The organism is Limnohabitans sp. Rim28, assembly GCF_000293865.2.
Taxonomy (GTDB): Bacteria; Pseudomonadota; Gammaproteobacteria; order Burkholderiales; family Burkholderiaceae_C; genus Limnohabitans_A.
The window spans coordinates 221234-267570 of the sequence record NZ_ALKN02000003.1 but is presented as its reverse complement, the minus strand read 5'-3'; the positions used below and the strand labels follow the sequence as shown (position 1 = coordinate 267570).

Here is a 46337-nt window from a genome sequence, read left to right as displayed (position 1 = left end):
ACATCTTCAACCTGGGCCACGGCATCAGCCAATACACCCCGCCGGAGCATGTGTCCGCGCTGGTCGAGGCGGTGCACAGCCATTCGCGAAAATTGCGTCAAGGCTGACAAGGCGGCTGCGGGCCAGCCTTGCAAGTGATCTGCAGGCGCACTGTGCAAGTGGCTTGCAGCCCGTGTTAACGACCCGAGATCTGAAGCACCACGCCCTGCACGCCCGTCTTCACGCCGGGCAGTTCGACCTGGAAATCACCCTCTTGCTTTTGCGCCGATCCCGTTTTCGAGATGCGGGCCACCAAGCGAACTTGTGCCAAGGATGACAGCACCGGCGGCGCGCCCATGCCCATGCTGTCGCTCAAGGCAAAGCGCACAGGCCAGGATGCCGGCGTGTCGCGCCAGATGGCCACGGGGCGACGCGACCCCTCGGCCAAGGCATAGACAAACAAAGTAGCCCCTGCGCCAATTTGGCTTTGCACTTCAGGAGAGACGCGAACCTCCCCCTGAATCAAGGGCTGCTGATCGGCCGGACCGCCCGCTGCTTTCACCTCGGCCCCTTGCGCTTGCAGCCACTGAGCCGTCTTTTCTACGGCTTGCTGTAGACCTTCAGCGGCCTCACTGTTGGCGGGCACAAGGCTCAAGGCTTGTTGCCAATATTTTTGCGCTGCCGCGTACTTTTTTTCTGACAAAGCCGCGCTGCCGGCCAAGACCAGGGCATTCAGATGCAGCGGTTGATCTCGCAAGACGTTTTGAATCCACTGCCACGGCTCTCCCGCATAGACGCCACCCACGCTCAAGGCTTTCATTTGTGCGCGCTCTAGCCACAGATCGGGCTCGGGCGCCAAGGTCAGCACACGCGCCAAGGCTTGCTCAGACAAGGCGTGCGCATTTTGAGCGGCATGCAAACGCGCCAAGGTCAACCAGGCCTCGGCGTCCTCGGGTCTTTTTTCGGTGGTCTGCAACCACTGCCGGGTTTGCTCGGCCAATTGGTCAGGGCTTGTGGCCACGATCTTGACGCGCTGGCTCAAAGGTGCAGCCCACCAAGTTTGGGGCGCGCCCAATAGCCAGTAACTCAAGCCGCTGAGCAGCACCAAGCCGGCCACCAGCCAGCGCCATGACACCGTCAAACCACCGCCAGAGGGGGGACCAACGGCCTGCGCCGCGTCGTCCAACACATGGCGCAACAACTCATCCCGGGCAGATTGGTGTTGCGCTGTATTCAAGCGGCCTTCGCTCAAAGATCTGTCCAAATCGGCCAGGTGTTGTTGGTGAATCTGTCGGTTGATCTGGGACTGCACATCCCCGTCTTGCTCATCCACTGTTTGCGTCAAACCCCGCTGAACAACCCAGGCCGCCAAGCCACCCATGCACAGCAGCAGCAAGATCAAACCCATCCAAGGCGGCAAAAAGGACATCAGGACTCCAGCAGTTGGCGAACGCGCGCGCGTTCGCTGTCGGACAAGGCTGCAGGCACGGCGGGTGTGCGGCGCATCAGGCGAAGGGCCACAGCCAGCGCACCCAAGAGCAAAACAAAGGGGCCAAACCACAGCAGCCAAGTCACCGGTTTGACTTCTGGCTTGTAAAGCACAAAGTCACCATAGCGTTTGACCAAAAAGCTGCGGATGTCGGCGTCACTTTGCCCTTGCTCGATCAGGCTGCGCACCTCGCGGCGCAAGTCCACCGCCAACTCGGCATTCGAAGAAGCCAAGGATTCGTTTTGGCACACCAAGCAGCGCAGCTCGGCCGCGATGTGGTCCCAGCGCGCTTGAATCGGTGCGCTCATGGGCGCATCACCCTGAGCCAAAACGGTGGCCCCCACGCCCGGCAGGGTCGCTTGAACACCCGGCGCAGTCGGGGCCATTGGCGCCACCGGCGCAGTCGGGGCCATTGGCGCCACAGGCGTACTCTGCGCTTGGGCACCCAACGAAACAGCCCCCCACAACGCACTGGCCAAAACACCCTGCATGGCTTTTCGCTCTAGAGAAAACACCAAGCGCCTCACTGCAGACTCCGCATCAAGGGCAGCAATTTCTGCTGCAAAACTTCGGGCGTCAAAGCCCCAGCGTGCTTGAAACGCACCACGCCCTCACGGTCTATCAAATAGGTCTCCGGCAAACCGTACACACCAAAATCCATGCCCACCCGACCATCCAGATCGAGCAGGTTCACCCCAAAAGCTTGACCTTGTTTTTGCAACCAGGCTTGGCTGCGCGCCGTGGCTTTTTGCTGAGCGTCTGGGCTCAAAGGGTCTTGGCCTGACAACTCCGAGGCTTGCAGCTCTTTGTAATTGATGCCCACCATTTGCAAGCCCGGCTGACGGGACAGGGCCATCAACATCGGATGCTCCTCTTTGCACCCCGCGCACCAGGTGGCCCACAGGTTGACCAGCGAAACTTGCCCTTTGAATTGCTCGGCACCAAACACCCCAGACCCACCCACCAAAGGCAGCTTGAAAGCAGGCGCAGGCTGGCCGATGAGTGGCGAGGGAATTTCTTGTGGGTTGCGCGTGAGACCTACCGCCAAAAACACCGCCATGCCCAAAAACAGCGCCAGCGGCACAAACACCCAGCGCGGCATGCGTCGGCTTGTCGCAGGTGTGCTCATCGCGCTCACGCGGTCACCCCCATCTTGGACGAGACCACTTTCGCGGCGCTGGCACCGGACCTCACTGGGGCTTGCCGGTAACGCCTGTCAAACGCCGCCAAGCCGCCGCCCAAAACCATGAACACCGCTCCCAGCCAAATCCACGACACAAAGGGCTTGTGGTAGACCCGAAAGCTCCACTGCGGTGGTTCGCCTGCCAAGGGCTCGCCCAAAGAGACATAGCGGTCACGCCACAGGTTGCGGTCAATCCCGGCTTCGGTCATGGGCATGGCACTGGACACATAACGGCGCTTTTCGGGCTTCAAGGTGCCCACCTGCCGCTCACGGCCTGGCCCGCCTTCAAACAAGTGCACTTCCGCGCGCAAGGCCAAATAGTTGGGGCCCAAATGGTTGCCCACGCTGATCAGTTGGTAACGCACGCCCGCCACCGTGACCGAATCACCCTGGCCCAAACGCACGTCACGCTCCACCTCAAAAGACTTGACGCCGGTGATGCCCAACACCAACACGGCCACGCCCAAGTGCGCGACCTGCATGCCCCACCAAGCCAAGCCCGGTGAGCCCGCCAAACGCAGGCGCTGCACGATTTGCCAAACACCTGACAACACGATCCAGCCGCCCAGCGTGCCGCCCATCACCGTGAGCCAACCGCCGGTCGTGGTGACGGCCTCGGCGTCCTGCGGCGCGGCGCCCCAAGTGGCCCACGCACTGGCCAACAAAAGCGCCAAGGCCCCCGGCACCAAGACCGAGCGCACCGCAGCCCAGCGGGCCACATGCCAAGGCACCACCGTGCCAGGCACCATCGCCAAGAGCAGTGGCACCATCAGCGGCACAAAGACCCGGTCGAAATACGGCGGCCCCACCGACAACTTGCCCAAGTTCAGCGCATCGATGATGAGGGGGTACAAAGTGCCCAGCAACACCGCCGCCATGGCCACCACCAAGAGCACACTGTTGAGCAACAAAAACGATTCACGCGAACCCACCACGGGCTGCGAGGCATTGGCCCACTGCGGCGCGCGCCAGGCAAACAAAGCCAGCGACACACCCACCACCACCACCAAAAACAGCAAGATGAACACCCCCCGGCCGGGGTCGGTGGCAAAGGCGTGCACCGAAGTCAACACGCCCGAGCGCACCAGGAAGGTGCCGAGCAAACTGAGTGAAAACGCACCAATGGCCAAGAGCACCGTCCAGGCCTTGAACTGCCCACGCTTGTCGGTGACCATGAGCGAATGGATGAGCGCCGTGGCCACCAGCCAGGGCATGAGCGAGGCGTTTTCTACCGGGTCCCAAAACCACCAGCCGCCCCAGCCCAATTCGTAATAAGCCCACCAAGACCCCAGCGCAATGCCCAGCGTCAAAAAGCCCCAGGCCGCCACCGTCCAAGGCCGTGCCCAACGCGCCCACGCGGCATCGAGCCGCCCCGATAACAAGGCGGCCATGGCAAAAGCAAACGCCACCGACAAGCCCACATAGCCCATGTAGAGCATCGGTGGGTGAATGACCAAACCCGGGTCTTGCAGCAAGGGCGTCAAGTCGCGCCCCTCGGCAGGGGCCGGGAACTGTCGGGCAAATGGGTTCGACAAAGTCAAGATGAAGACCAAAAAGCCCACCGACACCGCGCCCATGACGCCCAGCACTTGCGCCACCAGCGCCTGTGGCAAACGCTTGGAAAAAGTGGCCACCGCCACCGACCACAGCGCCAGCATCAACACCCACAGCACCAAAGAGCCCTCGTGACCCGCCCAAATCGCCGAGAGGCGGTAAGGCGTGGGCAGCAAGGTGTTGGAATTGTTGGCCACATACACGACACTGAAATCGTGCACATAAAACGCATGCCACAAAGCGCCAAACGACCACACAATCAAGGCCAGTTGCAACTGCGCCAAAGGCCTGGCCAGCGTTTGCCAACCTGCGCGCTGCGGCGACAAACTGCCCCACAGCGGCAGCACCGCTTGTGCCAAGGCGACCCAAGCCGCCATGATCAAGGCCATGTGGCCCGCTTCAGCCCACATGCCGGGCTCCTGAAAAAACAGCGCGCTTCATTGCGCCACCGCCGCACCCATGCGGGCCTTGGCCGCCTCGTCCAGTGCATGCTGGGCTTCGGGCGGCATGTAGTTTTCGTCGTGCTTGGCCAGCACTTCGCTGGCCACAAACTGGCGACTGGCGTTCAAGCGACCCTGCGCCACCACGCCCTTGCCCTCTTTGAACAGATCGGGCAAGAAGCCAACATAAGACACTGGGACTTCTTGGTGCGTATCGGTCACCACAAAGGCCACCGCCATGCCGTCGCGCTGGATGCTGCCCTCTTTGACCAAGCCCCCGACCCGAAAGTGACCGTCTTTGGGCGCTTCGCCAGCCGCCACTTGCGTGGGCGTGAAGAAAAAAACCAGATTGCTTTGGAAGGCGTTGAGCACAAAAAACAGCGCACCGCACACGAGCAGCAAGCCCAATCCGATGCCAAACAAGCGCTTGTGGCGGCTTTTCATGAAGTGGCTCCTGAGTTGATGCGTATGGTGGACAACGCCGTCGCGGCCATGCCGCCGGGTTCATGGGTTTCATCTTGTGCGGCGTCCATGGCCTCGCACACCGCGTCCAGCGCTTGCCTTCGTCCCACGCGCGCCAGCCACACCTCGAGCAGCATCAAAGCCGCACTCACGCCCATGCTGCCCCAGACGTAAACGCCATAGCCGCCCATGGCCCAAAACTCAGAAGCACTGGTCCAGATCATGTGGCACCTCGCCAAGCCCGGTGCGCTTGCACCTCTGGCAATTGCTGCACCCAAGTGGCGTGGCTCTCGCGTTCCAAGATCAAGCTGCGCACACGCCACAAGGCGATGGCCGCTGCATAAATCCAAACCGCCAAGCTCATGAGCAACATGCCTGTCAGCATGATGCTGGCCATGCGTGGCGACTGGGTGAAAGACACCGACGCACCTTGGTGCAAGGTGTTCCACCACTGCACCGAAAAGTAAATGATGGGCACGTTGACAGCGCCCACCACCGCCACCAAGGCGCCCGCCCGGTCGGAGCGGCGCGTGTCCTCAATGGCCGAGGTCAAGGCGATGTAGCCCAAATACAAAAACAGCAAGATCAGCATCGAGGTCAAGCGCGCATCCCACACCCAATAGGTGCCCCACATCGGCTTGCCCCACAAAGCACCTGTCCACAGCGACAAAAACGCCAGCAATGCGCCCGTGGGCGCCAACGCCCGCGTCATCAAGCCGGACAAGCGTGTGTTGAACACCAGTCCCAACACGCTCCAAAAAGCCATGGCCAGGTAAATGATCATGGCCATCCACGACACCGGCACATGGATGTAAATGATGCGGTAGGCCTGCCCCTGCTGCGCATCGGACGGCGCCACCATGAAGCCTACCCACAGGCCCGCCAGCGCCAAGGCACTGGCCAACAGCGCCAGCCAAGGCCACAAACGCCCAGCCAAGGGGTAGAAGTGTTGTGGTGCAGCGTAATGAAAGAGTTTCAAGGGTCGGTCCTTTTCATTCCAGTGCCAGGCGCACCGCGGCTGCACAGGCCCAAGGGCTGAGTGCCGCTGCAGCCAGCAACAAGGCCAACAAAACCGACACATGGGCTTGTGCCCCGAGACCACGCATCTGTGCATCGACTGCGCCCGTGCCAAACACCAACACCGGCACATACAAGGGCAAGAGCAAAAGCGACTGCAAAACGCCACCACCCCGCACCCCCAATGTCAGGGCTGCACCAATCGCGCCCAGCAATGACAGCACGGGCGTGCCGATCAAGAGCGTCAACACCAACATGCCCAAAGCCTCGGACCCCAGGCCAAATTGCAGGCCCAAGATCGGTGACAACACCACCAAGGGCAACCCAGAAATCAGCCAATGCGCCAGCAACTTGGCGCTGACCAACCAAGACAGGGGCGCGGCCGACAATGCCAACTGTTCCAGGCTGCCGTCCTGGTGGTCGGCCTCAAACAAGCGACCCAGACTCAACATGCTGGCCAGCAAGGCCGCCACCCACAGTACACCGGGCCCGATCAAGCGCAGCGTGTCCGGCTCGGGGCCGATGGCCAATGGAAACAGTGCAGCCACCACCACAAAGAAAAAAACCGCGCCCAACCATTCGGACTTGCGCCGCAAGGCCAGGCGCAGGTCACGGCGCATCACACCGGCCATGGCTTGCCAAGGGCTGGGCTGAAGCTGTGCGTTCATGCCGCCCGCGCCACAGCGCCCAGTTGAAACCGCTCACCCGGGCCCTGCAAGCCCACATCGTGGTGGCTGGTCATGACAATGGCGCCGCCTGCGTCCACATGCGATTGCAGCAAATTTCGGGCGATGGCGGTGGCTTGGGTGTCCAAGCCCACCAAAGGTTCGTCCAGCACCCACAAGCGCGCGGGGCTGGTGCGCAAACGCGCCAACGCGACACCTTGCCGCTGGCCTTGCGACAGCACCCGAACGGGCAAATGCGCCCGGCTTTTGAGGCCCTGCGCCGCCAGGGCTTGCACCGCCTGTTCGGGGCTGAGCGCCAAGCCACTGGCCTGGGCGTCAAGGCACAGGTTTTCGGTCGCACTCAAATCGGGCTTGAGGCCCAAAGCGTGGCCAATGTAGTGAAGCACCGAGCGGTCGGGGCGCGCAGTCTTGGCTTCTGGCGATCCAACCGTGCCCTCAAGCTCGGGTTCTGCCCAGCGCACATGGCCGCGCGCCGCAGGTGCCAAGCCGCACAAGATGCGCAGCAAACTGGTTTTGCCACACCCATTGCCGCCTTCGATGTGCAGCCAGCTGCCCGCAGGCACAAGCAAGCTCACGCCCTCGAACAAAGTCCGCTGGGCCTTTTGGCAGGCCAGGTCTTTCGCTGAGAGCACCCAAGACGCCATGAAAGGGCTTTCTGGTCGGTTGAAACAGCAACAAGTGTAACGACAGATTGACACTTTGTGTATCCAAAGCCTTGATGGTTTAGGCAAATCAGGGCAAACACCGAGCCTCAAGCCGTCTCGGGGCGTAAAAAAACCGCCCCAAGGCGGTTTTGAGGAACCCGACCGGAAAAATCCAGCCGGAGAACCTGAGGCATCAAGCCTTCTTGGCCCAAGCCGAGCACCAGCCTTTGGCTGAGACTTGTTTGGCGCCAAACAGCGGGCAACCACCAGCAGCAGCACCGGCCTTGGCTTGGAACAAGGCGCAGTTGGCGCAGTTGCTACCGGCTGCGTACTTGGGGTTCTTGGCTTTGTCGACCTTGGTCGCGTCGGCTTTGTAAGCCAAACCCACGGCTTGAGGGTCTTTCTCGTCAAGCATGGCTTGGGCAGAGGCTTGGCTCACAGCCAAAGTGGCTGTCGCGGCCGTGGCCACTTGCATCATGAACACGCGGCGGGTGGAAGAGATTTCTGTAAAACGGGACATGGACTGCTCCTAAAAAAGGTAGCCAGAAAATACTGGACAGTTCATTGTGCGCCAGATCAGTCACTTTGTCATTTGAGGCCGCATACCCGAGCAAATCACACAGGAAAGCCCGGGATTTGCAATGTCAACCCAGATAGAGACCGGCGTGTCAAAATGCAGCGTTCTCAACACGACTCCTGATAAAAGGTTTTGACATGCTGCAACTGTTGCTCGGTTTGGTCCTTTTTTTGGGCATCCACTCACTCCAAAGCTTGGCACCACAAGTGCGCCAAGACGGCATCGTCCGTTGGGGTGCGCTGGGTTTCAAGGCGGTTTACGCCGCCATTTCCTTGCTGGGTCTTTATTTGTTGGTGCAAGGCTACGGCCAAGCGCGCTTGGACCCGGTGGTGCTTTGGACGCCGCCACGCGGCATGCAGCACGCCACAATTTTGCTGATGTGGCTGGCCATGGTGTTGCTGGTGGCCACGTATGTGCCGGGCAACCAGATCAAAGCCAAACTGCGCCACCCCATGACCTTGTCGGTCAAGGTCTGGGCGCTTGGCCATCTGTTGTCAAACGGCAACTTGGCGGATGTCTTGCTGTTCGGCGGCTTTCTGGTCTGGTCGGTGCTGGTGTTCCGCGCCGCCCGAAAGCGGGACCGCCAAAACCTGCACTCTGCGCCCGAAGGCAAGCTGCTGGCCACTTTGCTGGCGGTGGTGGTGGGCACCGGCGTATGGGCGGCTTTCCTGATGGGTGGCCTGCACGTTTGGTTGGTCGGTGTGATGCCCTTCACCCGGGCGGGTGGCTAAGGGGTCTTGCGAAAGGGTCCTGCCCCGCGAAACATTCACGCAAAAATTCCGCATCAAGTGTAAATTTAACTTGACACTTTGCCGCGTCTTTTGGATGATGGGCCGAGAACAGTTTTTCGGAACGCCCCATGGCATTGACCTTCCCTTTCGCGGCCATCGTTGGTCAAGATGAAATGACCCTCGCCATCCAGGTGGTGGCGGTGGACCCTTCCATTGGCGGCGTGCTCGTCCTGGGTGACCGGGGCACCGGCAAATCGACCGCCGTGCGGGCTTTGGCCGACCTGCTGCCGCCAATCCAGGTGGTCAAAGGCTGCCCTTACCGCTGCGACCCGGCCAAACCAGCGGGCAGCTGCCCGGTCTGCCAGGCCCGCGATCCCAAAGCCAAAGTCGTGACCGAGCGCCAGAATGTGGCCGTGGTCGACCTGCCTTTGGGCGCGACCGAGGACCGCGTGGTCGGCGCACTCGATCTGGAAAAAGCCTTGTCGCAAGGCGTCAAATCTTTCGCCCCCGGCCTGCTGGCCCAGGCGCACCGGGGCTTTTTGTACATCGACGAAGTCAACCTGCTCGACGACCATTTGGTGGACCTGTTGATCGACGTGGCCGCCTCGGGCGAGAACCTGGTCGAGCGCGAAGGCCTGAGCGTGCGCCACCCTGCCCGCTTTGTGCTGGTGGGCAGCGGCAACCCCGAAGAAGGCGAGTTGCGTCCGCAACTGCTGGACCGTTTTGGCTTGTCCGTGCAGGTTCGCACCCCGCAAGACCTGGCGCTGCGGGTAGACATCATCAAACGCCGCGACGCTTTTGACAAAGACCCCACCGCCTTCAAGGCGCTGTGGCACAAGGACAACCAGAAGCTGCAAAAACGCATCCTCAAAGCGCGTGAACTGCTCGAGCAATTGGAAGTGAGCGACGACATGCTGATGCTGTGCGCCCGTCTGTGCCAGCAGCTGGGCACCGACGGCCTGCGCGCCGAACTCACGCTGCTGCGTGCCACCCGTGCCTACGCCGCACTGCAAGGCCACAGCGCAGTGAGGCCCGAACACCTGCAAAGCATGGCCCCACTGGCATTGCGCCACCGCCTGCGCCGCAACCCGCTGGACGACACCGACTCGGGCGCGCGCGTGCAGCGCAGCTTGCAAGAAGTGCTGGCCGCCTGAGCCGGCTGCGCGCATGGCCCGCGAATCCCCAACACCCGCCACGCCTTCGGACCCACTGGAGCGCTGGAACGACGCGCTCACCACCTTGCAACTGCTGCAACTCGACCCCCATGGCTTTGGCGGCGTGTGCCTGCACGCACCGCACGGCCCGGTGCGAGAGCGCTGGTTGCAAGCGCTGGCGGGGCTGGGCATCGGTTTGGTGAAAGTGCCCGGCTCGGTGGACAGCGAGCGGCTGCTCGGCGGCATCGACCTGGCCCACACCCTGCAAACCGGCCAATTGCACCTGCAAGCGGGCCTGCTGCAACAAGCCGACCAAGGCCTGGTGTGCCTGCCCATGGCCGAGCGCCTGTCGCCTGCCTTGCTGGCACCTCTGGCGCAGGCCCTGGAACAAGGCCAAGTGCCACCCACCCGCCACAGCGCAGCCCCCACCCCCACCCGTTTTGGGGTGGTGGCGCTCGACGAATCCTTGCCCGATGAACCCGGCGTGGGCGCCGCCCTGGCCGAGCGCCTGGGCGTGTGGCTGGACCTGAACGAACTCTCGCCCAGCGACATCCACGCGGCATGGCAGGGCGACAGCGGGCCTGATGGCCTGCAGATTCGTCTGAGCCCCGGCGCTTTGGCCCGCGCCCGCATGCACCTGCCCCAAGTGCAAGCGAACGACGAGCACATGCAAGCGCTGTGCGCCGCCGCTTTGGGCTTGGGCATTGGCTCTTTGCGCGTGCCCAGCTTGGCGCTGCGGGTGGCCTGCGGCCATGCGGCGCTGAATGGCCGCAGCACGCTGGACGCCGACGATCTGGGCTTTGCCGCGCGCTGCGTGCTGGCCCCCCGCGCCACGCAATGGCCGGCCGAGCCCGCGCCACAAGAAGACGCATCACCACCAGAGCCGCCAGAGCCGCCAGAACCCCCCGAAGATTCAGACGCGGCGCCTGAGAGCGACACTGAAAAAGACAACATCCAAGACCCCGGTCCACCGCCCGAACAGAACACTGAACCGAGTGCCGAAGACCTGCAAGAGATGATGGTCGCCGCTGCTTTGGCCAGCTTGCCGCCGCACATGCTCGACGCGCTGATGACACGCCAAGGCGCGGCCAGTCACAACACCTCGGGCCGCAGCGGCCAAACCCGCGCAGGCTCTCAGCGCGGCCGGCCCCTGCCCCCGCGCCCGGGCCGCCCCGGCGGTCAGGCGCGCCTGCATGTGCTGGCCACCTTGCGCGCCGCCGCGCCCAAGCAGCGGCTGCGGCAATCGCACAACACCGGCCGCGTGGCGATCCGCGCCGAAGATTTCCACATCCAGCGCTACCAGCAGCGCGCCTCCAGCTGCCTGATCTTGGCGCTCGACGCTTCGGGCTCGGCCGCTTTGCAGCGCTTGGCCGAGGCCAAAGGCGCGGTCGAGTTGCTGTTGCAGCAGTCCTATGCCCGGCGCGACAGTGTCTGCATCGTGGCCTTTCGGGGTGCGCAGGCGCAGTTGCTGCTGCCCATGACGCGCTCGCTGGTGCGCGCCAAACGCGCCATGACCGGCCTGCCCGGTGGCGGCGGCACGCCTTTGGCCTTGGCCCTCAAAATGGCGCACGAGCAAGCAGCACAACTGCAGCGCCAAGGCGTCACACCGATTTTGGTGGTGCTGAGCGACGGCCGGGCCAATGTGACCTTGCAAGGCCTGGGCGGCCGCGCCCAAGCGCAAACCGATGCACACAGCTGGGGCCAGCAGTGGCGCGCCAGCGGCCACCGCGCCTTGTGGATCGACACCTCGATGCACCCCGATGCACAAGCGCAGCAACTGGCGGCCACCATGGGCGCAAGCTACCTGCCCATGCCGCAGGTGCAGTCGCAGCGCATGGCCCACGCCATCGAACGCGTGCGCAGCCCACAGGCCTGAACGGTCATGTTTGACAGCTTCTACCCCAGCATGTCTTGGGCCGAACACCAAGCTGAGCCTCACATTTGGCCGCACGCGCAGCACAGCCGATGGGTGCAAGCCGGTGGCATCCAGTGGCATGTCCAAACCATGGGGCACGGCCCGTGCATGCTGCTCTTGCATGGCACGGGCTCGGGTCATTTCAGCTGGCGCGGCCTCATGCCCACACTGGCCGAACACTTCACCGTGGTCGTTCCGGATCTGCCCGGACACGCTTTCACCAGCCGGGGCTCGGAAGGCGCGCTGTCGCTGCCCGGCATGGCCGAGGGCTTGCGGGCCTTGATGCGGCAACTGAACCTCACGCCCCAGGTCATCGTGGGCCACTCAGCGGGCGCGGCGATTGCCGCGCACATGGCGCTGCACTTTGACAGCGCAGCGCGCAGCACCCTGATCGGTCTGAACCCCGCCTGGCTGCCGCTGCCTGGCGTGGCGTCTTGGCTGTTCGGCCCAGCGGCCAAACTCGCAGCGCTCAACCCGCTGTCCGCCTGGGCCACCGCCAAGCTGGCCGCCAAACCCGGCGCGGTGGCCGAGTGGATCGCACGTACCGGCTCCACGCTCGACCCGCAAGGCATCGACTTGTACACCCGCGTGCTCAGCGACTCGGGCCATGTGCATGGGGTGTTGTCGATGATGGCGGCCTGGCGGCTCAAGCCCTTGGCCGCACGCCTGCACGAGATTCGCAACCCCGTGTTCATGCACATCGGCGCACAAGACCAAACCGTGCCGCCGGCTTTGGCCGACGAAGCTTGCCAGCGCTTGCCGCAAGCGCGGCAGCACCTTCAGCCTGGCCTGGGGCACTTGGCACACGAACAGGATCCATTGGGCACGGCCCATTACATCTTGCGTTGCTGCCCTACGGCATAAAACCACGGCCTCTGACGGACGCCCGTCTTGTGGTACGTTCACCCCATGGTTTTGTCGCTTGATTTCCTCTCATTGCCCTTGCTGGCAGGCGCTGCACTGGTGTTCATCAGTGTCTTGGCGGGGGTATTTTCTGCGCGCATCGGTTTTTCATTCCTGCTGATTTTTTTGGTGGTGGGCATCCTGGCCGGCGTAGATGGTCCAGGTGGGCTGGTTTTTGACGATTTCCGTTTGAGCTTTTGGGTGGGCAACGTGGCCTTGGCCGTGATTTTGCTGGACGGTGGCTTGCGCACCCAGATGCGCACTTTCCGCACGGGTCTGAAGCCCTCGCTGCTGTTGGCCACACTGGGTGTGGTGCTGTGCACCGGCATCACGGGCGCTGCAGCGTATTGCTTGCTGGATTTGTCTTGGCCACTGGCCCTTTTGGTCGGGGCCATCGTCGGCTCCACCGACGCGGCCGCCGTTTTTTCCTTGCTCAAGTCCTCTGGGGTGCACCTCAATGAACGGGTCTCTGCCACCTTGGAGATCGAGTCGGGCTTGAACGACCCGATGGCGGTGTACCTGACGCTGACCTTCATCGCCATCGCGCTGTCCATGGCCAACGCAGAGGGGTTGCCCATGAGCGCCCCCGAAATCTTGCTGTCTTTACTGGAACACCTGGGCTGGGGCGGTGTCTTGGGTTTGGGCTGCGGCTGGGCCATGGCGGAATTGGTCAAACGCTTGGGACGAGGCGAGGACGGCGGCGGTGGGGTTCGCGCGCTGTTGGTGGTCTCGGGCGGGCTCACCGTGTTCGCTTTGACCACTTGGTTGGGCGGGTCTGGCTTTTTGGCGGTTTACCTGATGGGGGTGGTCATTGGCAACCGGGCCCGCAGGCAGGTGCGTGCGTCCTTGTCGGCCATGGACGGCTACGCATGGCTGTCGCAGGCCGGCATGTTCTTGTTGCTGGGCTTGCTGGTGACGCCCACCGAAATGATGAAGTCGCTGTGGCCGGCCATTGGGGTGTCGCTGGTGCTGATGTTCGTCGCCCGGCCTGTGTCGGTATGGTTGTGCCTGAAACCGCTGCACTTTTCCGGACGCGAAATCGCCTTTGTGTCTTGGGTGGGCCTGCGCGGTGCCGTGCCGATTGTGTTGGCGGTGTTCCCGGTCATGGCCGGGGTGGAGGGGGCCAGCATCTACTTCAATGTGGCCTTCATCGTGGTGCTGACCTCCTTGGTGCTGCAAGGCTCCACCATCGCCTGGAGCGCACGGCGCCTGAACGTGGTCTTGCCCGACCTGGACGACACCGAACACGCCCGCTTGGTCTTCGGTGATTTTGTGCTGGCCGCCAGCACTTCCATGGGTGACCTGTGCCTGTTTTATGGGCTGGAACTGCCTTGCGAGTCCGACAAAACCATTGGCCAATGGTTGGCTGACAGTTTGCACCGACCACCTGTTGAAGGCGACACGGCGCACTTGGGCAAAGCCGAGGTCAGTGTGCGTGCCACCGAAGGCAACCACATCTTGCAAGTCGGCATCCGCATCACCTGAAGCGCCTCAACGCAAAAATTCGACCACCGCTTGTTGCGACGCCTCGGCCGCTTCTTCTTGTGGCAAGTGCCCCACTTGGGGCCAAGACACCAAACGGCTGCCCTGAATCGCTTGCAAATAATCTTGGGCATTGCTCAAGGGAATCATGGCGTCGGCATCGCCCCACACCAGCAGCGTCGGGGCCTTGATTTGGCGCAACAGCGGCACAGGCTCTTGCAACACCGTCTGCTTCAAACGGTCCAACATGGCTTGCCGCGCTCCGGGCGCCAAAATCAAATCATGGTACCGGGTGGTCACCGCGTCGCTCAGGCTGTCTGGCCGGGCATAGGCCGATTGCAAATTCATGCGCAGCAAAGGCTTGGGCAAGACATGGCGCATCAGGCCCAATGAGGCAGGGACATCCATGGGCTTGCCGTACTCAAAACCAAAACTGGCAAAGCCATCGGGCGCCACCAGCACCAGCTTGTCCACGCGGTCTGGGTAACGGGCAGCCAAAGTCCAAGCGATGCGTCCACCCATCGAATGGCCCACCCAGCTGGCGCGCTGCAAGCCCAAACTCTCCATCAAGGCGATCAGCATCTCTAGGCTGCGCGCGTCCCGGTAATCGTGAGCGGGATCGGGTGGGCTCAAACCGCTGCCGGGCAAATCAATGCGCACCACTCGGTGGGTGGCAGACAAACCCTGGGCCCATGCATCCCAAGTGTGAAGGCTCGAACCAAAGCCATGCAACAACACCACCGCGGGGGCGTCGGCCGGGCCACTTTGACGGACATGCAGTTGCCACGGGCCCACGCTGCGCAGGTCGGCAGCGGCCGCCAAATACCGCGCCTCCAAGGTCGAGCGCGGCACGTCGGGCGTCCAAAGCCACAAAGACAAGGCGGTCAAGGCCGTCAGGACCAACACGCTGGCAAGCCTTTTCATGGGGCGCGGGCCACGCGCTGCAAAAAGATCACGTCAGGACTCAGGGCCAAAAGGGCCATTCAGCATCACGGTTTGCACATTGAGCACCGCCGCAATGCTGACCCAAATCCAATACGTGACGAGCAACAAACTGGCCCAGCGTGACAGCCGCCACAGGCCCATGACCAGGGCCAGGATCGAGAGCCACAAAAACACCACCTCAAAGAGCGCCCAATCCGGCCGCTGCAGTTTGAAGTACAGCGCACTCCACACGATGTTGAGCACCGCGTTCACCCCAAACAAATACAACACACGGCGGCGCAAGGCCAGCGTGTCGGCCGCCTGCCAAGCCAACCAGCCACTGATGGCGCATAAAGTAAAAATGGTGCTCCAGATCACGCCAAAGGCAGCGTCAGGCGGCTTCCAGGGCGGGTGCTTGAGCGCAAAGTACCACGGCCCCAACTCGCTCAGGGCCGCGCCAATGCCCGCTGTGGCGAAGCTGAGCACAAAGGCCAGGAGCAGGGTGCGCACAGACGCTTGGGGTTTGCGCCCCAAGGTGTGCATCAGCAAGCCGTGTTCGGGGTGCTGGCTCACTCAAGCCTCATGTGCGTGCCAAACCCAGCAAATGGGCCATGTCCTTCAAGAAGATGCGCACGTGGGCCATCGGGTCCTTGCGTGCCAACTCCTTGTTCATGTAGGACTCAAAGGTCAGGCGCTGCACGTCGCGGTCTTCGCAGATCTTGACGAACTTTTCGCGGCGTTTGTCGTTTTGGTACCAGAAGTACTGCATCACGCCCAAGATCCAGAACACCCGGCCATGCTGCTTCATGAAGCTCTTGCGGCCTTGCTTCAGGCAAGCGCTGTTGCCGGTTTTGAGGGCCTGGTGTGCGGCTTGCGACACACGCCGCGCGCAATCCATCGCGTAGTAAATCCCTTCGCCAGAGGACGGGGCCACCACGCCTGCAGCATCACCAATCACCACCACGTCTCGGCCGTTGTCCCATTGGGGCAGCGGCTTGAGCGGAATGGGCGCGCCTTCGCGGCGCAAAGTAGGGGCATGGGTCAGACCCGCAATCTCGCGCAAGCGCGCCGTGGCACTGCGCAAGGAGTAGCCCTTGTCGGCGCTGCCCATGCCCACGCTCATGGTCTTGCCGTGCGGAAACACCCAGCCATAAAAGTCGGGTGAGACTTCGCCTTGGTAATACACGTCGCAGCGTGCCGCGTCGTAACCGGGCTGGCCCACAGGCGACTCAATGATCTCGTGGTATGCGAACACATACTTGGTTTTGTGCGCATTGGGAATGGCTTGGCGCGCCACTTCAGAACGTGCGCCATCGGCCCCCACGACCATGCGGGTCGACACCTTGATGGGCTGGGCATGATCGGTTGCCGAATGCTCTTTGGACGTGACCGGGGTGAAGTGCACCCACAACTGCCCACTGCCATCGTGTTCCAATTTGTCAAAAATGGCCTGGCGACGCACGGCGCCCGATTGGGCTGCGCGCTCGCGCAAATACTCATCGAACTCGTCGCGGTCCACCATGCCCACATAGCCGTTGTCGATCGGGATGTCGACTTGGTTGTCGGCTGGCGAAATCATGCGGGCGCAACGCACCTTGGCCACCAGCAGATGGTCAGGAATATCGAAGTCTTTGATGAGTCGTGGTGGAATCGCACCGCCACAAGGCTTGGTGCGGCCCTGTCGGTCCAAGAGCAACACGCGCCAGCCTTCGCGCACCAGATCGTGCGCCGCGGTGGCGCCCGAAGGCCCTCCACCCACCACCACAAAGTCGTAATCGGTTTGGTTCATGAGCTTGACCCACCTTTGAGTAATACGGGACCATCAAAACGCAAGGACTGGCGTTGCACTGGACCCGCGCGAAGGCGTACTGCCACCGCCGCCGATACCGCAAACATCAACGCTTGCATGCCAAACACAGCCGCATAGGCCGTGCGTTGTTCACCCAACAAGGCATGGGCCAGATCGCTGGCGGCAGTGCCCAGCAAACCACCCAAGCCAAAGGCCGCCGCTTGCGCCGCGCCCCACAAACCCATGCGTGTGCCCTCGCGGCCTGCGCCGCCCTCACCCGCCAAGCGCATCATGGTGGCAATGGCTGCGATCGAAAACGCACCGTTGGCCACACCCAAAAACACCACATTGGCCTTCAGAGGCCATTCAGCAGACAAAGCTGAGCTGACCAAACCGAACGTGGCCAAGGCCGAAAACAAACAGCCCCCGACCATCCAGGCCTGCACCGAGCCCAAGCGCCCAGCCACCAGGCGCGAACCGGCCCCAGCCACCGCCAACATGCCCACCAGCACACCCATGTGGTGCCAGCCCGAAAGCTGCGTGGTCTGCCCCGGTGTGAAACCGTGGACAGCACCTGCAAAGGGCTCCAAAATCAAGTCTTGCGCGCTGTAGGCCAGCATGGACATGAACACGAACACCGTGAAAGTGCGCGCCGCAGGCTCAGACCAAACTTCTTTGAAGGCTTCTTTGAAATTTTGTTTTTGCAAGCGTGCTTTGGCCAAGCTGTCAGATGTCAACGGCTCAGCAGCAGCGTCCATCGGCTTTTCCAAGCCCCACAAACACAAGGCGGTGATCAAAGCCGTCACCCCACTCAAACCCGCCGACACCTTCAGCAAAATCTGCGGGCTGTAGGGGTCAATCAGTTTCCCCACCACGCCGGCGGTGACTGCAAAACCCACAATCATCATCAACCAGACCGTGGTGGCAGCAGGTGCACGCCGCTCTTCGGGCACGCGCTTGGCCATCAAAGTCAGAAGGGATGTGCCGCAAGCGCTCACGCCCAAGCCAATCAGGCTGAACGAGAACCAAGCCAGCAGGGCGCCGTAAAAGGGTTCTTCGGCCATCCACACCGTGGCCCACGCGGCCATCACGCCGCCCAGACCCAGCACCAGCATGCCGCCCATCATCCAGGGCGTGCTGCGCCGGCCTTTGTCTGCGCCAAAGCCCATGCGCGGGCGCACCATTTGCACAGCGTAATGCCAAGCCACCAAAAAGCCTGGCAACAAAGCGGGCAGCGCCAACTCGACCACCATGATCCGGTTGAGCGTGGACGTGGTCACCACCACCACTGCGCCCAAACAAGCCTGAATCAGGCCCAAGCGGATGATTTGAAACCAACCAAACATGGATGCGTTCAAGGCGGTACTCATGCAACACCTGCCGCTGTTTGCACAAGGCCAAGCTGTCGCAAACCCCATGCACTGACCATCATGCCGCTGACAAACAGGGGCACGCCAAAGGCCGACACATGCAGTGCACGCGCCACCGGCTGGCGAAGAAATTTCAGCATCAATGGGACTTGCGTCATGGCCAAGGCCAAGACGGCCGCTGCGTGCCATGGCAACTGCCAGTGGGCCAACAACAAAGCCACCACCACCTGCGGCACCAGCATGAAGACGCAGGCCATGCGCGCGGCGCCGTGCGCACCCAGCTGCACCGGCAGCGAGGCCACGCCCATGCGGCGGTCGCCCTCAATGGCCTTGAAATCGTTGAGCGTCATGATGCCGTGCGCACCCACGCTGTAGAGCAAGGCCAGCGCCACCGAATGCGGACCGGGCCAAGCCCCACCCAACATGACCGCTGCACCGGTCAGCCAAGCCAAACCTTCGTAGCTGAGCGCACAGGCCGAGTTGCCCCACCAACCGTTGTTTTTCAGGCGCACCGGCGGCGCGCTGTAAGCCCAAGACAACGCGATGGCCAAGGCGCAGGCCGCAAAGCCCCAAGGCCCCATGAGCGTGGCCCAAGCCAGGGACAGCACGGTCCAGGCAATGGCAATGCCCAAACCCCAGCGTCCTGGCATACGGCCAGAGGGGATAGGGCGGTTGGGTTCGTTGATGGCGTCCACATGCCGGTCAAACCAGTCGTTCACCGCCTGGCTGCTGGCGCAGACGAGTGGACCGGTGAGCACCAGACCCAAAAGCAGCAAAGCCCAGTTGGCGCCGATGTCTTGGCCCGAGGCCACCACACCGCAGGCAAACGCCCACATAGGCGGGAACCAGGTGATGGGTTTGAGCAATTCGGCCACTGTGCGCCAAGCCGGCCGGCTGAGCGGCGTTACCCGTGCGGCATGCACTGCGCTTGCAAGAGAAGCCTGGGATGGGGGCGTGTGGGCCAGTGGCGGGGTGTCCATGCCCCGATTGTGAAGAGAGTTTTTTAAATGTCAACTGGGATTGACACTTATCGTCAATTTTAATTGACAGTCTTCAGGGGTTGTCGCTTTCGGCTTCGGCCACCATGCCGAAGCGGCGCAACTTGACGTAAAGACTTTGGCGTGACAAACCCAGCATTTCCGCAGCCGATGCGCGGTTGTTGTGGGTCAACTCCAAAGCCGCTTCGATGCACATGCGCTCAATGGTGTCGACCGTCTCGCCCACAATGTCTTTGATCGGGCGGCGCCCCACCAGCTGGGTCAAGTCGGCAAAGGGGTTGGCCTGGCTTTGCGACACCGATGCGCCGCCTTGCAAGCGACGGTCCATGTCGCGCACAAAGAAAGCAAACATGGGTTCTGGGCGAGCCAAACACACGGCCGACACCTCGACCGGCAGGGTCATGCCGGAGAGGGTACGCACCTCGGTGGCGAAATTGCGCACAGGCAATTGCTGACGCAAACTGGTGTTGAGCACACCCCAATCGACCGCTCCACGCAACAACCAGCGCTCAAGATTTTGGCCCACCACCTGAGACGAAGCGGTCAGCCCCAGCAAAGCCATGCCTTCTTCGTTGACACTTTTGATCACGCCGGTGGTATCTGTCAGCAACCAGCCATCTGGGAAACGTTCCATGGCCTCGCTCAAGGCTGCCGATGAACCTGGGTCTTGGTGGGCCATGGCCGTGGTCTCACGTGTGACCAAACGCACCAAAAACTGCGCCCCGCCTTCTTGGCGGAACACGGTGGCGGACACCGTCCAAGCCGACGGCAATCCCGCCACACGTGCCGCACACATCTCAATGCGGCCAGTGGCCAGCGCCATGCGCAGCAAAGACTGAACTTCGCCCTGGCTCTCGCCCTCAAAACATTCACGCACGTCACGACCGACCAATCGTTTGCCCGCGTCTTTGAGCAAAGCCTGCGCCCCCACATTGGCTTCCAGCACGCGTTGGGTGGTGGCATCCACCATCAAAACAGCTTCAGAAGAAGTGTCGAACAACACGCGGTAGCGCGCTTCGATGTGGCGCAGACGCAAATAGTCGCGCTCCATCGACTGCTGGGTCTCGACCAGTCGGCGCTGCAACTCGGCCAGGCTTTCCAAGTCGCGGCCCATGGCCAACAACTTGCCGCCGCCCAGGGGCAGCACCACATACTGCAGGGCCACTTCATTGCCTACGGGGGACATGTGGTTGACATGCCGCCAGCGCATGACCTCTGGGACGCCTTGCGACAGCAGCATTTCTTGGACTTTGGCGCGGCTCTCGCTGGTGACGGTGTCGATCCAGCGACGACCGATCCAAGTCTGGCAACCCAACGATGCCAAGGTGTCACGACCGGTTGAAACGTCTTCGATCACCCCTTGCGGGTCCATGACCAAGGTGACGTCCGACACCACGCCCAGCAATTGGGAGAAGGTGGACGGGTCCAAAGAGGGAAGCTTCATGTTGTAAACCAAACGGGTTTGAGCATCAGGAAGTTGACACTTGTATTTGTCATCACAGTATAGGGCGGTGCAGCCTTATCAAATCCGCAAACTTGTGATTTAAGTGCAAAAAAAGTGACCGAATTGACATTTTATGTGGCCCTTGCGCTTGACAAAAGCATGCCGCGCGTGACGCAGGCCACGGTCTCGGGTGCATCTTCAGCGATCAGTTGGGCCGGCAGCCCTTTGAGCAGCTCGGGCGCCGTGAAAGCCATGGGCCCGCCCACAAAGACTTGCAAGTTCAGGTTGTCTGACGCCTCACGCAGTTGTGGGAGCAAGGTCTGCAGGGTGCCCAAATGCCGATCTGTGCTGATGGAAATGCCCACCGCATCGAACCAATCGGACACAAACAATTTTTTGAAATCCACCACGTCTTGGGGCACGGCCACCGTCACCACCCAACCCGAGCGCTTGAAGAACTCACTGAGCATGAACAAACCCATGCTGTGCTGAGCCCCTGGCTCGGTCAACAAAAGCAAACTCAGGCCATTGCGCTGCTGAAGCGACTCTTGGAGAAACTCTGCGCTGAAATCATGCAGCAGCTGCTGGAGATGGGCCGACGCAATGGTCGTCATGGCGAAATCCAACCGGTCCGAACACCACCAGTCCCCCAAGAGGCGGGCACACGGTGTGATGCCTTGTATATAGATGTCTTCCAGCGACTGGCCTTGGCGCTGCCAACCAAACACCACCTGCCTTGCCGCATCCAGGCCCTGCAAACAGGCCTGGGCCAAGATCTGGATTTGGGCCAGGTCAATGGCCGACTTGCCGGCAAATGAGGTGCCGCCGACCAAGCGGGGGCCCACAGGCGTGCCTTGCCGCAAGGCTTCAGGCAAGGGCATCACCCCTTGCACCAAGGGCGGGGATGGGGAGTTTTCGAAATTGAACTTCGCCATGACAAGCACCGTTCATCAGAGGGATACACCAGCGGCAGGCTCCGGGACGTCGGAGTGCTCGTCGCAAGAAAGCAAATGAAGCCATCCAAATGACCCCATTCAACACAAGCTTGAGTGTGGTTGGATTTCAGCGCATTGTATCTAGTGTAAACCCTGATCACTTAAAATATTGTCAATTTATGTTGACACACTGTATGTCCAGACTTACATTCACTCCAAGCCCCAACACCCCATCAGGTTCTCCATGCCCGCTTCCAGTCCCCAGGTTTTGTACACGCCAGCGCAACGCGCCCGGCGAGACGCGACCGCCTGGACCTTGGTGCAAGGCATCTTGGCCCCAGTGCAGTTCCTGATTTTTGGCGTCAGCCTCTATTTGGTGATCAACAGCCTGCACACCGGTGAGCACACCGACTGGGCCCTGGCCTCGGTGGTGCTCAAAACCGTGGTGCTCTACGCCATCATGGTCACGGGCGCCATTTGGGAAAAAGTGGTGTTCGGCCAATACCTGTTCGCCCCCGCTTTCTATTGGGAAGACGTGGTCAGCATGGGGGTCATGGTGCTGCACACCGCCTATGTCTGGGCTTGGTGGCAAGGCGCTTGGAGCGCCAACGACTTGCTGTGGCTGGCCTTGGCCGCTTATGGCAGTTACGCCATCAACGCCGCGCAATACATCCGCAAGCTGCGCATGGCGCGGCTGCAAAAACAACCCTCATCCACTTCTTTGCCCGACACGGGCGCACAGGCCAGCACATGAGCACTGTCATCCCGATCCGCGCCGAAACCTCCGCGCAAACCGCTGGTTGCACCGACGTTGTGCCTTTGGTGGAACGCGGCCAGCGCGAGGTGTTTTGTGGCCTCACCGGCATCATCTGGCTGCACCGCAAGATTCAGGACGCTTTCTTTTTGGTGGTGGGCTCACGCACCTGCGCCCACCTGATCCAGTCGGCTGCGGGCGTGATGATTTTTGCCGAGCCCCGCTTTGGCACCGCCATCATCGACGAACGCGATCTGGCAGGCTTGGCCGATGTGCACGAAGAACTCGACCGCGTGGTGGGTCAGTTGTTGGCGCGCCGCCCCGATATCCGTTTGTTGTTTTTGGTGGGCTCCTGCCCTTCTGAAGTCATCAAGCTCGATCTGTCCCGCGCGGCCGAACGCCAAAACCAGATCCACCACCCCAAAGTTCGCGTGCTCAATTACTCGGGCAGCGGCATCGAAACCACCTTCACCCAAGGCGAAGACGCTTGCCTGGCGGCCATGGTCCCCGGCCTGCCCGCCAGCGCGGCCGACACAGCCCCCGCCCTGATGGTGGTCGGCACCTTGGCCGACGTGGTCGAAGACCAGATGCGCAGCCTGTTCGATCGCATGGGTCTGCAAGTCAGCTTTTTCCCGCCGCGCAACAGCCAGGCCATGCCCGCGGTTGGCCCGGGCACCCGTTATTTGTTGGCCCAGCCCTTTTTGGCCGACACCGCCCGCGCCCTGCAGTCGCGTGGTGCGCAGCATTTGCCCGCACCCTTTCCACTCGGTGTGGAAGGCACCACCGCCTGGTTGCAAGCGGCCGCGACCGAGTTGGGTGTGGCCCCAGAGGTGTTTGAACAAGCCACCGCCGCCCCGCGCCAGCGCGCCGAAAAAGCCCTGGCCGTGCAACGCCAAATGTTGCAAGGCCAGCGCATCTTTTTCTTCCCCGACTCCCAGCTCGAAATCCCTCTGGCCCGCTTTGTGCACCGCGAACTGGGTATGGATTTGGTGGAAGTGGGCACGCCCTATTTGCACCGCCAACACATGGCCGCCGAACTCGCGCTGATCCCCGCAGGCACCCGCATCAGCGAAGGCCAAGACGTGGACCTGCAGCTCGACCGCTGCATCGCCGACGCGCCCGATTTGGTGGTCTGCGGCCTGGGCCTGGCCAACCCCCTGGAAGCGCAAGGCATCACCACCAAGTGGGCCATCGAGTTGGTCTTCACCCCCATTCAGGGCTACGAACAAGCGGCCGATTTGGCCGGTCTGTTCAGCCGCCCCCTCAAACGTCGCCTGAAGCTGGCGGCCTGAAAGCGCAGGAACACCCCATGCAACTGACGCTCTGGACTTACGAAGGACCGCCCCATGTGGGCGCGATGCGCGTGGCCACCGCCATGACGGACGTGCACTACGTGCTGCACGCCCCTCAAGGCGACACCTATGCCGATCTGCTGTTCACCATGATCGAGCGCCTGCCGCGCCGCCCGCCCGTCACCTACACCACCTTCCAGGCGCGCGATCTGGGTGGCGATACGGCAGAACTCTTCAAAGACGCTGCACGCCAAGCCATGGCGCGCTTCAATCCAGCTGCCATGTTGGTGGGCTCATCGTGCACGGCTGAGCTCATCCAGGACGACCCGGGCGGCTTGGCCCAAGCGCTGCAGCTGACCATCCCCGTGGTGGCGCTGGAGCTGCCGTCTTACCAGCGCAAGGAAAACTGGGGCGCCAGCGAAACCTTTTACCAACTGTGCCGTCACCTGGTGCACAAGCCTGCCGACCCATCTGAAACAGCCAACAAACCCGCCAAGGCCCGCCCCAGCTGCAACATCCTAGGCCCCAGCGCCCTGGGTTTTCGCCACCGCGACGACGTCAAGGAAATCACCCAGCTGCTGAACCAACTCGGTGTCGATGTCGCCGTGGTCGCGCCTTTGAGCGCGAGCGTCGCCGATGTGCAAAAACTGGCCGAAGCCGACTTCAACGTGGTGCTCTACCCCGAAATTGGCCTGGCCGCAGCCCAGTGGTTGCAACGCCAGTTCGACCAGCCTTACACCAAGACCGTGCCCCTGGGAAGTCACGCCACGCGCGACTTCATCGCCGAAGTCTGCACGCTGACCGGCCTGCCCCAGCCCGCACAAGACCCGAGCAATGCACACGCCCACTGGTACGCCAAGTCGGTCGACTCGACCTACCTGACCGGCAAGCGGGTCTACATTTTTGGCGACGCCACCCACGTGGTGGCCGCCGCCCGCATCGCCAGCCAGGAGATGGGCTTTGAGGTGGTGGGCCTGGGCAGCTACAGCCGCGAATTTGCCCGCGAAGTGCGCGATTGCGGCAAGCGCTACGGGGTCGAAGCCCTGATCACCGACGACTATCTGGAAGTCGAAACCCAGATCCAATCGCTGCAGCCCGAGCTGATTTTGGGCACGCAAATGGAGCGCCACATCGCCAAGCGCCAAGGCATTCCCTGCGCCGTGATTTCGGCCCCGGTGCATGTGCAGGACTTCCCCGCCCGCTATGCGCCGCAAATGGGTTTTGAAGGCGCCAACGTGCTGTTCGACACCTGGGTGCACCCACTGATGATGGGCCTGGAAGAACACCTGATCGGCATGTTCCGCGAAGACTTCGAGTTCCATGCCGGGGCTGCGCCCTCGCATTTGGGCAGCACACGGCCTGCGGCAGAGAACGTGGCTCCGATCGTCGCTGCACCTGTTAGCGCACCACTTAGCGCACCCGTTGCAACCACGACGCCAATGCCTGTGGCAGCTCACGCGCCCACCGAAACATTGAGCACCGACAGCGTTCAAAAGGTCGCCGCCCCCGCCCAAGCCGCTTCGAACCAAGCCACCTGGAGCCCCGAAGCCGAAAAGGAGCTGGGCAAGATCCCGTTCTTTGTGCGGGGCAAAGCGCGCCGCAACACCGAACGATTTGCCCAAGACCAGGGCGTGGCGACCATCACCGTGGAGACGCTCTACGATGCCAAAGCCCATTACAGCCGGTAAACAGTCCACCTCAACACCGCGCATGAGCGTGGTGCTGTTGACCATGGACAGCCACTTGGCCAGCGCCGCCGACAGCGCCGCCGAGCGCTTGGCGCGTGACCTGCCCGGCCTGCACCTGCAAACCCACAGCGCCTCGGCCTGGCGTGACAGTGACAAGGCTCTGGCCGCGTGCTTGGCCGCCGTGGCGCAGGCCGACCTGGTCATCGTCACCATGCTCTTCATGGAAGACCATTTCCTGCCGGTGCTCGACGCCCTGCAGGCGCGCCGCGAGCATTGCGATGCCATGGTCTGCATCATGTCGGCCCCGCAAGTCACGCAGCTCACCCGCATGGGCAAGCTGGTCATGGGCCGCGAATCAAGTGGCCTGATGGCCTTGCTCAAAAAGCTGCGCCCCAGCGCCAAAAACAAAGACACCGGCTCTGACACAGGCGCGCCATCGAGCGCCGGCGCCAAGCAAATGGCCATGCTGCGCCGCCTGCCCAAACTGCTGCGCTTCATCCCCGGCACCGCACAAGACCTGCGCCTGTTCTTCTTGACCATGCGTTACTGGCTGGCCGGCTCGGAGCACAACATCGAGCACCTGGTCAAAACCCTGGTGCACCGCTACGCCCAAGGCCCGCGCGAGCCGCTGCGCGCCTTGGCCCAGCCGGAAGACCCGATCGAATACCCCGAGGTGGGCCTGTACCACCCGCAGATGAAAAACCGCATCAGCGAACAGCTGAGTGACCTGCCCGGCCACGGCCGCAAAGACCAACCCGCTGTGGGCTTGTTGCTGCTGCGCTCCTATTTGCTGGCCGGTAACACCGCGCATTACGACGCGGTCATCGCATCGCTGCAAGCGCGTGGCCTGCGCGTCATACCCGCCTTTGCCAGCGGGCTGGATGCCCGCCCGGCCATGGACCGGTTTTTCAAAGCAGGCACGGGCACAAAAATCCAATCCTTGGTGTCGCTCACCGGTTTCTCCTTGGTCGGTGGCCCCGCTTACAACGACGCCAGCGCCGCCGAAGTGGCCCTGAGCGAGCTCGATGTGCCTTACATCGCTGCGCACCCGCTGGAGTTCCAATCGATCGAGCAATGGGGCGACTCCACGCGCGGTCTGCTGCCGGTGGAGAACACCATCATGGTGGCCATCCCTGAACTCGACGGCTCGATCTTGCCCATGGTGTACGGCGGCCGGCCCGGCCCTGCCGGTCAAACCTGCCACGGCTGCGACAAGCGCTGCACCTTCCCCAGCGGCCCGCGCAGCCAGGACATGTTCACCTGCAGCGAGCGCACCGAGATGCTGACGGCTCGCGTGGAACGCCTGGTGCGCCTGCGCGATAAACCGCGTGCCGAGCGCAAGCTGGCCATCGTGCTGTTCAACTTCCCGCCCAACGCGGGCAGCGTCGGCACAGCCGCTTACCTGTCGGTGTTCCAGTCCCTCTTCAACACCTTGCAGCGCTTGTCGCTCGAGGGCTACCAAGTCACATTGCCAGACAGCGTGGACGACCTGCGCAACCGCCTGCTGCACGGCAACGCCAGCCAGTACGGCACGCAGGCCAATGTGCTGCATGCGATCGACACCGGTCACCATGTTCAACATGAACGCTGGTTGAATGACATTGAAGCGCAATGGGGCCCCGCCCCCGGCAAGCACCTGACCAATGGCCAGTCCATCTTTGTGCTCGGCGCAGACTTTGGCCAGGTGGTGGTCACGGTGCAACCGGGCTTTGGCTACGAAGGCGACCCGATGCGCCTGCTGTTTGAAACCGGCTGCGCGCCCACCCACGCCTTCAGCGCCTTCTACCGCTACCTGCGCGAGGATTACGCCGCCGACGCGGTGCTGCACTTTGGCACGCATGGCGCACTCGAATTCATGCCCGGCAAACAAACCGGTCTGTCGGCCCAGTGCTGGCCGGACCGCCTGATCGGCGCATTGCCCAACATCTACCTGTACGCCGCCAACAACCCGTCCGAAGGCGCATTGGCCAAACGCCGGGGCGCAGCCACGCTGGTGAGCTACCTCACGCCCTCGCTCACACATTCGGGCCTGTACAAAGAACTGGTGAGCCTGCAGCAATCCATCGAGCGCTGGCAGCAAATGGGGCCCGACCAAGCCCAGGACCGCGACAGCCTGACCGCGCTGATCCACGAACAAGCGCAGAGCATCGACCTGGCCGTGCCCACCACACAGGACAGCGACCCCACCGCCTGGATCGAGCAACTGCAAAACCAGTTGCTCGAACTCGAATACGCCCTGATCCCCGAAGGCCTGCACGTCATGGGCCAGGCCCCCACCCGGGAGCAACGTTTGGGCACCCTCAAAGTCATGGCCGATGCCATGGGATTGACCGGCGCTCAAAATGCCACCTTGATGGGCGCCTTGGTCGACGGCGCCAGCGAGGCGGAACTGAACGCCCAGTTCAGCGCCGACCTGATGGCTGGCGACAAAGCCCAGGCCGAGACTTTGCGCCAACTGGTGCGCAGCAACCGACTGCTGGGCGAAGACCACGAAATGCAAGGCCTGATGCGCGCCCTGGACGGCCGCTACTTGCAGCCGGCCCCGGGTGGCGACCTGATCCGCAACGCCAATGTGCTGCCCACCGGGCGCAACCTGCATGGCCTGGACCCCTTCCGCATGCCGTCCGCCTTTGCGGTGCGCGATGGCCAGCGCCAAGCCGACAAACTCTTGGCCCGTTACCAGCAAGACCACCAGGCCCTGCCCGAGACCGTGGCCATGGTCTTGTGGGGCACCGACAACCTCAAAACCGAAGGCAGCCCCATGGCACAGGCCTTGGCCTTGATGGGCGCAGCACCCCGCTTTGACAGCTACGGCCGCTTGGCTGGCGCGCAGCTGATTCCTTTGGCGGAGTTGGGCCGCCCCCGCATCGACGTGGTCATCACCTTGTCGGGCATCTTCCGCGACCTGTTGCCCATGCAAATTCGCTTGCTGGCCGAAGCCGCGTTTTTGGCCGCCAGTGCCGACGAACCGGTAGAACACAACTTTGTGCGCCAACATGCGCTGGCCTACTTGGCCGAGCACGAAGGCAGCACCCTGGAAACCGCTTCGCTGCGCGTGTTTGGCAACACCGAAGGCGCTTATGGCGCCAATGTGAACCAACTGATCGACAGCAGTTGCTGGGACAACGAAAACGAACTCGGCGACGCCTTCACCCAGCGCAAGGGCTTTGCCTACGGCCGTGAAGGCCGCCCGGTGCGCAACACCGCTGTGCTGCAAAGCGCGCTGGCCAGTGTCTCGCTCACCTACCAAAACCTCGACTCGGTCGAACTGGGCGTGACCAGCATCGACACTTACTTCGACACCTTGGGCGGCATCAGCCGCGCCGTGCTGCAGGCCAAACACCAGCGCGACGGCAACGCCGCCGAAGCGCCTCCGGTGTTCATTGGTGACCAGACCCAAGGCGACGGTGTGGTGCGCAGCCTGACCGAGCAAGTGGCCCTGGAAACCCGCAGCCGCATGCTCAACCCCAAATGGCACGAAAGCATGCTGCAACACGGCTACGAAGGCGTGCGCCAAATCGAAGCACACCTGACCAACACCATGGGCTGGTCGGCCACCACTGGCCAAGTGCAGCCCTGGGTCTACCAGCAGCTGGCCCAGACCTTTGTGTTGGACCCTGCCATGCGCGAACGCATGGCCCAACTCAACCCCACCGCATCGGCCAAAGTGGCCAACCGCCTGCTGGAGGCCACCCGCCGCCAGTACTGGCAACCCGACGCCGAGACCATGTCAGCTTTGCTGCGTGCCGGCGAAGAACTTGAAGACCGCCTTGAAGGCATACAGGAAGGACTCCCAGCATGATCGAAACCACCAGCATCCCCGTGAACAGCATCCAGAGGGTACGCGGCGCAGACGGCGAAGGCAGCGTGCAGTTCCAGATGGATCCCACCGTCAAGATCGGCACCGCCAAGGTGTTTGCGGTCTACGGCAAGGGCGGCATCGGCAAAAGCACCACATCGTCCAACCTGTCGGTGGCTTTCAGCAAACTGGGCAAGCGCGTGCTGCAAATCGGCTGCGACCCCAAGCACGACTCCACCTTCACCTTGACCAAAAAGCTCATGCCCACCGTGATCGACGCGCTTGAAACGGTGGACTTCCATGCTGAAGAATTGCGCCTCGATGACTTCGTGTTCAAGGGCTACAACGGCGTGATGTGCGTCGAAGCCGGTGGCCCGCCCGCAGGCACGGGCTGCGGCGGCTACGTGGTCGGCCAGACCGTCAAATTGTTGAAAGAACACCACCTGCTCGAAGACACCGACGTGGTGATTTTTGACGTGCTGGGCGACGTGGTGTGCGGCGGTTTTGCTGCGCCACTGCAACACGCCGACCGTGCGCTGATCGTGACTGCCAACGACTTTGATTCGATCTTTGCGATGAACCGCATCGTCCAAGCCATTGGTGCCAAGGCCAAAAACTACAACGTGCGCCTGGGCGGCGTGATCGCCAACCGCAGCGACGCGACCGACCAGATCGACAAATACAACGCGGTCACGGGCCTGAAAACCATGGCGCACTTCCCCATGCTCGACGAAATCCGCAAGAGCCGTTTGCAAAAGTGCACCCTGTTCGAGCTGGAGCCGACACCCGCCGTCAAAGCCGTGCAAGACGAGTACCTGCGCCTGGCCGCTGCGCTGTGGCTGGGAGCCGATGCACTGCCGTCTATCCCGATGAAAGACCGCGATATTTTTGACCTGTTGGGTTTTGACTGATCCGCACGGAAAAAACGTATTGAAAGCAAGACATGAACAGCACCACCGCCTACGAACAACGCCGCAGCCAGATTGAGCACTACTTTGACCGCACCGCGGCCGATGCCTGGGCGCGCCTGACCTCGAACGAGCCGGTAGGTCGCATCCGCGCCACCGTGCGCGCCGGGCGGGACACCATGCGCGAGACGCTGCTGTCGTGGCTGCCGCAAGACCTGCGCGGCAAGCGCGTGCTGGATGCCGGTTGCGGCACCGGCGCCCTGGCCCTGCAAGCGGCGCTGCGCGGGGCCGAGGTCGTGGCCATCGACCTCTCGCCCACTTTGGTCAAGCTCGCTGCCGAACGCATGGCGGCCGAACACCCCACCCTGTCTGGCTCGGTGGAATTTTTGTCGGGTGACATGCTCAGCCCCGACTTGGGCCACTTCGACCATGTGGTCTGCATGGACTCGCTGATCCACTACGACAGCGACCAAATTGCCGAAGCTTTGGCCGGTTTGGCGCAGCGCACGCGCGGCTCCATGGTCTTCACCTTCGCGCCGCGCACGCCCCTGTTGGCCCTGATGCACGGCGCGGGCCGCCTGTTTCCGCGCAGCGACCGTTCGCCCTCGCTCTCGCCTGTGGCGCACGCCGATTTGCTGCAACGCATGCAAAACCACAGCGACCTGCAGGGCTGGCAAGGCGCGCGCATGCAGCGCGTAGCCAGCGGTTTTTACACCTCACAAGCCTGGGAGTGGACCCGCTCATGAAACTGCGCGTTCCCATGCCCCGCTGGTTCACGGCCTACGGCACGCGCTTCATGCCGTTTGCCGACGCGGCCTCGCCCGAGCTGCCGATGGCGCGCCTCTTGCGCCTGTCGCTGTTCCAGGTGGTGATCGGCATGGTGACCGCGCTCTTGGTGGGGACGCTCAACCGGGTCATGATTGTGGAGTTGCAGGTGCCCGCTTGGTGGGTGGCCCTGGCAGTCGCCATTCCCATGGTGTTTGCGCCCTTGCGCACCTTGATCGGCTACCGCAGCGACACGCACCCCTCGGCGCTGGGTCTGCGCCGCATTCCTTACATGTGGACCGGCACCTTGCTGCTGTTTGGCGGCCTGTCCATCATGCCTTTTGCCTTGTTGCTCTTGTCCGAGCCCGAGGCAGCCAACCTGTGGGTGGGCCAGCTGGGCGCATGCCTGGCCTTTGTGCTGGTGGGCACCGGCATCCAGGTCACGCAAACCGCGGGCATGGCCCTGGCACACGATTTGGCCACCGACGACAAACGCCCCCGTGTAGTGGCCTTGCTCTACAGCATGCTCTTGGTGGGCATGATCGTCAGCAGCGCGGTGTTTGGCACCTTGCTCGCTGACTTCAGTCCGCAAAAACTCATCCAGCTGGTGCAAGGCTGCGCCGTGATGGTGGCGGTGATGAACCTGGCTGCCTTGTGGAAACAAGAAGCCCGTGGCACCAAGCGCGGTCGCCGCGAAGCCGGTGGCTTTGCGAACAGCTGGCGCGAACTCATGGCCGAGCCCCAAATGCGTCGCTTTTTGTGGACGCTGGCTCTGGGCACTTTCGCCTTCAACATGCAAGACATCGTGCTGGAGCCTTACGCCGCCGAGATTTTGAAACTCGATGTGGGCTCAACGAGCGCCCTCACGGCTTTGAGTGCCGGTGGCGCTTTGCTGGCTTTCTTGTTGTCAGCACGCTGGCTGGTGGGTGGCATGCACGCCTGCCGCCTGGCCAGCCTGGGTGTGCTGTTGGGTTTGCCCGCGTTTGCGATGGTGATTTTTTCGGGTCCGCTTGAGGCGGCCTGGATGTTCCGCATCGGCGTGGGCCTGATCGGTTTCAGCGGCGGTTTGTTTTCCGTGGGCATGCTGGTCACCGCCATGGGCATGGCCCAAGACGGCAGCCCGCTGGGCAAGCTCGGCGGCCTGGTCATCGGCACCTGGGGCGCAGTGCAAGCCACCAGCGCGGGCGCGGCGATGGCGCTGGGCGGGGCTTTACGCGACGGCGTGTCGGTGCTGGCCATGTCAGGCGCTTTGGGTGAGGTGCTGGTCACCCCCATCACCGCCTACAGCTTTGTCTACCACGTGGAAATGTATTTGTTGTTTGTCGTGCTGGTGGCCTTGGGCCCCATGTTGCGTGCCAGCCGTTTGGCTGCGCGGGCAGAGGCCCCAAAAACCAACACCCACACACCCCCCCAACCCTTTGGCTTGGCACAACTGCCGGGCTGATGCATTGATTTTTTGAAGGAGAACAGCCATGGAAACAGGCGCAATCACACAGTACATCGATGTGGCCCAAATCGTGTTGTACATGTTCTGGGCATTTTTTGCCGGGCTGATTTATTACCTCGTGCGCGAAAGCCACCGCGAGGGCTACCCCATGGATTCGGGTCGTGAAAACGGCCCCAAGATCGAAGGCTGGCCGCCCGTGCCAGAACCGGTGAGCTACAAAACCGAAGACGGTCACACCTACCTGTCGCCCGACCTGAACCGCCCCGACGGTGAATACAGCGCCCAGCCCACGCACCGCTGGAACGGCGCTCCCCTAGAGCCCGTGGGTGACCCCTTGTTGGCGGGTGTCGGTCCTGGCGCCTGGGCCATGCGCGCCGACGTGCCCGACATGGAACACGGCCACCCGAAAATCGTGCCCATGCGCATCGCCACCGACCACTCGGTGGCCAAGCGAGACGTGGACCCGCGCGGTCTGCCGGTCTGGGGGGCAGACAAAATTGTTGCGGGCACTGTGGTCGACCTGTGGGTGGACCGCATGGAAATGGTGTTTCGCTACGCCGAAGTGCAATTGGTCAACTCCGACAAACGCGTCTTACTGCCCATGAACTTTGCGCGCATCAAAAAAGATGGCTCGCATGTGCAAGCGATTTTGGCGCACCAGTTTGCCAACGTGCCGCAAACCAAATCGAACGACCAGATCACCTTGCTCGAGGAAGAAAAAATCACCGCCTACTACGGTGCGGGCACTTTGTACGCCACCCCAGAGCGCCAGGAACCCATCATATGAAAGCCTCCCACGAACACGAGTGGGAAGCCGCACCCGGTTTGCCCAGCGCTTTGCCCCCGGGTGAGCGCGTGGTCTGGCAGGGCGCACCCGACTGGCAGCGCTTGGCCATTCACGCCTTTCATGTTCGCAAAGTCGCGCTGTACTTTGCGCTGATGTTGGCGGTGCAGGCCATCAACCTGACCGCGCCCGAGGGCCAGATGGATTGGAAACCCTTGGTGGTGGCGGGCAGTCTGTATGCCTTGGCTTTGGGCTTGCTTTTGGGCACTGCGTGGTTTTCTGCCCGCAGCACGCTCTACACCCTGACCAACAAGCGCGTGGTCATGCGGATTGGCATCGTGCTCACGCTGACCTTCAACCTGCCCTTCAAACGCATCGCGGGCGCTTCTTTGAAGGCCCAGGGCGCTGGCACGGGTGACATCGCTCTGGCTTTGCATCCTGAAGACCGCATTGGTTGGGCCCACCTGTGGCCGCACCAACGCGCATGGCACATCACACAACCGCAGCCCACACTGCGCTGCGTGCCCAACAGCGTCCAAGTGGGCGAGCAACTCCTGGCCCTGTGGCGCGCCGAACGGGCAGGTCAAAGCTTGCACTTGGGTGATGCGCCTGCGAGCGAACCCGCCCACGCACCCAAGCAAGGCATGTTGGCATGAACACCATGCCCAAGCACGGCTGGCAGGTTCACAGCCTGAACCGACCCATGGCCTGGATCGGCGTGATGCTGCTGTCGATGCTGATCGCCGTGGGACTGGCCCGCTGGTCGGGTCTGGACCCGCGCACGCCCGACGCTGCCGTGCAGTGGCAACGCGACCTGCAGTTTCGCGATATGCCCAGCGGCGACATCGCCGTGCTCGACGTCCGCACGGGCCAGCAGGTGGCCCAGTTCTCGGGTGAACAAGGTTTTTTGCGCAGCACCCTTCGGGCCTTGGCGCGCGAACGCCAGCGTGAAAACTTGGGCAAAGAAGCCCCCTTTTTGTTGATCGGCCGCACCGATGGCCGCATGACCCTGCAAGACCCCAGTACCGGCCAGCGCATTGACCTTGAATCGTTTGGCCCCAGCAACGCCGCCGTGTTTGCCAGCCTGCGACTGGCTGGCTACAAAGCCCCCTGACATTGAAACATCCCGCACCGGAGAAGCCCATGACCGCCAATGCCGTCCACACCATCGAAACCGCTGAAGATGCCAACAAAAAGGCCGTGCACGACGACATGATCAGCCCGCGTTTTTACACCACCGACTTTGCGGCCATGGACCGCATCAACATCGAGCCGGTGCGTGCCGAATGGGACCGGATGATGGCCGAGTACGAGGGCGACAACAACCACGACCACTTCCAGCGCGACGAAGCCTTTGCCGGCGAAGTGGCTGCGGGCATGGCCAGTCTCTCGCCCGAGATGCGCCAGGAGTTCATGGATTTTTTGGTCAGCTCGCTCACGTCTGAGTTTTCCGGTTGTGTGCTTTACAACGAGATCCGCAAAAACGTCAGCAACCCCGACATCAAGCAGCTCATGACCTATCTGGCGCGTGACGAATCGCGCCACGCGGGCTTCATCAACCTGTCGTTGCGCGACTTCAATCTGGGCATCGACCTGGGCAACTTGAAGCGCACCAAGAAGTACACCTTCTTCAAGCCCAAATACATTTACTACGCGACCTACCTGTCCGAAAAAATTGGCTACGCGCGCTACATCACCATCTTCCGCCAGCTCGAAAAACACCCGGAAAAACGTTTCCATCCCATTTTTCGCTGGTTTGAGCTGTGGTGCAACGACGAGTTCCGCCATGGCGAATCGTTTGCCTTGATCATGCGCGCCAACCCCAAGCTGCTCAGCGGCGGCAACAAGTTGTGGATTCGCTTTTTCTTGCTGGCCGTGTACGCCACCATGTACGTGCGTGACCACACCCGCCCCATGCTGCACGAGGCCATGGGGCTCGATTCGAGCGAGTACGACTACCAGGTGTTCCGCATCACCACCGAAATCACCAAGCAGGTCTTCCCCTTGGCGCTGGACACCGACCACCCCAACTTCCGCCGAGGCCTGGAGCGCTTGTTTGCGATTTCGCAAGCCATGGAAAAAGCCAAGGCGCGTGGCGGTGTTTTGGGCAAGCTGCAGCAAGGCGTGTGCGCCGTCAAAGCGGCGGCCACCTTTGCCCGTCTGTACTTCATGCCGGTGATTGAACAAGACCTGTCGCCCCAGGTCCGCATGGAACCGGCATGGTGACTGAAGTCGTTTGGGCCTGCGTATTCACGGCACTGTGCTGGTGGCTCGGCACGGGCGTGATTTTGTGGCTCGACCGGCTGCCAGCGCGCAGCTTCCGTTTCAGCCTGGCAGGTTGGACGGTGCTTTTGGCTTTGAGTTTTTGGGGCGTGGCCCACAGCATGCAAGAGGTCAGCGTGTTCAACGCTTACCTTGCCTTTGGCAGCGTGATTGTCATGTGGGGCTGGCACGAGTTGGCTTTTTTGACCGGCTGGATCACCGGGCCGCGCAAAACCCCGCTGGACTCAGGCGTCACAGGGTGGGCGCGCTTTGTGCAATCGGTGCAGGTCATGCTCTACCACGAGCTGGCCTTGCTGGCCAACTTTGCCATTCTGTGTTGGATGCAAGAGGGACAAACCAGCCATGTGGCCATTTGCACCTTTGCGCTGCTGTGGTGCATGCGCCTGTCGGCCAAACTGAATTTGTTTTTTGGTGTGCCGCAAAACGGCGCGCAATACCTGCCCGAGCACCTCACCTACCTGGCCAGTTATTTCCGCACCACCACCGGCATGTCGCTGTGGTTTGTGCTGTCCATGAGCGTGGCCATGGGCACCTGGTTCTGGTTGGTGTGGCTGGCGCAACAAGGCGCTGTGGCCATCACCACCGGCTGGGTCATGCTGGCCACTTTGCTGGGTCTGGCGATTGTTGAACACGTCATCATGATTTTTCCTTGGCCACTGGAGCGGCTGTGGGGTTGGGCCATGGGCCAGACCACCAAACCGGCTTTGACCACACCCCCTTGAAGGCCCCATGAACAGCAACACACAGACCTACCGCACCGAGGGTTTCGGCATCCCGGTCACACCCAAGCGCTCCGACCCAACGGCCCAGGCGCCAGCCCATCAACGCCCAGTGGCCGTGGTGATTGGCAGCGGCTTTGGGGGTCTGGCTGCAGCGATCCGCTTGAGCGTCAAGGGCTACGAGGTCAAAGTCTTTGAAAAACTCGACGCCCCCGGTGGCCGTGCCTATGTACACCATCAAGACGGCTTCACCTTCGATGCCGGCCCCACCATCATCACCGCACCCTTTTTGCTCGAAGAGCTTTGGGCGCTGTGTGGCAAGCGTTTTGCAGACGACGTGAAGCTGGTGGCCATGGACCCGTTTTACCGCGTGCGTTTTGCCGATGGCTCTTGGTTTGACTACAACGGCGACCCCGAGCACATGCGCGCCGAAGTGGCGCGCTTTGAGCCCGATGACCTGCCCGGTTACGAGCGCTTTTTGGAAGAAGCCGAGCGCTGCAAAACCTTGGGTTTTGAAGGCATGGGCGACATGGCCTTTGACAAGGTCAGCGATCTTGTGGCCGCCATCCCCGACTTCTTGCGCATGGGCGCCTGGCGCAGCCTCTACAGCCTGGTGGCCAAGCACATGCGCAACGACAAGCTGCGCATCGTGATGAGCTTTCATCCACTGTTGATCGGCGGCAACCCCTTTGCCGTGACCTGCGCCTACGCCCTGATCAATTCGCTGGAGCGCTCCTGGGGCGTGCACTCGGCCATGGGCGGGACTGGGGCCATTGTGAAAGGCCTGGTGGGTCTGCTGGCAGAGCGCGGCGTGCCGCTGCGCTGCAACGCACCTGTGACGCAAATCCGCATTGCGCATCGCCGCGCCTGTGGTGTGGAACTGCAAAATGGCGAATTCGTGCCCGCAGACATCGTGGTGAGCAATGGCGACACCGCCTGGACCTACAAAAACCTGGTGGCCCCCGAGCACCGCCGCGTCTGGACAGACCGCAAGATTGCCAACGGCAAATACTCCATGGGCCTGTTTGTCTGGTACTTCGGCACCTCCAAGCAATACCCAGACGTGCCGCACCACATGATGGTGCTGGGCCCGCGCTACAAGGGCCTGCTGCAAGACATTTTCCAAAAGCACAAACTCGCCAAAGACTTCAGCCTGTATTTGCACCGCCCCACGGCCACCGACCCCTCGCTGGCGCCGGAGGGCTGCGACACTTTTTATGTGCTCTCGCCCGTTCCGCACCTGGACAGTGGCACCGACTGGCCTGCCTTTGCCGAGACCTACCGTGCCGCCATTGCCGAAAGCTTAGAGGCCAGCGTGCTGCCGGGTTTGCGCGAACACATCGTGACCAGCAAGGTCAGCACGCCGCAGGATTTTCGTGACAACTTGTGGTCTTACAAGGGCGCAGGATTTGGCCTGGAGCCGCTGCTGCTGCAAAGCGCTTGGTTCCGTCCGCACAACCGCAGCGAAGACGTGCCGGGCCTGTTTGTGGTGGGGGCCAGCACCCACCCCGGCGCGGGCGTGCCGGGCGTGTTGATGTCTGCCAAAGCCTTGGAAACGGTGGTTCCCCATGTCCATGCCTGAACGCGTGACCAACCTGCCCAGCCACTTGAGCGCTGTGGCCAAGCCTGCAGCCAACCAGCCCACGGCACACGTGGTGCTGCAAGAACTCGACTTCGACTCGCATGACCTGCAAGCTTGCGTGGCCATGATGCAGGGTGGCTCGAAAACGTTTTTTGCAGCCAGCCGTTTGCTGCCGCTGCGCGTGCGCACTGCCGCCATCGCCCTCTATGCCTTTTGCCGTGTGGCGGATGACCTGGTGGACGAGGCCGCACCCGGCGATCAGCCCTTGGTGGTGCTGCAAGAGCGCTTGGACGCCATTTACGCGAGCACACCGCACGACCATGTCGAAGACCATGCCTTGAGTCTCTTGGTGCAGCAGTACAAGCTGCCTCGCCATTTGCTCGATGCCCTGATCGAAGGTTTTGCCTGGGATGCTGCAGGCCGCACCTACGACAGCATCGAAGACCTGCACGCGTATGGCGCAAGGGTGGCGGGCAGTGTGGGCGCCATGATGAGCTGGATCATGGGACCACAAAGCATGGACACCTTGGCACGCGCCTGTGAGCTGGGTGTCGCCATGCAACTGACCAACATCGCCCGCGACGTCGGTCACGACGCCAGCATTGGCCGCCTGTACCTGCCGCGCCGCTGGCTGGTCGAAGCCGGCGTGAACCCCGAAGAGTGGATGGCCGCGCCCTTGTTCACGCCCGCCATTGCCGGTGTGGTGGCACGCCTTTTGGAAGAGGCCGACCGCCTGTACAAGCAAGCCCACTCCGGCATCGCGGCCTTGCCGCCCGATTGCCGCGCTGCCATTTGCGCGGCCAGCATGATTTACGCCGAAATTGGCCACCAACTGCGCCGCGATGGTTTGGATTCGGTCAACAAGCGCACGGTGGTCAGCACCACACGCAAACTCATGCTGCTGGCGAGTGCGTGGACGCAGGTGCATTGGATCCGCGTGAGCGCGCACACGCCTGAACCACTGGAAGCGATCGTGGGCTTGGTACAAGGCTGTCGCGATGCCGTTCAGCAAACGGGCAACAAGGCGTATTTCCCGAATCGCGCCATGCCCCAACGTGTCGCCTGGATGCTCGACCTGCTGGAGCGCCGCGAAGCAGAACGCCTGGGCCGCAAAGCATGAATGTCACGTCCATGACAGGCCCCACGACACGGAGCGTCCCATGAGGGTCCCGAGCCACAGCATCAACGTGCGCTTGCTCTACGTGAGCCGCGCAGTCGGCCCGCAAACCACCACCATGACCACCAGCATCCTGTCGCAAGCCCAAGCGCACAACCAGGCCAAAGGCATCACCGGTGTGTTGTGCCAAGGTCAAGGTTTTTTCTTCCAGGTGATCGAAGGTGAGCGCAGCCAAGTGAACGCCGTGTACCGACGGATCTGCGCCGATGCGAGGCACCAAGATGTGGATCTGCTGCTGTATGAAGAAATCAACGAACGGCGCTTTGGCCAATGGTCCATGGCCCTGATCCACCTGTCGGTGGACGACCCGATGGTCAGGCTGCAACACCCCGACTTTGACCCTTACTCGGCCACCGGTGCTCAGGTCATGAAACAAGTCATCGACTTGTTGGAGGGCGGTCAGCCCATTCGCTTGCCAGAGGCTTGAACGTCAAGCGAAAGTCCAATCAGGTCAGTGGCTCAGCGCACAGGCCGACTTCAGCGCGCAGGCGACACCTTGGCGTGTCCCAGCATGGCGTGCAGCAACACATTGCAGCCCGCTTCGATGTGCTCGGGCTTGGCGTCTTCGATTTCGTTGTGGCTGATGCCGTCTTTGCAGGGGATGAAAATCATGCCGCTGGGGGCCAGACGGGCAGTGTAGATGGCATCGTGCCCGGCACCTGAGACCACCGGCATTTGGCTGTAACCCAGCTGCGCCGCAGCGGCAGACACCGCCTCCACACACGCCGGGTGGAAGGGTTGCGCCGGAAAACTCGACACCAGGGTCAGCTCGATGCGCAGGCCTGTGCTGTTCTGCAAACTTTGAGCCAGTGCTTTGATTTCATCGGCCATGACCTCCACTCCGGCGTCGGTGTTGTTGCGCAGGTCGATGCTGAACTTGACCCGCCCCGGAATCACATTACGGCTGTTGGGGTGCACATGCACCATGCCCACGGTGCCTCTGGCGTGCGGGGCGTATTTGTGGGCCGTGCTCACCACGGCTTGCATCAAGTGCGTGGCCACTTGCAGGGCGTCCTGGCGCAGGGCCATGGGGGTGGGGCCCGCATGGGCCTCCATGCCTGTGACGATGCAGTCAAACCATCGGATGCCCAAAGAACCACTGACCACGCCAATGGTCACGTCGGCGTCTTCGAGTACCGGGCCTTGTTCGATGTGGGTCTCGAAGTACGCCCCAATGGGGTGCTGACCCGGCACCTCGGTGCCGACATAGCCAATTCGCTGCAACTCCTCGAGCACGGTTTTGCCCTCTTGGTCTTGCGCTTTGTAGGCATGCTCCAGAGAAAACGCACCCGCAAAAACACCCGAGCCCATCATCACCGGCACAAAACGCGAGCCTTCTTCATTCGTCCAGAAGGCCACCTCGATGGGCGCCTCGGTTTCGATGCCGTGGTCATTCAGGCAGCGCACGACCTCCAGTCCAGCCAGCACGCCGTAGTTGCCGTCGAATTTGCCACCTGTGGGCTGGGTGTCGATGTGGCTGCCGGTCATGATGGGCGGCAAGTCGGGCTGTCGCCCGGCCCTGCGCATGAAGACGTTGCCGATTTGATCGACCGTGACCGTCATGCCCGCTTCGCGTGCCCAGGTCGTGACCAGGTCACGGCCTTGACGATCCAGGTCGGTCAAGGCCAGGCGACAGACACCGCCTTTTTCGGTGCCACCGATTTGGGCCAGCGTCATCAGCGATTGCCACAACCGCTTGGCGTCGATGCGCAAGGAAGACAAATGTTCGGGCTTGAAATTCATGTTTCGATCTTCAGAGGTGTTGATTCGGGGCTGTCCCGGTAGGCTTGAAAGACATCGCGCAATTGCCTTCGAGGGGCCGTTGGATCCGTCAGGGACTGCTCCAGTTCGTTGAGGTGTTTGCGCATTTCAGCGCCAGCCGCTGCAGGATTTTTTTGCAGGGCTGCGATCAGATCGACATGGCGGTGGGCCACACACACTTGCCCCCCTTGGCGTTTGAAGCGGGACATGAGCAAAGAGGTGGTGGGCAGCAAACCATTGAGCCAACGGGTCAAGACCGGGTTGCCGTGCATCTGCGCCATGGCTTGGTGGAATTCACCCGAAAGACGAATGGCCAGCGCATGCTCGCCTTGGCGATCGGCCTCGGTTTCCATGGTGGCCAAATGCTGCAAGGTCTGCAATTGCTCCGCGCTCATTCGTCCGGCCAGCTGCCTGGCCACTTCGCACTCCACCACCCGGCGGGCATCAAAAACACTGCCCGCATCTTCCAGGCTGGGGATGGGCACGCGTGCACCGCGGTTGTGCAGCAGCTCAATGACTTGCTCTTGCGCCAGGCGTTGCAGCGCCTGGCGCACCAAGGTGCGAGAGACGTTGAACTGCTCGGCCAGTTCTTGCTCACGCAAGCGCTCCCCCGGAGACAGTCGGCGCTCCAAAACGGCCTGATAAATCGCCTCGTACACCCGATCAGCACCTGTGCTTGGGACCCCTGCACGCGCCCGGGGAACACTTGACAGCACAGGAGCCGCCTCCAAGCCTGTCGAGCTCTGATCCGGCTTGGTTTTTCGTGACAGCGGCACGCCCATTTGACGTTCATCTGTCATGATGGCCCCTTGGCAACCGAGTCATTTCATGAACACTGAACAAACTCTTGGCATCCTGTCTTGTCAGCCCCTGACCCCACCTGCTTTTTCGCCCTATGGCGAGGTGTTGAATTTGTTTGCACCGGCACACCAGACCATCAACCAAGGCACCAGCGGGCGACTCAATTTGCCCGGCGGGCTGGACTTGACGGGTGATCAGGGCCAAGCGGTGTTGGCGGTGTTCCACGCGCTGGCGCAAAACCCAGAGGGCCCTTGCCACATGCTGGAGCGGCACCAACTCGGCAGCCAGACCTTTGTGCCTTTGACAGGTGCGCGCTGTCGTTTGCTGGTGGCCTTGGGCCATGACCAGCCCGACCTGCGCACGCTCAAATGCTTTGAGGTCACGGGTCAGCAAGGTTTCACGCTGCACACGGGCACTTGGCATCACCCCCTGATGGCCTTGGACAACGGGGCCTTCTTGGTGCTGGAGCGCCAAGGTTCGGCCGAAGATTGCGAGATTCATTCGCTGCCTGTGAGCGTGCGCCTGAGTCCCCTTTGAAGCCGCTCGCATGGGATGACCCTGCGGGTTTCAGGACCAAGCGCGGTGGATGTGTTCCGCCAGTTGGACCAGGCTGCGGTCTGAGCCTTCGGGTCCCACCAAAGAGATGCCCAAAGGTGCCCCCTGGTGACTGGCCAGCGGCAAGCTCACTTGCGGCAAGCCGGCCATGCCCGAGACACACAGCAAGCTGGTGGCGCGGTTTCGGTAGTCTTCCAGTTCGGCATCGGTCTGACGGATCCAAGGGGCCACATCGGGCATGGTGGGCATCAAGAGCACGCCGTCGGTGCCCAAGATGTGTTGCATGTGGGTGCGCCAGCCTTCGCGAAAAGCCCGGGCCTTGGCCACTTGCTCGTCCGTGACTTTGGAGGACCAATCAAAGCGCTGGGCCACCGCAGCACCCAGCACCGGCTGGAAACGCTGAAGAAAACCGCCATGCACGTCCCAGGCCTCACGCCCCTGAATGGCGCGGAAATGCCAATACATGGTGTCCATGTCACCCTGCATGATGCGAACCGGTTTGGCCTTGCCCAAACATTGCTCTATTTTTTGACGCACAGGCTTCAGAGCTTTGAGGGCCCCCGGTGTGGCCAGCGCCCACATGTCGGTGGGGGCCAACACGCGGATCTGCTCGGGCAAGGGCTGCGCATCGTCACCCAACAAGACATCTGCCACACGGGCGAAGGTGGGCACATCACGGGCAAACCAGCCACAAGTGTCCAGGCTCGGCGACAAGGCCATGGTGTCTTGCAAGCTGATGCGGCCGTGGCTGGGCCGCATGCCCACCAAACCGCAATGGTTGGCCGGGGCACGCACCGAGCCACCGGTGTCTGAGCCCAAAGCAACATCGCACAGGCGGTTGGACACGGCAGATGCCGAGCCCGAAGAGGACCCGCCGCTGATGCGTTCGGCCACCGCGCCATTGATGGGCGCGCCGAAATGGGCGTTTTGCCCGTTCATGGAAAAGGCCAGTTCGTCGGTGACCGTTTTGCCGACAAAGCGGGCACCGGCGTCGAGCAAGCTTTGCACCACCGGGGCCGTTCGGTCCTGAACACCCCACAAGGCCATGAGCATGGGTTGGCCACCGCTGGTGGGGTAGCCCTTGACGTGGTAGATGTCCTTGGCCGCAAAGCTCAGACCCGACAAAGGACCCGTGGCCGCATGGGCCACGGGGCTGGCCGTGTAAGGCATGAAGGCGTGGGCTTTGTCCCACAAGACGTCGGTGTGTCGGCTCATGTTCAACTCACTTTGAAAAAATGATCATTCCCATGGATCAGGCCAATTGCGGGGACTGCGGCTGGGGCTGGGCCAGCAGGCAGCGAACACTGTGGCCATCGGCCAACCAGGTGATGTCCGGGCGTGTGGCATTGCACTCGGGCACCGCCATCTTGCAACGGCTGGCAAAGGCGCAGCCCTGTGGCAGATTGGTCAAGTCAGGGGGTGAGCCGGCAATGGTTTCCAGGCGCTGGCCTTTGGCCAATGCCCCGTCAGCCCGGCTTTGCAGCAAAGCGCGGGTGTAGGGATGCCGGGGCTCGCGCATCAGTGTGCGGGCGGGCCCCTCTTCCACAATGCGGCCGGCATACATCACGGCGATCCGGTCGGCCACCTCCACCGCAGCACCGATGTCGTGGGTGACAAAAATCACCGACAAGCCCATTTCTTTTTGCAGTTCACGCAAGAGCAGCAGGATCTGGATTTGGACGGTCGCGTCCAATGCGGTGGTGGGTTCATCGGCCAGCAGCAACTGGGGCTGGCAAGCCAGGGCCAGGGCAATCATGGCGCGCTGGCGCATGCCGCCCGACATCTCGTGTGGGTAAGCCTGCAAACGACGCTCTGGACTGGGAATGCGCACCCGCTCAAACAAGGCCAAGGCCCGCTGCCTGGCCGTGTCCTCGCTCACATCTTCGTGCCGGCGAATGGTTTCGATGATTTGCTGGCCCACGCTGTAAACCGGGTCCAGCGCCAGCAAGGGCTCCTGAAAAATCATGGAAGCCACGCGTCCACGGAATCGGCTGAGCTGGTCCTGCGACAGCGACAGCACATCCTGATCACCCACCCGGATTTGCCCGGTGATTTGGGTTTTCTTTTCGGCATGCAAACGCAGCAAGGTCCGCAAGGTGACGCTTTTGCCAGAGCCTGACTCGCCAATCAGGGCGACCACTTCGCCGCGCTGCACGCGCAAGTCCACGCCCGAAACGGCCTGAACAGGTTTTTTGCCGCCGGTGAAGGTGACATGCAGTTGACGGATGTCGACAAATGCGGGGGTAGGCGTGTCTGGTTTCATGCTGCGACCTCCGAGGGGATGACCCTGCTTTGAACGGCGGGTGCCCCGGTGTGCGCTGCACCGGCCACATGCATCCAGCAGGCCACTTGCTGGCCATGTTGAGCTTGGGCCAGCACCGGCATCTTGTCGCTGCAAATGGCTTGGGCGTGCACACAACGGGTGTGAAAACGGCAGCCACTGGGTGGGTTGATGGGGTTGGGTGGGTCGCCCGCCAAAGGCGGGGTTTCGGTGCGCCGATCCGGGTCCAGCGTCGGGATGGACGAGAGCAAGGCTTGGGTGTAGGGGTGCGCGGCATGCTTGAACAGGGTTTCACTGTCGCCCACTTCCACCACTTGGCCCAGGTACATCACCATGACCCGGTCGCTCATGTAACGCACCACATTCAGGTCGTGGCTGATGAAGATGTAGGTCAGGCCAAACGCCTCTTTCAAGTCGAGCAAGAGGTTCAGCACCTGCGCTTCCACCGACTTGTCCAAGGCAGAGACCGCCTCGTCCAGGATGATCAAACGCGACTGCAAAGCCAAAGCCCGGGCAATGTTGACACGCTGCCTTTGCCCGCCTGACAACTCATGGGGGTAACGCTCGGCAAAGCGCTGCGGCGACAGCCCCACCCGTTCGAGCAAATCACGCGCCCGGTCAATGGCCTCGCGCTCGGGCAGTCCGTGCACCATGGGGGCAAATGCGATCGAGTCTTCCATGGTCAGGCGTGGATTCAAGGACGCGTAGCTGTCTTGAAACACCATTTGGGCCTGACGGCGATAGTCCTTCAAGGGCAGCGACTTGCTGCCCACCGTCTGGCCGTCGAACACCAGATCGCCCTGGTCGGGCGTGATCAGCTGCATGAGCAAACGCGCCGTGGTCGACTTGCCGCAACCGGACTCGCCCACCACGCCCAGGGTCTCGCCCTTGAACACATCAAAGCTCACCCCATCGACGGCGCGCACCACGCCCGCGCTGCGCCCCAACAAGTCTTTCTTGAGTGGAAAGTGCTTGACCAAGCCACGCACCGAGAGCATCGGCTGGCTGGATCCACCCGCCTCATCATTGGCCATTGTCATTCGGACCTCACTGTTTGATTTCCATGGCCGAGCGCAAACCGTCGGCCAGAAGGTTGAAAGCAATCGATGTCATGAAAATCATCGTCCCAGGCAAAGCGGCAATCCAGGGTTGGGTGTAAATGGCGGTGCGCAAGGTGTTGAGCATCAAGCCCCACTCCGGCTCAGGAGGTTTGACCCCCAGGCCCAAAAAGCTCAGCCCCGAGGCCAGGATCATGGACACCGCGATCAAACTGGTGGCGTAGACAAAAATCGGCCCCAGCACATTGCCCAGCACATGCACCCGCACGATGGTGAAAGCGGACGCGCCCGAGGCCCTGGCCGCCTCCACAAAATCACGCCCCCGAATTTGCGTGGTCACGCTTTCGGCCACGCGCGCCAAAGGCGGTATGAACACAATCGTCAAGGAAATCAGGGAGTTGGTGATGCCCGCCCCCAAAGCACCCGACAGGGCGATGGCCAACAAGACCGAAGGAAAGGCATAAAAAACGTCGATGGTCCGCATCATCACGCTGTTGATCCAACCACCCATGTAACCGGCGGTGATGCCGATCAAGGAGCCGATGACGAAGGCACAAATGACGGGAGTGATGCCCATGAACAAAGACAACCTGGCACCGACCATCAAGCGGCTGAGCATGTCGCGGCCCAACTCGTCGGTGCCCAAGGGGTGGCCTTCAAAGCCAATCGGCTTGAGGCGTTTGAGCATGGCGGACTGGTAGGGGTCCATCGGCGCGAGCCAGGGCCCTAAAACAGCCAGCACCATCAACAACAGCACCACCAAAGCGGCACCCACGGCCACTTTGTCACGCAAAAACCGCCGCCACACGGTTTCCCAATAACCGGCAGAGCGCTCATACACCAGCGGAAGCACGGGGCTGGCAGCCCCATTCAATGAAGTCATGTCAATTCCTTGGGGTCGTGATCAAGCGCGTGCAATGCGAGGGTCCAGCAAGGTCTGGATCACATCCACGATGAGGTTGAGCACCACAAAAAACATGGCCAACACCAAAATCGTGCCTTGCAGC

At 62.1% G+C, this 46337-nt stretch carries 46 protein-coding genes (1 of these 46 cut by a window edge); 22 read left to right on the top strand and 24 right to left on the bottom strand.

Going from position 1 to position 46337, the window contains the following annotated elements:
• The coding region (locus tag B472_RS17420) for a uroporphyrinogen decarboxylase family protein (RefSeq protein WP_133176074.1) at positions 1 to 107 on the top strand (107 nt) is incomplete at its 5' end.
• A gap of 68 nt (positions 108 to 175) precedes the next feature.
• Here the strand turns inward: B472_RS17420 and ccmI are convergent.
• The 10 genes from ccmI to B472_RS05680 all read right to left on the bottom strand — a co-directional run bounded on the left by ccmI (position 176) and on the right by B472_RS05680 (position 7974).
• Complete coding sequence (gene ccmI / locus B472_RS05725) at positions 176 to 1408, bottom strand: c-type cytochrome biogenesis protein CcmI (RefSeq protein ID WP_019426014.1); 1233 nt, start codon at positions 1406 to 1408, stop codon at positions 176 to 178.
• A complete protein-coding gene (locus B472_RS05720; protein ID WP_019426013.1) occupies positions 1408 to 1959 on the bottom strand; it encodes a cytochrome c-type biogenesis protein in 552 nt (183 codons plus the stop codon). The genes ccmI and B472_RS05720 overlap by 1 nt, the downstream gene beginning before the upstream one ends.
• Positions 1960 to 1991: 32 nt before the next feature.
• Positions 1992 to 2597, bottom strand: a complete 606-nt coding sequence (locus B472_RS05715) for a redoxin family protein (RefSeq protein ID WP_238147391.1) — start codon at positions 2595 to 2597, stop codon at positions 1992 to 1994.
• Positions 2598 to 2602: 5 nt separating this feature from the next.
• Positions 2603 to 4615, bottom strand: a complete 2013-nt coding sequence (locus B472_RS05710; RefSeq protein WP_019426011.1) for a heme lyase CcmF/NrfE family subunit — start codon at positions 4613 to 4615, stop codon at positions 2603 to 2605.
• 27 nt (positions 4616 to 4642) lie between these two features.
• Complete coding sequence (gene ccmE / locus B472_RS05705) at positions 4643 to 5089, bottom strand: cytochrome c maturation protein CcmE (RefSeq protein ID WP_019426010.1); 447 nt, start codon at positions 5087 to 5089, stop codon at positions 4643 to 4645.
• On the bottom strand, positions 5086 to 5331 hold the full coding sequence (ccmD, locus tag B472_RS05700) for a heme exporter protein CcmD (RefSeq protein WP_019426009.1): 246 nt from the start codon (positions 5329 to 5331) through the stop codon (positions 5086 to 5088). The genes ccmE and ccmD overlap by 4 nt, the downstream gene beginning before the upstream one ends.
• A complete protein-coding gene (gene ccmC / locus B472_RS05695; RefSeq protein ID WP_019426008.1) occupies positions 5328 to 6131 on the bottom strand; it encodes a heme ABC transporter permease CcmC in 804 nt (267 codons plus the stop codon). Before ccmC ends, ccmD begins: the two co-directional genes overlap by 4 nt.
• Entirely contained in the window at positions 6100 to 6792 is a 693-nt protein-coding gene (gene ccmB / locus B472_RS05690) for a heme exporter protein CcmB (RefSeq protein WP_019426007.1), read from the bottom strand. Before ccmB ends, ccmC begins: the two co-directional genes overlap by 32 nt.
• Positions 6789 to 7454, bottom strand: coding sequence for a cytochrome c biogenesis heme-transporting ATPase CcmA (ccmA, locus tag B472_RS05685; RefSeq protein ID WP_019426006.1), 666 nt, complete (start codon positions 7452 to 7454; stop codon positions 6789 to 6791). The genes ccmB and ccmA overlap by 4 nt, the downstream gene beginning before the upstream one ends.
• A gap of 193 nt (positions 7455 to 7647) precedes the next feature.
• On the bottom strand, positions 7648 to 7974 hold the full coding sequence (locus B472_RS05680) for a high-potential iron-sulfur protein (RefSeq protein WP_019426005.1): 327 nt from the start codon (positions 7972 to 7974) through the stop codon (positions 7648 to 7650).
• Positions 7975 to 8168: 194 nt separating this feature from the next.
• Between B472_RS05680 and B472_RS05675 the strand changes: the two genes are divergently transcribed.
• The 5 genes from B472_RS05675 to B472_RS05655 all read left to right on the top strand — a co-directional run bounded on the left by B472_RS05675 (position 8169) and on the right by B472_RS05655 (position 14219).
• Complete coding sequence (locus tag B472_RS05675) at positions 8169 to 8762, top strand: NnrU family protein (protein WP_019426004.1); 594 nt, start codon at positions 8169 to 8171, stop codon at positions 8760 to 8762.
• Positions 8763 to 8890: 128 nt separating this feature from the next.
• On the top strand, positions 8891 to 9916 hold the full coding sequence (gene bchI / locus B472_RS05670; protein WP_019426003.1) for a magnesium chelatase ATPase subunit I: 1026 nt from the start codon (positions 8891 to 8893) through the stop codon (positions 9914 to 9916).
• Between the two features lie 13 nt (positions 9917 to 9929).
• Positions 9930 to 11792, top strand: coding sequence for a magnesium chelatase subunit D (locus tag B472_RS05665; RefSeq protein WP_019426002.1), 1863 nt, complete (start codon positions 9930 to 9932; stop codon positions 11790 to 11792).
• Between the two features lie 6 nt (positions 11793 to 11798).
• Entirely contained in the window at positions 11799 to 12695 is an 897-nt protein-coding gene (gene bchO / locus B472_RS05660) for an alpha/beta fold hydrolase BchO (protein WP_019426001.1), read from the top strand.
• A gap of 27 nt (positions 12696 to 12722) precedes the next feature.
• Entirely contained in the window at positions 12723 to 14219 is a 1497-nt protein-coding gene (locus B472_RS05655) for a potassium/proton antiporter (protein ID WP_238147387.1), read from the top strand.
• 6 nt (positions 14220 to 14225) lie between these two features.
• Here B472_RS05655 and B472_RS05650 read toward each other — a convergent pair whose 3' ends face one another.
• From B472_RS05650 to B472_RS05620, 7 genes are all read right to left on the bottom strand, one after another.
• Positions 14226 to 15140, bottom strand: a complete 915-nt coding sequence (locus B472_RS05650; protein ID WP_019425999.1) for an alpha/beta fold hydrolase — start codon at positions 15138 to 15140, stop codon at positions 14226 to 14228.
• A gap of 33 nt (positions 15141 to 15173) precedes the next feature.
• Entirely contained in the window at positions 15174 to 15713 is a 540-nt protein-coding gene (locus B472_RS05645) for a TspO/MBR family protein (protein WP_019425998.1), read from the bottom strand.
• 7 nt (positions 15714 to 15720) lie between these two features.
• A complete protein-coding gene (locus tag B472_RS05640; protein ID WP_019425997.1) occupies positions 15721 to 16929 on the bottom strand; it encodes a geranylgeranyl diphosphate reductase in 1209 nt (402 codons plus the stop codon).
• Positions 16926 to 18299 (bottom strand): BCD family MFS transporter, encoded by a 1374-nt coding sequence (locus B472_RS05635; RefSeq protein ID WP_019425996.1) that lies wholly within the window; start codon positions 18297 to 18299, stop codon positions 16926 to 16928. Before B472_RS05635 ends, B472_RS05640 begins: the two co-directional genes overlap by 4 nt.
• Positions 18296 to 19279, bottom strand: a complete 984-nt coding sequence (gene chlG / locus B472_RS05630) for a chlorophyll synthase ChlG (RefSeq protein ID WP_019425995.1) — start codon at positions 19277 to 19279, stop codon at positions 18296 to 18298. Before chlG ends, B472_RS05635 begins: the two co-directional genes overlap by 4 nt.
• 73 nt (positions 19280 to 19352) lie before the next feature.
• Positions 19353 to 20741, bottom strand: a complete 1389-nt coding sequence (gene ppsR, locus B472_RS05625) for a transcriptional regulator PpsR (RefSeq protein ID WP_019425994.1) — start codon at positions 20739 to 20741, stop codon at positions 19353 to 19355.
• Between the two features lie 131 nt (positions 20742 to 20872).
• The gene (locus B472_RS05620) at positions 20873 to 21676 is read right to left on the bottom strand and encodes a B12-binding domain-containing protein (protein ID WP_019425993.1); all 804 of its coding nucleotides are present in this window, start codon (positions 21674 to 21676) and stop codon (positions 20873 to 20875) included.
• Between the two features lie 244 nt (positions 21677 to 21920).
• Here B472_RS05620 and bchF point away from each other — a divergent pair, with 244 nt between their 5' ends.
• Genes bchF through B472_RS05545 form a run of 15 tightly spaced genes read left to right on the top strand, consistent with a single transcriptional unit; the run spans position 21921 to position 39301 of the window.
• On the top strand, positions 21921 to 22430 hold the full coding sequence (bchF, locus tag B472_RS05615; RefSeq protein WP_019425992.1) for a 2-vinyl bacteriochlorophyllide hydratase: 510 nt from the start codon (positions 21921 to 21923) through the stop codon (positions 22428 to 22430).
• Positions 22427 to 23722, top strand: coding sequence for a ferredoxin:protochlorophyllide reductase (ATP-dependent) subunit N (locus tag B472_RS05610; protein WP_019425991.1), 1296 nt, complete (start codon positions 22427 to 22429; stop codon positions 23720 to 23722). Before bchF ends, B472_RS05610 begins: the two co-directional genes overlap by 4 nt.
• Positions 23723 to 23739: 17 nt before the next feature.
• Positions 23740 to 25410, top strand: a complete 1671-nt coding sequence (gene bchB / locus B472_RS05605) for a ferredoxin:protochlorophyllide reductase (ATP-dependent) subunit B (protein ID WP_019425990.1) — start codon at positions 23740 to 23742, stop codon at positions 25408 to 25410.
• Positions 25385 to 29212 (top strand): magnesium chelatase subunit H, encoded by a 3828-nt coding sequence (locus B472_RS05600; RefSeq protein WP_026039360.1) that lies wholly within the window; start codon positions 25385 to 25387, stop codon positions 29210 to 29212. Before bchB ends, B472_RS05600 begins: the two co-directional genes overlap by 26 nt.
• Positions 29209 to 30120 carry a ferredoxin:protochlorophyllide reductase (ATP-dependent) iron-sulfur ATP-binding protein gene (bchL, locus tag B472_RS05595; protein WP_019425988.1) on the top strand — a complete coding sequence of 304 codons (912 nt, stop codon included), beginning with the start codon at positions 29209 to 29211 and terminating at the stop codon, positions 30118 to 30120. The genes B472_RS05600 and bchL overlap by 4 nt, the downstream gene beginning before the upstream one ends.
• Before the next feature lie 32 nt (positions 30121 to 30152).
• On the top strand, positions 30153 to 30863 hold the full coding sequence (bchM, locus tag B472_RS05590) for a magnesium protoporphyrin IX methyltransferase (protein WP_019425987.1): 711 nt from the start codon (positions 30153 to 30155) through the stop codon (positions 30861 to 30863).
• A complete protein-coding gene (locus B472_RS05585; RefSeq protein ID WP_019425986.1) occupies positions 30860 to 32326 on the top strand; it encodes a BCD family MFS transporter in 1467 nt (488 codons plus the stop codon). Before bchM ends, B472_RS05585 begins: the two co-directional genes overlap by 4 nt.
• Positions 32327 to 32354: 28 nt before the next feature.
• A complete protein-coding gene (gene puhA, locus B472_RS05580; RefSeq protein ID WP_019425985.1) occupies positions 32355 to 33116 on the top strand; it encodes a photosynthetic reaction center subunit H in 762 nt (253 codons plus the stop codon).
• Positions 33113 to 33769, top strand: a complete 657-nt coding sequence (gene puhB, locus B472_RS05575; RefSeq protein ID WP_019425984.1) for a photosynthetic complex putative assembly protein PuhB — start codon at positions 33113 to 33115, stop codon at positions 33767 to 33769. Before puhA ends, puhB begins: the two co-directional genes overlap by 4 nt.
• Complete coding sequence (puhC, locus tag B472_RS05570; protein WP_019425983.1) at positions 33766 to 34227, top strand: photosynthetic complex assembly protein PuhC; 462 nt, start codon at positions 33766 to 33768, stop codon at positions 34225 to 34227. Before puhB ends, puhC begins: the two co-directional genes overlap by 4 nt.
• 29 nt (positions 34228 to 34256) lie before the next feature.
• Complete coding sequence (acsF, locus tag B472_RS05565) at positions 34257 to 35339, top strand: magnesium-protoporphyrin IX monomethyl ester (oxidative) cyclase (protein ID WP_019425982.1); 1083 nt, start codon at positions 34257 to 34259, stop codon at positions 35337 to 35339.
• Positions 35333 to 36118 carry a putative photosynthetic complex assembly protein PuhE gene (gene puhE, locus B472_RS05560; RefSeq protein ID WP_019425981.1) on the top strand — a complete coding sequence of 262 codons (786 nt, stop codon included), beginning with the start codon at positions 35333 to 35335 and terminating at the stop codon, positions 36116 to 36118. Before acsF ends, puhE begins: the two co-directional genes overlap by 7 nt.
• Positions 36119 to 36125: 7 nt before the next feature.
• Positions 36126 to 37697 (top strand): phytoene desaturase, encoded by a 1572-nt coding sequence (locus B472_RS05555; protein WP_019425980.1) that lies wholly within the window; start codon positions 36126 to 36128, stop codon positions 37695 to 37697.
• Entirely contained in the window at positions 37684 to 38817 is a 1134-nt protein-coding gene (locus B472_RS05550; RefSeq protein ID WP_116798589.1) for a phytoene/squalene synthase family protein, read from the top strand. The genes B472_RS05555 and B472_RS05550 overlap by 14 nt, the downstream gene beginning before the upstream one ends.
• Before the next feature lie 40 nt (positions 38818 to 38857).
• Entirely contained in the window at positions 38858 to 39301 is a 444-nt protein-coding gene (locus tag B472_RS05545) for a BLUF domain-containing protein (RefSeq protein WP_019425978.1), read from the top strand.
• Positions 39302 to 39351: 50 nt separating this feature from the next.
• Here B472_RS05545 and B472_RS05540 read toward each other — a convergent pair whose 3' ends face one another.
• Both B472_RS05540 and B472_RS05535 read right to left on the bottom strand, forming a co-directional pair.
• Complete coding sequence (locus B472_RS05540) at positions 39352 to 40617, bottom strand: Zn-dependent hydrolase (protein WP_019425977.1); 1266 nt, start codon at positions 40615 to 40617, stop codon at positions 39352 to 39354.
• Positions 40614 to 41435, bottom strand: coding sequence for a GntR family transcriptional regulator (locus tag B472_RS05535; protein WP_019425976.1), 822 nt, complete (start codon positions 41433 to 41435; stop codon positions 40614 to 40616). Before B472_RS05535 ends, B472_RS05540 begins: the two co-directional genes overlap by 4 nt.
• 28 nt (positions 41436 to 41463) lie before the next feature.
• Between B472_RS05535 and B472_RS05530 the strand changes: the two genes are divergently transcribed.
• Positions 41464 to 41973, top strand: a complete 510-nt coding sequence (locus tag B472_RS05530; protein ID WP_026039357.1) for an ureidoglycolate lyase — start codon at positions 41464 to 41466, stop codon at positions 41971 to 41973.
• 30 nt (positions 41974 to 42003) lie between these two features.
• On the opposite strand, the gene B472_RS05525 is transcribed toward B472_RS05530, so the two are convergent.
• The 5 genes in view from B472_RS05525 to B472_RS05505 are tightly spaced (at most 37 nt apart) and all read right to left on the bottom strand, a layout consistent with a single transcriptional unit that may run on beyond the window.
• Positions 42004 to 43206 (bottom strand): amidase, encoded by a 1203-nt coding sequence (locus B472_RS05525; protein ID WP_019425974.1) that lies wholly within the window; start codon positions 43204 to 43206, stop codon positions 42004 to 42006.
• Positions 43207 to 43243: 37 nt separating this feature from the next.
• Complete coding sequence (locus B472_RS05520) at positions 43244 to 44254, bottom strand: ABC transporter ATP-binding protein (protein ID WP_019425973.1); 1011 nt, start codon at positions 44252 to 44254, stop codon at positions 43244 to 43246.
• On the bottom strand, positions 44251 to 45312 hold the full coding sequence (locus tag B472_RS05515) for an ABC transporter ATP-binding protein (protein WP_019425972.1): 1062 nt from the start codon (positions 45310 to 45312) through the stop codon (positions 44251 to 44253). The genes B472_RS05520 and B472_RS05515 overlap by 4 nt, the downstream gene beginning before the upstream one ends.
• A gap of 7 nt (positions 45313 to 45319) precedes the next feature.
• On the bottom strand, positions 45320 to 46213 hold the full coding sequence (locus B472_RS05510) for an ABC transporter permease (protein ID WP_019425971.1): 894 nt from the start codon (positions 46211 to 46213) through the stop codon (positions 45320 to 45322).
• Positions 46214 to 46234: 21 nt separating this feature from the next.
• Positions 46235 to 46337 carry the final stretch of an ABC transporter permease gene (locus B472_RS05505; RefSeq protein WP_019425970.1) on the bottom strand. It continues 851 nt past the right edge of the window, so the window shows 103 of its 954 coding nt (coding positions 852–954); the start codon falls outside the window, past its right edge; it ends in the stop codon at positions 46235 to 46237.

Excerpts from the sequence above, each read along its gene's own strand:
- puhE (WP_019425981.1), top strand. The coding sequence starts at position 35,333 with ATGGTGACTGAAGTCGTTTGGGCCTGCGTATTCACGGCACTGTGCTGG.
- B472_RS05545 (WP_019425978.1), top strand. The coding sequence starts at position 38,858 with ATGAGGGTCCCGAGCCACAGCATCAACGTGCGCTTGCTCTACGTGAGC.
- ccmI (WP_019426014.1), bottom strand. The coding sequence starts at position 1,408 with ATGTCCTTTTTGCCGCCTTGGATGGGTTTGATCTTGCTGCTGCTGTGC.
- bchI (WP_019426003.1), top strand. The coding sequence starts at position 8,891 with ATGGCATTGACCTTCCCTTTCGCGGCCATCGTTGGTCAAGATGAAATG.
- B472_RS05610 (WP_019425991.1), top strand. The coding sequence starts at position 22,427 with ATGAGCACTGTCATCCCGATCCGCGCCGAAACCTCCGCGCAAACCGCT.
- puhB (WP_019425984.1), top strand. The coding sequence starts at position 33,113 with ATGAAAGCCTCCCACGAACACGAGTGGGAAGCCGCACCCGGTTTGCCC.
- B472_RS05720 (WP_019426013.1), bottom strand. The coding sequence starts at position 1,959 with ATGCAGGGTGTTTTGGCCAGTGCGTTGTGGGGGGCTGTTTCGTTGGGT.
- acsF (WP_019425982.1), top strand. The coding sequence starts at position 34,257 with ATGACCGCCAATGCCGTCCACACCATCGAAACCGCTGAAGATGCCAAC.
- ccmE (WP_019426010.1), bottom strand. The coding sequence starts at position 5,089 with ATGAAAAGCCGCCACAAGCGCTTGTTTGGCATCGGATTGGGCTTGCTG.
- bchB (WP_019425990.1), top strand. The coding sequence starts at position 23,740 with ATGCAACTGACGCTCTGGACTTACGAAGGACCGCCCCATGTGGGCGCG.
- ccmD (WP_019426009.1), bottom strand. The coding sequence starts at position 5,331 with ATGATCTGGACCAGTGCTTCTGAGTTTTGGGCCATGGGCGGCTATGGC.
- B472_RS05715 (WP_238147391.1), bottom strand. The coding sequence starts at position 2,597 with ATGAGCACACCTGCGACAAGCCGACGCATGCCGCGCTGGGTGTTTGTG.
- bchF (WP_019425992.1), top strand. The coding sequence starts at position 21,921 with ATGCCCGCTTCCAGTCCCCAGGTTTTGTACACGCCAGCGCAACGCGCC.
- chlG (WP_019425995.1), bottom strand. The coding sequence starts at position 19,279 with ATGGACACCCCGCCACTGGCCCACACGCCCCCATCCCAGGCTTCTCTT.
- puhC (WP_019425983.1), top strand. The coding sequence starts at position 33,766 with ATGAACACCATGCCCAAGCACGGCTGGCAGGTTCACAGCCTGAACCGA.
- bchL (WP_019425988.1), top strand. The coding sequence starts at position 29,209 with ATGATCGAAACCACCAGCATCCCCGTGAACAGCATCCAGAGGGTACGC.
- B472_RS05585 (WP_019425986.1), top strand. The coding sequence starts at position 30,860 with ATGAAACTGCGCGTTCCCATGCCCCGCTGGTTCACGGCCTACGGCACG.
- B472_RS05520 (WP_019425973.1), bottom strand. The coding sequence starts at position 44,254 with ATGAAACCAGACACGCCTACCCCCGCATTTGTCGACATCCGTCAACTG.
- B472_RS05710 (WP_019426011.1), bottom strand. The coding sequence starts at position 4,615 with ATGTGGGCTGAAGCGGGCCACATGGCCTTGATCATGGCGGCTTGGGTC.
- B472_RS05515 (WP_019425972.1), bottom strand. The coding sequence starts at position 45,312 with ATGACAATGGCCAATGATGAGGCGGGTGGATCCAGCCAGCCGATGCTC.
- B472_RS05600 (WP_026039360.1), top strand. The coding sequence starts at position 25,385 with ATGCCAAAGCCCATTACAGCCGGTAAACAGTCCACCTCAACACCGCGC.
- B472_RS05650 (WP_019425999.1), bottom strand. The coding sequence starts at position 15,140 with ATGAAAAGGCTTGCCAGCGTGTTGGTCCTGACGGCCTTGACCGCCTTG.
- B472_RS05550 (WP_116798589.1), top strand. The coding sequence starts at position 37,684 with ATGTCCATGCCTGAACGCGTGACCAACCTGCCCAGCCACTTGAGCGCT.
- bchM (WP_019425987.1), top strand. The coding sequence starts at position 30,153 with ATGAACAGCACCACCGCCTACGAACAACGCCGCAGCCAGATTGAGCAC.
- B472_RS05680 (WP_019426005.1), bottom strand. The coding sequence starts at position 7,974 with ATGTCCCGTTTTACAGAAATCTCTTCCACCCGCCGCGTGTTCATGATG.
- ccmA (WP_019426006.1), bottom strand. The coding sequence starts at position 7,454 with ATGGCGTCTTGGGTGCTCTCAGCGAAAGACCTGGCCTGCCAAAAGGCC.
- bchO (WP_019426001.1), top strand. The coding sequence starts at position 11,799 with ATGTTTGACAGCTTCTACCCCAGCATGTCTTGGGCCGAACACCAAGCT.
- B472_RS05635 (WP_019425996.1), bottom strand. The coding sequence starts at position 18,299 with ATGAGTACCGCCTTGAACGCATCCATGTTTGGTTGGTTTCAAATCATC.
- puhA (WP_019425985.1), top strand. The coding sequence starts at position 32,355 with ATGGAAACAGGCGCAATCACACAGTACATCGATGTGGCCCAAATCGTG.
- ccmB (WP_019426007.1), bottom strand. The coding sequence starts at position 6,792 with ATGAACGCACAGCTTCAGCCCAGCCCTTGGCAAGCCATGGCCGGTGTG.
- B472_RS05620 (WP_019425993.1), bottom strand. The coding sequence starts at position 21,676 with ATGGCGAAGTTCAATTTCGAAAACTCCCCATCCCCGCCCTTGGTGCAA.
- B472_RS05640 (WP_019425997.1), bottom strand. The coding sequence starts at position 16,929 with ATGAACCAAACCGATTACGACTTTGTGGTGGTGGGTGGAGGGCCTTCG.
- B472_RS05525 (WP_019425974.1), bottom strand. The coding sequence starts at position 43,206 with ATGAGCCGACACACCGACGTCTTGTGGGACAAAGCCCACGCCTTCATG.
- B472_RS05675 (WP_019426004.1), top strand. The coding sequence starts at position 8,169 with ATGCTGCAACTGTTGCTCGGTTTGGTCCTTTTTTTGGGCATCCACTCA.
- B472_RS05540 (WP_019425977.1), bottom strand. The coding sequence starts at position 40,617 with ATGAATTTCAAGCCCGAACATTTGTCTTCCTTGCGCATCGACGCCAAG.
- B472_RS05530 (WP_026039357.1), top strand. The coding sequence starts at position 41,464 with ATGAACACTGAACAAACTCTTGGCATCCTGTCTTGTCAGCCCCTGACC.
- B472_RS05535 (WP_019425976.1), bottom strand. The coding sequence starts at position 41,435 with ATGACAGATGAACGTCAAATGGGCGTGCCGCTGTCACGAAAAACCAAG.
- B472_RS05555 (WP_019425980.1), top strand. The coding sequence starts at position 36,126 with ATGAACAGCAACACACAGACCTACCGCACCGAGGGTTTCGGCATCCCG.
- ppsR (WP_019425994.1), bottom strand. The coding sequence starts at position 20,741 with ATGAAGCTTCCCTCTTTGGACCCGTCCACCTTCTCCCAATTGCTGGGC.
- B472_RS05665 (WP_019426002.1), top strand. The coding sequence starts at position 9,930 with ATGGCCCGCGAATCCCCAACACCCGCCACGCCTTCGGACCCACTGGAG.
- B472_RS05510 (WP_019425971.1), bottom strand. The coding sequence starts at position 46,213 with ATGACTTCATTGAATGGGGCTGCCAGCCCCGTGCTTCCGCTGGTGTAT.